Origin of the sequence: Klebsiella sp. G-Nf4, assembly GCF_002810615.1 — a bacterium.
GTDB lineage: Bacteria > Pseudomonadota > Gammaproteobacteria > Enterobacterales > Enterobacteriaceae > Klebsiella > Klebsiella variicola.
Genome location: NZ_PION01000013.1, coordinates 115344 through 171162 on the forward strand (window position 1 = coordinate 115344; position 55819 = coordinate 171162).

A 55819-nucleotide genomic window follows, 5' to 3' on the forward strand; every position below is an offset into this window, starting at 1 on the left:
CTGCTCATCCGACAGCTCTTCTGTCTTAACATCCGGATAATATTCCGCTGCTATCCAGCGCCCCAGCAGCTCGCCGCTCACCGCGCCCGCGGCTCCCGCCAGCGCGCTGTTATTTCCCGATGCCGCCGCTATCGCTCCCCATACCGCGTGCGCCATCGCATTGGCTTCCACATTCACCTTGCCCGTCACGCTGTCCGTCGTCTGGCTGTGAATGATTTCCGCCACATACGGGCTCACTGCGCCACTCGCCGCCTGCGCCAGGTCGCCGCCCGCCAGACCCTGCATCGCCGCCGTTACCGCCTGCGCCACCTTCTGGTACTTTCCGCCCGTATCGTAGTCCGCCGTCGCCGTCCGGCTCACCTGCGCGCTGATTTGCTCCTCGCTCGGGCTGGCATTCCCTCCCGCTACCAGCTTCGCCCGCGCCGCTGCCCGCGCCGCCGGGTCGCTCTGCGCCGCCTGCGCGTTCAGCTTGCCCTGCGTCACCAGCACATCACTCACCTGGCGCCCGATTTCACCTGTCTTCTGCGCCGTCGCCAGCCGGTTCTGCTCTTTCTCCTTATCAAATATCGGGCTCAGCGTCTGGTTCGCATGCGCCGCATCCCGGCTTAACCCCGTCACGTCCTGCTGCTGATTCGCGCCATCGCGGATAACCGCCGATAACTCGATCCCGGCGCTGGGGCCGGGATCTTTTACTCAATGGGCGTTGCTACATATTCTTCCAGGATATGAACGTCTTCAACATTACATTCTGGATAGATCCATTTTGCCCAGTTGTTGATAACCCATGTTGTACTTAAAGCTCTACCTTCCTTCGAACAACTTTCAGCAGGCAATGCTATTAATATTAAACCTGCTTTATAGCCAGTAGACACAACTAGACCATGAGTATCAAAAAGATCGATAACCATAAAATCTACCCATGACTCATAAGGCCAAACCGCCGGTAATCTAAAAACCGAACCTCTCTTGATAGACTCATTTTTATAATCAACCAATCTCATTATTTCACCTTCAAATTGTGACCGCCCGATTTATCTTGGCTGTTAGGTATCTTTTGCATAGAGAAGTCAACCTCACCTAAGTGCTTCCCTTTCGGTGTCAGAACTTCAAATCGTGCATGTTGCGTATCAAGCGCATAAAGGTTTCCATCTTGATCTTTATACACTTCCCGACCACCATTCATTTGAGTTAATCGATTATCCTTAACCATGCCGTTCTCTGCGGCTACCTTTGGAGCTGTTTGTTTTATAATAGCTACACGCTCTCCCGGCGGAAGACTGACTAAACTTTTCTCGAAGGCGCCGACTGCCTGACCTGTTGCGATTTTAATGGTAGGATCAACTGCCTTAACAACGTTCGGCAATTTCTTACCCGGCAACATAATCCCTGCCAGCATTCCACCTGTGGCTTCCAGCGCAGCCTGATTTCCTCCGGCCGCCTGTTTGACCGTATCCGCAACCGCTGACCAAGTTTCGCTTTTCATCAGCGCGGCAACACTATCGGCCACTGCCTGATTTTTCCCGGCCAGATCGCTCATTGCTCTGCTGCAATAACTGTCGCCCGCAGCACATGAAGCCAGCGCCATTGCTGCATCCGCAACATAATCTGCTGAACCTAATGCTGCATCACTAGTATCTGCAAGGGCGTTAATAATACCGTTTGCGATGGAAGAAGTCGTACCCTCGCCAAGTTTGTCCCTGACCTGAGTTTTCCACCACTCAGCGCTCTCTTTAACTGATTTCCGGGATTCATCCCCGGCCAGAGAGTTATTCTCCACCGCATTCTTCCCGGCCTGCGCACCCGCCACCGCATCCGCGCTGCTGCCTCCGCTAAGCCCCCCCATCAGTCCCGCCGCCAGCGTACTCAGCGCGCTTATCGTCGACTTCTGCTCTTCCGACAGCTCTTCTGTCTTAACACCCGGATAATATTCCGCCGCTATCCAGCGTCCCAGCAATTCGCCGCTCACCGCGCCTGCCGCCCCCGCCAGCGCGCTGTTATTTCCCGATGCCGCCGCTATCGCTCCCCACACCGCGTGCGCCATCGCATTGGCTTCCACATTCACCTTGCCCGTCGCGCTGTCCGTCGTCTGGCTGTGAATGATTTCCGCCACATACGGGCTCACTGCGCCACTCGCCGCCTGCGCCAGGTCGCCCCCCGCCAGACCCTGCATCGCCGCCGTTACCGCCTGCGCCACCTTCTGGTACTTTCCGCCCGTATCGTAGTCCGCCGTCGCCGTTCGGCTCACCTGCGCGTTGATTTGCTCCTCGCTCGGACTGCCATTCCCTCCCGCTACCAGCTTCGCCCGCGCCGCTGCCCGCGCCGCCGGGTCGCTCTGCGCCGCCTGCGCGTTCAGCTTGCCCTGCGTCACCAGCACATCACTCACCTGGCGCCCGATTTCACCTGTCTTCTGCGCCGTCGCCAGCCGGTTCTGCTCTTTCTCCTTATCAAATATCGGGCTCAGCGTCTGGTTCGCATGCGCCGCATCCCGGCTTAACCCCGTCACGTCCTGCTGCTGATTCGCGCTGTCGCGGATAACGATACTGCCCTCGCTCACCGCCGCCCGCGTCAGCGAACTGTCGCTGCCGCTGCCGTTCGCCCCCATCAGCAGTCCACTGGCCGCATTCCCGAGGAACTGCCCCGCCACGCTACCGCTCGTGCTCACTCCCTCGCTCTGCTGCTCCACGCTGTACTCGGCATAGTTTTTAATATCCCGGAAACCCAGCGTCCCGGTATCCAGCCGGTTCAGCTCCGCCGCCGCCGTGCTCGCCAGCACGCTGCCGTTCAGCTGCGTATGCCCGCCCACCTTCACATCAAAACCGCCCTCGCCGGCAAAAATCCCCGTCTGCGCCTCCACCGACGCCCAGGTGCTGTGCATTTTGCTCTGGCTCAGGTTAAGAGAACCCGAACCGCCGCCCATGCTGCCGCTCGCCCCCACGCTGCCGCTACGCTGCTTCGAATCGTAGTTATCGCTGTCCTGCTCGCTGCTCAGCGTCAGGTTACGCCCGACGTCCATTGTCACCTGATGGCCGCTCACCTGCGCCCCGGTCAGCGTCGTATCGCGACCGCTGACGATAGTCACCCGCTCACCGGCGCTGAGGGTCGTTTCGTTATGCGTCAGGCTGTTACCCTTCTCGTGGCCCTTCCCGGCGTTGGCGCTGGCGCTGACCGTCAGCCCGTTCGCGCCCTGGCCGAAGTTAATACCGACGCCAAACGAACTCCCATGGCTCTCGTTTTTACCGCTCAGGGTGCTGGCGTTCTCCGCAGAGAATAAATTCACATCGCGCGCGGCATTGAGCAACGCGCTGCCGCCAGCCTGCAGTTGGCTACCCTCAACGTTGATATCCGTCTCCGTGGCGATAACGCTGAGATTGTTGCCGGCCATCAGGCTGCTGCCGCGGCTGGTGTTCTGCGTTTGTCGCTGAGTGGATTTCGAGGACTGGCTACCCCAGGAGAGGTTGACCCCTATCATGCTCTCCGGACTGGAATCCGCAGTCTGCATCTGCGATGCCTGATACGCCTGTACGCCCGATAATGCCGACTGCAGCCCGCTCAGCGCGGCGAGACGGCCATTGCTCTCGGTGCTGGCCTGGTTGGCGCTGGAAACCGCGGTATTAATGGCGCTGCCCACCATCCCGGATAACGCCAGCGTCAAGCCGCTGGTTTTCTGCTCCACGGTATGGGTCTGGGTGCTCTGGTTTTCCGCTGCCAGAATATTTACGGTTTTACCGGTCAACGCCATATTGTTGCCGGCCACCAGGTCAGATCCCTGAACCGTCAATACATTACCGGCGCTCAGGCTCAAGTTGCCCTGTGAGCTTCCGACGGTACTGGCGGCGCTACTTAACGCCGTCGTTACGTCGGTGGCTTTCAGCGACGAACTGCCGACGCTGAAGCCGACACCGCCGGTGCCGGAAAAGCCGCTATGTTTCTCTTTACGTAGATGGTTTTCCTGGCGACGCTCCTCGGCGGTGGTGATGGTCAGGTTACGCCCCGCCGCAAGGTTGACGTCCTGGGTGCCGGCAACACTGCTGCCGGACACCAGCAGGTCGCGCCCGGCCTGCATCACAATACTGTCACCGCTAAAATTGCTGCCGATGGCGTTCTGCGCCCACACTTCATCGTGAGTGGTGAGCGAACGGCGAGCCAGCAGGCCGCTGCTGCTTTGATGACTGTTTTCCGTCAGGTGCCATGAGGACTCGCCGCTGCTGAGGTTAATATCATTGCCGGCGGCAACCGTCAGACTGTTGGTCGCCGTCACGCTGGCGGCGCGGGCATTCATATCGTGGCCGGCGGACAGCGCCACCGCGCCGCCGTTAATTTGCGTGCCGATATCGCTACGCTGGGTCAAGGAACGATCGTTGCCTTTCCCCCAGTTTCCGCTTTCGCTATGGGTGGTGGCGAGCGTCTGCAGGTTGAGATCGTTGCCGGCGATAATCTGCGTCTGGCTGCCCGCCGCGCTGTTACTCACCATGCTTGCCGTCAGATTAATGTTATGTAACGCCAGCAGCCCCAACTGGCCGTTTTCATTCTGGACATAAATCCCCGCGGGCCGATCGAGGCTGATGTTACCTGGGGCGCCGCCGAGGGTGCTGGCGCTGTTGATATCACGCCCGGCTTGCGCGATCAGGCTATCGCCGCCCTGCAGCGTTCCGCCAATATTGTTGATATCAGTACGCGCGTTTAGCGTGAGCTGGTTGCCGCCGATATAGCCGCTGTTATGAATGTTTTCCGCGGTTAGCTGGGTCACGTCGCGGCTGTGGATGTGCCCGCTGTTGGTCACATCACGGCTCACGCTGAACGCCACGTTTTCACCGCCGAGCAACGCGCCGCTGCCATCGAGATCGCCCGCTTTAACCCGCGCGTAAACCTGCGGCACCAGCACCTGCTGCACGGAGCCATCCGTTAGCGTGACCTCTCTGGCGACCAGCCAGACCATATCGCTGGTCAGCAGCGCCATCTGCGCTGGCGTCAGCGCCACCCCGACCGTCAGGTTGTACTGTTTGGCGAAGGCGACGCCCGCGTCCATCAGCGCCCGGTACTGCTCTTCATCGTTACTGTAGCCCTGCAGGTAGCGCCCGCCGCTCAGCTTAACGATCTGCTCACGCACCAGCCGCTGTTCGTAATAGCCGTCGCCAAGCCGCTTCATCGCCTGATCAACGCCCAGCTGATTTTGCATGTAGTCGCTGGCGAGCCACGCTTTACCGTTGGTAAAACGCGGATCGGTTTCCACCAGATAGCCTGCTTTAGCCTGCGGGTCGATCTGATACAGACTGCTGACAGGAAGCCGGGTATCCGGCGTGACGACGCGAATAACCGTTCCGTCAGCGTTAACCGGCGTCACTTCCGCCAGTCGTCCGGCGGGTATTTCGCCTGTTTCATCGGCGCGATCGCGCGGATTAATCACACCGCTATGGCCATCAATTTGGGTATTGCCCTGCCACTTCATGGTTTGCAAATCGATGGTCTGAACCGTCGGCGTCGGTTCATATTCGCTGCTTTTTTTCCCCTGGCTGGTTTTGGTGCCGCCAAACGGGCGGCTGGTCTTTTTCTCATACCAACGGGTCTGGGTGCCGACGTCGGTGGTCACCCGTTTACCGGTCGTGGCGACGTTGTTTAGTTCGCCAATCACGCCACCGAGCGCTCCTCCGGCGATAATCTGGCTATCGTAGTTATTCAGCTTATCGCTGTTGATGATGAGCTGGCCGCCGGAGAGGATTTTGCCAGGATCGCTTTCCACCACCTGCGTTTCCACAACGGTACGCTGGTACTGGTATTCATAGAACTCATCGCCGCGGCTACCGTCCGGCATGATGGCGTCGTGAACGCCGTATTTGTTTTTATAGCTGGTATCGACCAGCGACCAGTCGAAGCGCTGTACCGATCCTTTCAGCGCCGCTTCATGGCGCCATGACTGCTCGACCATCACATCTTTCGTCACCAGATGGTCGTTGTAGTTATTGATTTGTTGGATATCGAGCGCCATATCACCGGCGGACTCAAGCGTTGCGCTGTGGTTATTAAACACTCCCGCCCGGCCGCTGAGCGAACCGTCTTCGGCAAGCTGGCCGCCAATGGCGAGCGTACCGTCGCTGTAGATTAGCGCGTGATCCTGGTTATTGAGCGTGCCGACGCCCATTGCCAGCGATGCCCGTGCGGCAATCGTCGCCGCCACGCCGTTCTCCGCGGCGTTAGTCAGCGTTGCCGCCTGCAGCGCGACGGCGTCGCCGTACAGGCGCCCGCTGCCGATATTGGTTAACGTCGTGGCGACAATATGGGTTAAACCACCGTCAATCAGCCCCCGATTGACCAGCTCGCCGCTGACCGTCAAATGGTTCTCGCCAGCGCTGATTTCACCTTCCTGACGGTTATCCAGCTTTGCCGCATAGAGATTGAGCGCCCGGCCGGCGCTGATAACCCCCTGATTAATCAGCCCCAGCCCGGAAAGATTCCACTGCAGGTTGCCGTTGGCGATGATCCTCCCGGCGTTATGAAACGCCTGACGCAACGTGAGCGACATATCGCCCTGAGAGAGCACCTCGCCATCGCCGCTGAGGGAATCGGCATCGAGGCTAAGTTTGCTCGCGGCAAGTAACGTTCCGCCCGTATTAGCCAGCGCCAGGTTGACGCCTGCTATTTCCAGAGCGGCGGCGGAGACGATCTGCCCCTGTCGGTTATCCAGCCCCCGGTTGTGAAGGGTGATATTGAGATTACCGCCGGACTGCAGTTCTCCCTGCCGGTTATCAACGGTGGCGCTCTGAATACCCAGGGCATCAAAGGCGGTGATTGTGCCCTGCTGGTTATCCAGTAAACCGCTCGTCGTCAGGTTGACGCGGCCCCGCTGCGCCGTGCCTATCTGCCCGTGACGATTATTAAGATTTTCAGCCTGTAGCCGGATATCGCCGCTGGCGATGATATTCCCCTGCGAGTTATCCACCCCATGGCGCGCAGTGAGCTGAATGTCGCCCTGCGCCGCGCTGATTTTTCCGCCATGGTTGTTCAGATTGTCGGCGTCAAGCTTGATATTGCCATTTGCGGCAAGAACGCCTTCGCGGTTATCCAGCCCTCCTTCAGCGCTCATGGCCAGGTCGCCCTGCGCCGCAATCAATTGCCCCTGCTGGTTCCGAAGGCTGGCCATTTGTAGAGAAAGGCTGCCGCCAGCAACGATATTCCCTTGCGAATTTTCCAGCTCGTGACGGGTAATGAGCTGAGCATTGCCCTGCGACGTGCTTATTTTACCGCTGCGATTATTAATGTTATCGGAGTACAAAACGATATTGCCGTTAGCGGCAATAGTGCCTTCGCCGTTGTCCAGCGCGCCTTCGCTGGTAATAGATATGCTGCCGCTGCCGGTATGCAGCAGCGTTCCGTTTTGATTGAACAACTGGCTGGTTCTGAGCGTCAAAGCATGGCTGTTGCTGGCAATCTCACCGCCGCGGTTATCCAACCCCGCGCGAAAATCAAGGCGTAGATCGTCCTCGCCCGTCTGCTGGATTACGCCCTGTTGGTTATCCAGCGCCATTGCTTTCAGCTCAAGCTGGCTGGCCGTCAACAGGCCACTGTGGTTGTTGAGTTTGCCGCTGGCGGCCAACTGGAGTTTTTCGCTGGCCGCCACCACCGCATCTCGGGTGGTGATATCGCCGGACGCGGCGCTGACCACGATCCGCGCCCCCGAGGTTCGACTGTTATCAAGATCCACCGTCCTGCCCTGCGCCGTCAGCGTCCCTGCCGCCATATTGCGGCCATTCAGCGCCAGCGAGCTCTGGCTATTCAGCGTCAGCGCGCCGCTGCTGGCGGTAGAACCATCGCGATTTAATCCGGCGGCGAGCGTGCTGTTTTGCGCGCTACGCAAAGCGTTGGCGGCAATCCGCGTATCGCCTTGCGCGGCGATCATGCCGTCATTGGTTAGCGTCGCACTGGCCGTCACCACGCTATCTTTACCAGCGTACAGCTGGCCCTGGTTGTGAAGATCGCCCTTAACGGACAATTGCAGACTCTGCGCGGACTGAATCACGCCGCTGTTGCTGAGCGCGCCATCAGCGCTGATTGCTACGTCCCCCGCCGCCGCGCCGATATTGCCGGCATTGTGAACGCCTACGCCGCGCTCGGTACCGACAAGACGAATTTTATGGGCGTACATCCCGCCCAGGGCGCTGACGTCTATCGCCACCGCAGGCAGCGCACTGCCGTCGGCTGATTTTGCCGTCGTTCGGCTGTGCGCCGCATCGATCTGATTACGCCCTGCGGTGACCTTTAGCTCCTGCGCCCAAACCCCGGCGTTGATTTTCACCGCGCGGGCGAGCAGGTCGGTACTGTCTACCGAGCTCGCATTAAGGCCGCCGCCCTGTACGATAATTTCGCCGCGATTGACATCATAACCACTAATCTGCCCGTTACCGTACTGCACCTGGCCTGTCGTCAGCGTCGCGCGGTTAGCATTGATGAACCCGCAGCCGTCGCAGCTAATTCCGGCAGGGTTAGCGATAACCACCTGCGCTTTTTGTCCAGCAACCTCGATATAGCCATTCAGCCGGCTCGGATCGCGGGTATTCACCTCGTTGAGGATCACTCTGGCTTCCCCTTTCGCCAGATTCGGGTTGCCGGCGACCATCCCGGCCAGTTGGGTTGAAGTGTTAGCGTGGCTGTTATTCAGCACCACGCCGCGCCCATCGACGTCAAACTGGCTGTAGACGTTGCGTGAAACGCCTGCGCCGCTCGGTGTCTGAATATTGACCTGCGGCGTGCCATTGGCGCTATTGGCGATCTGCGGTTGCTGGCCGCCGGGCGCATGGTTATCGGCGACAATCGCTGCCTGAGCCGGAGTGAGACAGGAAAAAGCGAGTAGAAAGCTAAAAGCCAGCGGCGCCAGGGTGGACGTCAGCGTCGACCCGGTTCGCGCGTCGGCGCCGGATTGCGGCGACACGCCCGCCCGATGAGAGCGGGTCGTTTCCGCCACCACCATTAACATCCCGCGAGCCTTATTAAATACGATTCGATAAAAGCGTTTATTCATTGCCGTTACTCGTCATCCGTTGTCCACCGCGGCGCGGAAAATCATCCCTGTGCGCAGCACGCGCCGCCAAACGGCGTGTGAGTGAAAGTCAGTAGCTCCAACTGACGCTGAAACCAAAAGTTGCCGGATCGGTTTTAAAGCCATCGGGTTTGGCTAAAGGGATACCGGCGAACAGGTCGTAGCTGGCGCGGTGGTACTGGCCGCGCAGCCCTGCCACGCCCCCGGCGAGGTGTTTGCCCACCAGCGTTTCACTGCCCGCGCCGCCGACTTCGCCGTAATCTGCTCCCAGATAAAACTCCTGCCCCGGTAACGGGGTCGACCAGGCGATATCGTTACGTACGTACCAGCCGTGACTGGCGGTCAGGGTACGCTCGCCGTCAAAGCCGCGTACCGTCCAGCGGTTGCCGATGGAAAACATATCCGGCGAAGTCAGCGGCGTGCTGCTCATCTGCCGCTGATAGCGGCTGGTAAAGCGAAAATTTTGCCCGCCCAGGGCAAAAGGCAAATTGAGCTGAGCATTGAATTGCAGGATTTTGCTGAGGGCGGTTGCTTCCCCCCATTGCTCTTCCGGCGCGGGCTGAGCGCCAAACCAACGGGTACCACGCTGATAGCTCACTCCGGCATCGAGAGTGGCGTTGCCAAGGTAATGGCGATGCTGCAGACCAAGCCTCCAGGCCGCCGTCTGCCGCCGCTGAACGGCAATCTCGGTGTCGTTAATGAAGTTGCGCTGCTCGCGGGCTAACACATCGGCGCTAAGCGTGGTCTTCTGACTACCGCTACGGTGCAGCACGCGGCTCATCTGGAAATCAACGTTCTTGCTTTTACCGCTGTACTGGTAATCGCCGTTGGCTCCCGCCACGGTTTGCACGTAATCGTACTGGCTGGCGGTTAATCCGAGCTGCCAGTAGCCCAGCGGGACCGAATAGTGGCCGGTCAGGTTCTTCGAAGATTTACCGCCGTTGCCATCGAGGTTATGTGAACCGGAAAGGTAAAAAAGATCGCTTAAGGCTAGCGGGTTATCCAGCGACAGCGTCAGGTTCCCCTGATAACGGCCGGTGGCATTAGAGCCGGAATCATCAAGCGAGGCGTCAACGCGCCAGAAGCGTTCCTGTTGGCGGTTAATGACAATATCGCTTTGACCCGGCGTCTCGCCTGGAACAATTTCCATGCTGGCCTGTACCGTCGGCAGGCGCTGCAGATTTTCCAGCCCCTGTTCAATATCGCGCAAATCCAACAGTTTCCCGTCAGTCGCCGGAAATGCGCTCGCCAGCCATAGATAATCATCACTCTGCGCCGTAAACCTGGCTTCACGGATATAACCCGGCACCACCACCAGGCGTAAAACACCGCTTTTTAAGTCCTGCTGCGGAGCCAGGATCCGGCTGGTGATATAACCGCGATCTATTAATATATTCTGCAATTGGGACATCAATAGATTTATTCCCTTTCCTCCCAGACAACGTCCAATCGCTTTATTTGTCTGGTGCTGGAGCGGAAGCCAATGCGGTAAGGCTTCGACGCCCTGCAAAATCACCTGAGAAATAACAAAGCAAGGTTGTTCTACGGAAAATACCCCATCATCGACATTTATTTCTTCAGCGGATAAATGAATATCCGGTGACGGCGGCGCGAGCTGACTTTCCATGGCTTGCTGGCGCTGCTGCTGGTTGATGAACTGCTGCTCACGTACGGTATCCACAGGCGCAGCCCATGCCCAGGCAGGCAATATACAGATAATTAAAACTTTATGAACGAAATTCCATTTATTCATTATAGTTAAGTCACAACTTTCCATGTCGAGTAATAAAAAGCGAAGCGTGGCATTTAATACAACCAAACCCATATCAATATCAACACATATTATTCAATCCACTTCAAAAATTATTGCTTAAAATTATAAACGCGATCATTACTCCATTCTAATGATATGGATGAATCACCGCTAAGTTCTGCCAAAGACAATATGAAATCATCATGAAATAAGAATATGAGATTATGAATTAATATCGATTCACACTGAGAGCATTAGCGCGACCTCTTTTTAGATTCTGCCGCTCCCCCATCGCACTGGGCTGAAATATGCCGTGATCTCAATCACATAATTATCTCTTGTTCACTTGATGGCCAACCGCTTATTTCAGCTAGCGACCGCTTAACCTTCCATACAACCACTCACCGATTTACCCAACTTTACGCGCGCGCTGTTCTGGCAAGATCGGAGGCAGCCTAGCTAATCAATACCTCCATCAACCCTTACTTAAAACCAGACGGCTTCGGCCAATTATTCATCTAATTAACGCCAGGTTTTACTATGGATACCAAAAAACTATTCAAGCACATACCCTGGGTGATTCTCGGAATCATCGGGGCATTTTGCCTCTCAGTCGTCGCGTTGCGCCGCGGTGAGCACGTCAGTGCCCTGTGGATCGTGGTGGCGTCGGTTTCTGTGTACCTCGTCGCTTACCGTTATTACAGCCTGTACATCGCGCAGAAGGTGATGAAGCTTGACCCAACGCGCTCGACGCCGGCGGTCATTAATAACGATGGCCTGAACTATGTGCCGACCAACCGCTACGTGCTGTTTGGCCACCACTTTGCCGCCATTGCCGGCGCCGGCCCGCTGGTTGGCCCGGTGCTGGCCGCGCAGATGGGCTATCTGCCGGGCACCCTGTGGCTGCTGGCCGGCGTGGTGCTGGCGGGCGCGGTACAGGACTTCATGGTGCTGTTTATCTCCTCACGGCGTAACGGCGCCTCGCTGGGCGAGATGATCAAGCAGGAAATGGGGCCGGTTCCGGGCTCTATCGCGCTGTTCGGCTGCTTCCTGATTATGATCATCATCCTCGCGGTGCTGGCGCTCATCGTGGTGAAAGCGCTGGCGGAAAGCCCGTGGGGCGTCTTTACCGTCTGCTCGACGGTGCCTATCGCCCTGTTTATGGGGATCTACATGCGCTTCCTGCGCCCTGGCCGCGTGGGTGAAGTCTCGGTTATCGGTATCGTGCTGCTGGTGGCGTCCATCTGGTTTGGCGGCATCATTGCCCACGACCCGTACTGGGGCCCGGCGCTGACCTTTAAAGACACCACCATCACCTTTACTCTGATTGGCTACGCGTTTATCTCCGCGCTGCTACCGGTATGGCTGATTCTGGCGCCACGTGACTATCTGGCCACCTTCCTGAAAATCGGCGTAATCGTCGGCCTGGCGCTGGGGATCGTTATCCTCAACCCGGACCTGAAAATGCCGGCAGTGACTCAGTACATTGATGGTACCGGTCCGCTGTGGAAAGGCGCGCTGTTCCCGTTCCTGTTTATCACCATCGCCTGCGGCGCGGTCTCCGGCTTCCACGCGCTGATCGCCTCCGGCACCACGCCGAAGCTGCTGGCCAACGAAACCGATGCCCGCTTTATCGGCTACGGCGCGATGCTGATGGAGTCTTTCGTGGCCATCATGGCGCTGGTCGCCGCCTCGATTATCGAACCGGGTCTCTACTTCGCGATGAACACCCCGCCGGCGGGCCTTGGCATTGTCATGCCAAACCTGCACGAAATGGGCGGTGAAAACGCGGCGATGATCGCTGCGCAGTTGAAAGAAGTCACCGTCCACGCGGCGGCGACTGTCAGCTCCTGGGGCTTTGTGATTTCACCTGAGCAGATCCTGCAGACGGCGAAAGATATCGGCGAACCTTCGGTACTGAACCGCGCCGGCGGCGCGCCGACGCTGGCCGTCGGTATCGCCCACGTGTTCCATAAAATCATCCCGATGGCGGATATGGGCTTCTGGTACCACTTTGGTATCCTGTTTGAAGCGCTGTTTATCCTCACCGCGCTGGATGCGGGTACCCGCGCAGGCCGCTTTATGCTGCAGGATCTGTTGGGTAACTTCGTGCCGTTCCTGAAAAAAACCGACTCGCTGGTCGCCGGGATTATCGGTACCGCGGGCTGCGTCGGGCTGTGGGGCTACCTGCTGTATCAGGGCGTGGTCGACCCGCTGGGCGGTGTGAAGAGCCTGTGGCCGCTGTTCGGTATCTCTAACCAGATGCTGGCCGCCGTGGCGCTGGTGCTTGGCACCGTGGTGCTGGTCAAAATGCAGCGCACCAAATATATCTGGGTCACCGTTATCCCGGCAGCGTGGCTGCTGCTGTGCACCACCTGGGCGCTGGGTCTGAAGCTGTTCAGCAGCAATCCGCAGATGGAAGGCTTCTTCTTTATGGCTCAGCAGTATAAAGAGAAGATTGCCGCCGGCGGCGAGCTGACCGCGCAGCAGATTGCCAACATGAATCATATCGTGGTCAACAACTACACCAACGCCGGGCTGAGTATCCTGTTCCTGGTGGTGGTGTACAGCATCATCTTCTACGGCATCAAAACCTGGCTCAACGTGCGCAACAATAAGGTGCGTACCGACAAAGAGACCCCGTACGTGCCGGTACCGGAAGGCGGCGTGAAGACCTCGTCACATCATTAACCCTGATGCCGGATAGTGCTACGCGTATCCGGCCTACAGAAAAGTGCATCAACGTAGGCCGGATATGGCGCTAGCCGCCATCCGGCTTTATTCGTTATCTGGAACTTACAATGTTTGGTAACTTAGGTCAGGCAAAAAAATATCTCGGTCAGGCGGCAAAAATGCTGATTGGCATTCCGGATTACGACAACTACGTCACGCATATGCAAACCAACCATCCGGATCAGCCCTACATGACTTATGAAGAATTCTTCCGCGAACGCCAGCAGGCCCGCTACGGCGGAGACGGCAAAGGCGGCGTACGCTGCTGTTAATGGAGGCAATAATGGCACCGATTGCAGTCACCCTACTCACCGGTTTTCTCGGCGCAGGAAAAACCACCCTCCTGCGCCATATCCTGAATGAGCAGCACGGTTTCAAAATCGCCGTGATTGAAAATGAATTTGGCGAAGTCTCCGTTGACGATCAGCTGATCGGCGACCGCGCCACGCAGATCAAAACCCTGACCAACGGCTGTATTTGCTGTACGCGCTCCAACGAACTGGAAGACGCCCTGCTCGATCTCCTCGACAGTCGCGATCGCGGCGAAATCGAGTTTGACCGGCTGGTGATTGAGTGCACCGGCATGGCCGACCCGGGGCCGATTATCCAGACCTTTTTCTCCCATGAGGTGCTCTGCGAGCGCTATCTGCTGGACGGCGTGATCGCCCTGGTGGATGCCGTCCATGCCGACCAGCAGATGGATCAGTTCACCATCGCCCAGTCGCAGGCCGGCTATGCGGACCGCATTTTGCTAACCAAAACCGATGTTGCCGGCGACACCGAGAAGCTGCGCGAACGGCTGGCGCGCATCAATGCGCGGGCGCCGGTTTATACCGTCATTCACGGCGATATCGATCTAAGCCAGCTGTTTAACACCAGCGGCTTTATGCTGGAAGAAAAGGTTGTCAGCGCCACACCGCGTTTTCATTTTGTTGCAGAAAAGCAGAACGACGTCTCGTCGATTGTGGTCGAGCTCGACTATCCGGTGGATATCAGTGAAGTTTCACGGGTAATGGAGAACCTGTTGCTCTCCTTCGCCGAGCAACTGATGCGCTATAAAGGCATGCTGTGGATCGACGGCGAGCCAAATCGCCTGCTGTTCCAGGGCGTGCAGCGTCTGTACAGCGCCGACTGGGATCGCCCGTGGGGCGATGAAACGCCGCACAGCACGCTGGTATTTATCGGCATTCAGCTGCCGGAAGAGGAAATTCGCGCCGCATTTGCCGGGTTACGACGCTAACCTGCCCGCCTGCGCCCCAAGGCGCAGGCACCGTCCTCTCTCTGACACCTCGTCAAAAACAGGGACCAAAAGTCGGCAGCGCGTCAAAAAATGTAAAGCAACGTTTTAATAAGTAACAGCAGAAACACTTTCGGAAATAATAAGAAACTAAATGAATAGGATCCTTAATAATTAATGCCCGCCCTGTTCAGTTTCTGTTTAGCCCACAAATTAAACCGTTGCTAAACAGGCCAAATTTGATGATTGACCTCGCCGTACCCCAACGTCTTTACAACATTTTCAAAACACCCCTCTGACAAAGTCAGCATAAAAAATCGACTTAAGTCACATTTGCAGATGTAAACATCGATTGTTAAGGTGCGCTCAGACAAATTTAATGACGAGGAGCAAACCATGAAAAAGCTTAACATCCTTATTGTTGCTGCCCTGACCGCGGTCTCTGGTTCCGCCATGGCGATGGGATTTACCGTTGAACAAGGTAAAAACTTTACCAATCTGAATATGGAAATGGGTAAATCCTCTTCTGGCTTGTATGCCGAAAGCCACTGGTTGAAGAATACTGATGATGGTAGCCAGACCGGCGGCGTTGGCGCTGGGTACAACCTGGAAGTGGGCCCGGTAATGCTCAATGCCGGCGCGAAAGCTATCTACCTCGGGCCGAAAAAAGGCGATAACGGCGTCGCGTTTCCGGTCGGCGGCGGGGTGAACGTGGCCCTGACAGACAGCATCCACGTGTTTGGCGAAGGGTATGTCGCGCCGGACGGCCTGAACAACAGCGTGAAAAACTATGTTGAGGCGAACGGCGGCGTGAGCTGGTCTCCGGTGGGTCCACTGACCCTGAAAGTGGGTTACCGTCACGTGAGCGTTGACGGCAAAGAGGGTCGCCCAAACCACACCCTGATTGATGGCGCCTACGTGGGCGGCGGGGTCACCTTCTGATTATGGTCAACGCCCCCGCGATAAGGCTAAGGTGCGCTGAGCATTAGCCATAAAAAAACCTGCCGGATGGCAGGTTTTTTATTGCCGGGTTAAGGGCTTAGCGTCGCACCACCACCAGCTTCTGATTCACAAACTCTTTGATGCCGAGATCGGAGAGCTCCCGTCCGTAACCGGAACGCTTCACGCCGCCAAACGGCAGCTCCGGCGCGGTATCGGTAAGCCAGTTGATATAGACCATCCCGGTTTCAATGGCGGAGGCCATCCGTTTGGCGCGTTCGATATCCTGACTGAACACCGCACCGCCCAGACCATAGTGGGAATCATTGGCCAGCGCGATTGCCTCCTCATCGTTTTTCACCACGTAGATCTGCGCCACCGGGCCAAAGAACTCTTCGAAGTACGCCGGGTTATCACGAGTGATACCGGTCAGGATGGTGGGTTCAAAGAAATTGCCTTCTCGCGCCACCGCTTTGCCGCCCAGATGCAGCGTAGCGCCGTTTTTCACCGCCTCGTCCACCTGCTTTCTTAACGTTTCCAGCGCATCTTTGGAAGAGAGCGGCCCCAGTGTGGTGCTTTCATCCAGCGGATCGCCGATTTTCACCTGGCGAAACGCCTCGCTAAATTTTGTCAGGAACGCATCCGCGATATTTTCGTGCAGGATAAAGCGCTTGGCGGCGGTACACACCTGGCCGGCGTTATTCAGCCGCGCCTGGACGCCGATTTTCACCGCGCGCTCCAGGTCGGCATCGTCCAGCACCACAAACACATCGTTGCCGCCCAGTTCCAGCGTCGATTTCTTAATATGCTTCGCGGCCTGCGCCGCCACCACGCTGCCGGCTTTCTCCGACCCGGTGAGCGCCGCGCCCTGCACGCGATCGTCGGCGATAATCTTCGCCACCTGATCCTGGGAGATAAACAGGTTGGTCCACGCCCCTTCCGGTGCGCCGGCCTCACGCACCAGATGGGCAAAGGTCTCGGCGCAGTGCGGCACAATGCTGGCGTGTTTGGCGATAACCGGGTTGCCGGCCGCCAGGTTTGGCGCCAGGACGCGCATCAGCTGGTAATAGGGGAAGTTCCACGGCTCCACCGCCATTAAGACGCCGATGGGATGATGCTCAACCCAGGCGTCGCCGAGTTCGGAGGGATATTTCACCGGCGCCAGCAACGATTTGGCGTTATCGGCGTAATAGCGGGCGATCTGCGCGCAAAGTTTCACTTCGCCGCGGCTCTGATTAATGAGTTTCCCCATCTCCTGGCTGGCGATTTTCGCCAGTTCCTCCGCCCGGCTGTCGATAAGATCCGCCAGCTTATGCAGTACCGCCAGCCGCGGTTCAATATCGCCTTTTGCCCAGGCAGAATGGTAGAGCGCATCCGCCTGCTGCAGCGCCGCCTCCACGTCCGCGTCGCTGTGCGCCGGGTACGTTTTAATAAGCTGATTGTTCGCAGGATTCACCGTCTGATAAGCCATGTCGCATGTCTCCTTGTTATCGCTATTAAGGCAGTCAAAAATGCCGTCAAGGATATTAAGGGTAGTCGAGATGGCTGGCGATGCGGGTAAAGTTAGGTATATCCGGAATATTCCATAAAGAGGCTAACCGGGGCTACCATCAGGCCGCCCCGGCGTTATCAATGTTCCAGCGTGGCGATCTCGTCGTAGGCCAGGCCGGTGATTTTCACTACCGTCTCGCGGGCAATACCGTCGGCCAGCATCCTCTGTGCAATGCGCAGCGCCTCGGCATGCTGTCCTTCAAGCCGGCCTTCCCGTTTGCCTTTTCTGCGGCCCACTTCCTGTAATCTTTCGGCGATGGTCATCAATCTCTCCCTGTGCTGAGGAACCCGTTGCGCCACTTCGTGGATAAACCGGCCAAAGCGGCGCGCGTTGCCAGTCTGCAGCAGATAATTAAACAGCGTTTTTAGCTGTCTGTCATTAGCGTCACCGCTAAGTAAAATCGTCGTCAGTTGCTCAACGATGTTCATTAAATCACGCTGGCGAATATGCTTCTGTATCAGCTCGAGTAATGCCACGCGCCGGTGGCGAACGATCTCATCGTCGGGGATAACCGTGATATCCACCAGCGGAAAGGGCGATGCATAAAGCTCACTCGCCAGCTGTGGATCGGCAAAACAGTCCAGCCAGTTGAGTGACCACGGGTATGGCGTGGTCGCTCCGTGATAGAACAGCATCGGCACCACCAGCGGCAGTCTGGTATGACCCCCATCAAGATGGCGCTGCATCGCGGCGATGGCGTAGCGCATCAGGCGAAAAGCCATCTGCGCGTCCGGCGAGCTCTGATGTTCGATAACCACATAAATGTAGCCCTCGCCAGACGCGGTTTTGAGTGACCACAGCACATCGGAGTACCAGGCCCGCAGGCTCTCCTCGATAAAGCTTGCCGATTCCAGCTGTAAGGTATCGAGGTCGCAGCGCTGACGCAGCGCAGGCGGTAAATGGATCGCCAGGAAATCACGCGCGGTGTCGACCTGAGTGAGAAACTGTTTAAACACCGCATCATGCGGCGTCGAGGTGGTGCCCTTTGCCATCGGCTCATCCCTGCCTGCTTATCCTGCAGGGACTCTACGCGCCCGGAATGTCTCTGACACCCGGGCAATACAACCTTTACGCGCCGCCACGAAAATAGATTTCCCCGGACTGCAAGCGCGACATCCTTTTTCGAGGCGGTACGCAAATCCAGGCGGGCGACAGCCTCCGCGCAGCATGCTATAAACGACCTCTCCCTCCTTAGCAAAGGTCGATGCGGTGAACCATACCCGAGATATCCCCCAAACCTTCTGGCGAGACGATCGTCTACCGTGGCTGGAGCTGCGCAGCACCTGGCACAGCCGCCAGGCCTACAAACGCCACAGCCACCCGCAGCTCTCGGTGGGGGCGATTATCGAGGGGGAAACGCGCTGCCTGTGCAATGGTGAGGAATATCTCCTGCAGCCCGGGGATCTGATCGTGATCCCGCCGCACGTGCCGCATAGCTGTAATCCGCTGCATGACAGGCCGCGCAGCTATCATATGCTGTACCTGGAGGCGGCATGGTGCCACGCGCAGCGCCCGGATATTCCCCCTGGCGCCAGTATCACCTCGCCGCAGCCGCTGTTGCGCGACAGCCCTCTCTTTGCCAGTTTCCAGCAGATTGTCGCCCTGATGAGCCACGGGAGCCTTGAACAACTGCCCGCCCGGCTGGCACAACTTCTGCACGCACTGCCGCTGTGCGCCGCCGCGCCGCAGGCGCCACATCACGCCAGCGCCCTGCTGTTTCAGCGCCTGGCAAACACGCTGCCGACACCGCCGTCGCTGGATAAGCTGGCCCACGACAGCGCGCTTCGTAAAGAGACCGTTATCCGCGCCGTGAAACAGGATACCGGCCTGACGCCTGCCAGTTTGATCAATATGACGCGCATCGAATATGCGAAAACGCGCTTACGCGCCGGGGACTCTATTGCCGATGTCGGCTATCAGGCTGGCTTTGCCGATCAGAGCCATTTCCATAAAACCTTTGTCAGCTATACCGCCGCCACGCCGCGGCAATATGCGCAAAGCAGATCAATATCCGACAATAAGTAATACGCCACCTCGCGTAGGGTGGCCTCAGCACCATTATCGAGGCCACTATGCATACCTTATCGACTCTCTTCCCCGCCGCCTTCCCGGCGTTAGCCTTGTCTCACTTTGTCGCCCTGCTCAGCCCAGGTCCTGATTTTTTTCTGTTAGTCGGCTACGCCGTGCGCTACCGGATCCGCGGCAGCATCGGGCTATGTCTCGGCATCGCCGCCGGCAATGCGCTGTATATTGCTCTCGCCATCGTTGGCTGGGGGCTTCTGCGACAGGCGCCGCTGCTGTTTTTGCTCATTGAGCTGTTGGGTGCGGGCTATTTACTGTGGATTGGCAGCCTGCTGATACGCAGCCGTCCCGCGACGCTGGCGGTGGAGAGCATTCGCGCATCGCTCCCGGGGATCGGTAAACAGCTGCTGCTCGGGCTGGGGTCATCGCTGCTCAACCCCAAAAACGCCCTGTTTTATCTGGCGCTGATGACCTCCCTGCTCGGGCCGGCGGTCACCCTGCTTCAGCAAACAGTGAGCGGGTTGTGGATGGTCAGCGTGGTGTTCTTCTGGGATTTACTGCTGGTGAGCGCGATGGCGCTGCCGCAGATACAGCGCCGCCTGGGCGCCATCGTCTGGCGGGTCGAGCGGGCGGCAGGGGCGGTCCTGATGATCTTCGGTCTGTGGATTATCTGGCGATTTTTGCACGACCTCGCCGTCAGGTTATATGCTTAAGTTTATGGAAAAACTCGCTGAACTCAAACGCGCCAAACTGCTGGCGCTGTCGCTGCTGCTGATCGCCGCCGCGCTATTTATCACCACCCTGCTGCTGCCGCCGACGCCGTGGGTCAGCGCGCTAAAGGCCATTTCCGAAGCGGCAATGGTCGGGGCGCTGGCCGACTGGTTTGCGGTGGTCGCTCTGTTTCGTCGTATTCCGCTGCCCTTTGTCGCCCGACATACCGCGATTATCCCGCGCAACAAAGACCGCATCGCCGATAATCTTGGCCGCTTTGTTGAGGAGAAGTTCCTCGATACCCCGTCGCTGGTCGCGTTGATCCGCCGCTATGAGCCAGCCCTGATGCTCGGCAACTGGTTCAGCCAGCCGGAGAACGCCCGCCGGGTCGGCCAGCACCTGCTGCAAGTGATGAGCGGTTTTCTTGAACTGACCGACGACGCGCGCATTCAGCGCCTGCTGCGCCGCGCAGTACATAAGGCGATCGATAAAGTCGACCTGACGCAGACCAGCGCCATGATGCTGGAGGGGATGACCCGCGACAATCGCCACCAGAAGCTGCTGGATTCGCTGATAAGCCAGCTTATCGCCCTGCTGCAGCGCGACAACTCCCGCGCCTTTATCGCTCGCGGCATCGTGCGCTGGCTGGAGACCGAGCACCCACTGAAGGCCAAACTGTTGCCCACCGAGTGGCTCGGCGAGCACAGCGCCGAGATGGTCACCGACGCGGTGAATACCCTGCTGGACGAGGTGAGCCATGACCGTACCCACCAGATCCGCCAGGCCTTCGACCACGCGGTGCAGAAGCTTATCGACAACCTGAAATCCGACCCGCTCATGGCGCAGAAGGCCGAGAACATCAAAGCATATCTGAAAAATGATGAGACCTTTAACCGCTATCTCGGTGAAGTGTGGGGCGACCTGCGCAGCTGGGTAAAAAACGATATTAGCAGCGACGACTCACGCATTAAGCAGCGCATCGCCGAGGCCGGCCAGTGGTTCGGTGAAACCTTACTCCGCGACGACGCCCTGCGCGAATCGCTTAACGAACACCTGGAACAGGCGGCGCACCGGGTGGCGCCGGAGTTCGCCGCCTTCCTCACCCGCCATATCAGCGACACGGTGAAGAGCTGGGACGCCCGCGATATGTCGCGGCAGATCGAGCTCAATATCGGTAAAGATCTGCAGTTTATCCGCATCAACGGCACCCTGGTGGGAGGGACCATCGGCCTGATGTTGTGGCTGTTCTCGCAGATCCCCTCGCTGCTGCATCTGCATATTGGTTAGCAATGATACTATCAGAACAATAGCGCTGATAAATATTCCACAGGGAGGGCGAGATGATGCACCGGATTTCCCACTGGCTGACCCGCCACGCCGCCGCGCTGTTCTTCCCGGCGGCGCTAATCTTGTATGATTTTTCCGCCTATCTCACTACCGATCTGATCCAGCCGGGGATCCTGCACGTGGTGCGGGATTTCAATGCCGATGTGGCGCTGGCTCCGGCCTCGGTGAGCCTGTATATGGCTGGCGGCATGGCGCTGCAGTGGCTGTTGGGGCCGCTCTCTGACCGGATCGGACGGCGTCCGGTGCTGCTCACCGGCGCGCTGATTTTCACCCTCGCATGCCTGGCGACGCTGTTCACCACCTCCATGACCCAGTTCCTGATTGCCCGCTTTGTGCAGGGCACCAGCATCTGCTTTATCGCCACCGTCGGCTACGTCACCGTGCAGGAGGCCTTTGAGGAAAAAAGATCGATCAGGCTGATGGCGGTGATCACCTCCGTCGTGCTGGTGGCGCCGATCGTCGGCCCGCTCTCCGGCGCGGCGCTGATGCATTTTATTCATTGGAAAGCGCTGTTCGGCATTATCGCCGCCATGGGGCTGGTGGCCTGGCTCGGCCTGCTGTTGACCATGCCGGAGACGGTGCGCCGCGGCGATGTGCCCTTCAGCCTGCCCGGCGTGCTGCGCGATTTTCGCAACGTCTTCCGCAACCGCATCTTTTTACTCGGCGCCGCCACGCTGGCGCTGAGCTATATTCCGCTGATGAGCTGGGTGGCGGTATCGCCGGTGATTTTAATGGACGCCGGCGGACTGACCACCAGCGAGTTCGCCTGGAGCCAGGTACCGGTCTTCAGCGCCGTCATCATCGCTAACCTGTCGGTGGCGCGCTGGGTAAAAGATCCCACCCGCCCGCGCTTTGTGCTCAGCGCGGTCCCGGTACAGATGCTCGGCCTGGCCATCCTGATCGTTGGGAATCTGATATGGCCGCACGTCTGGCTGTGGTCAGTGCTCGGCACCTGCTTCTACGCCTTCGGCATCGGGCTGATTTTCCCGACGCTGTTTCGCTTTACCCTCTTTTCCAACGACCTGCCGAAAGGCACGGTCTCCGCCTCGCTGAATATCGTGATCCTCAGCGTCAGCGCGTTATCGATTGAAGGCGCGCGCTGGCTGTGGTTCCATGGCGGCAGACTCCCCTTCCACCTGTTAGCGGTGGCCGCCGGGATCGTCGCCGCCTGCTGCCTGGCCGGACTGTTACGCCACCAGCGCCAGCGTAGGCAAGCGGTGATCGAAGCCCGGCAGTCGTGAGCCCTTTTACGGAGAAAGCCCCATCATGAACGACATTGAACTCAGCCAGGCGCAGCGCGACCTGCTGCGCGACAAGCTCAGCAAGTACTGCGAAGAGACCTTCAACCTCGAGCTGGAGCAGTTTGACGCCGAGTTTTTTGTCGACTTTATCGCCAAAGAGCTGGGGCCGCTGTTTTACAACGCCGGTATCGAAGAGGCCATCCGCACCCATCTGGCGTGGAGCGAGCGGATCCAGGAAGAGATGGATTTGAAGAAGGTCTATTAACGCCGCGCGCAGACGCAGGAGATCAATAAAAGCACATAAACAACAGGGCTATAATGGCGACTCTTTCAGCATCTCCCGTGTACGGGGAAGGAAAATCATGTCGCTTATCACCGATCTACCCGCCATTTTTGACCAGTTCTCAGAAGCTCGCCAGAAGGGCTTTCTCACCGTCATGGATCTTAAAGAGCAGAACGTGCCGCTGGTGGGCACCTACTGCACCTTTATGCCTCAGGAGATCGCCATGGCGGCGGGCGCCCTTGTCGTCTCGCTGTGCTCGACCTCCGATGAAACCATCGAGGAAGCGGAAAAAGATCTCCCGCGCAACCTCTGCCCGCTGATCAAAAGCAGTTACGGCTTCGGCAAAACCGATAAATGCCCGTACTTCTATTTCTCTGACCTGGTGGTCGGGGAAACCACCTGCGACGGTAAAAAGAAGATGTACGAGTACATGGCCGAGTTCAAGGCGGTCCACGTCATGCAGTTGCCGAACAGCGCCAGCGACGCGGCTTCCCGCGCGCTGTGGAAAGCGGAGATCTTGCGCCTGCAGCAGGTGATTGAGGCCCGGTTTGGCACGCCGATTAGCGAAGCGGCGCTGCGTGAAGCCATCGTGTTGAAAAATCGCGAGCGCCGGGCGCTGGCCCACTTTTATCGTCTCGGGCAACTCAATCCGCCGGCGCTCAGCGGCAGCGACATCCTGAAAGTGGTGTATGGCGCCACCTTCCGTTTCGACAAAACCGCCCTGATTGATGAACTTCATGCCATGGCGGAGCGCATCCATCAGGAGTGGCTGCAGGGTAAACGGCTCGAGCCACGTCCGCGGATCCTGATCACTGGCTGCCCGATCGGCGGCGCGGCGGAAAAAGTGGTCCGCGCCATCGAGGAAAACGGCGGCTGGGTGGTCGGCTATGAAAACTGCACCGGCGCGAAAGCCACCGAGCGCTGTGTGGCGGAAGAGGGTGACGTCTACGACGCCTTAACCGATAAATATCTCGCCATCGGCTGCTCCTGTATCTCCCCCAACGACCAGCGTCTGCAGCTGCTGAGCCAGATGGTGGAGGAGTATCAGGCCGACGGGGTGATCGACGTCATTCTGCAGGCCTGCCATACCTATGCCGTGGAATCGCTGGCGATTAAACGCCATCTGCGCCAGCAGCACGATCTTCCTTACATGGCGATTGAAACCGACTATTCGACAGCGGACCTCGGCCAGCTCAGTACCCGCGTCGCCGCCTTTATCGAAATGCTGTAAGGAGAGCGCGTGATCTACACGGTTGGCATTGATTCCGGCTCTACCGCCACGAAAGGCATCCTGCTGGCGGACGGCGTCATCGTGCGCCGCTTCCTCTGCCCCACTCCCTTTCGCCCCGCCGACGCCATCCATGAGGCCTGGGAAACGCTACGCGCGGGCCTCACGGAGACGCCTTTTTTAACCCTCACCGGCTATGGCCGCCAGCTGGTGGATTTTGCCGATAAGCAGGTGACGGAGATCTCTTGTCACGGCCTCGGCGCTCGCCTGCTGGCGCCGGACACCCGTACGGTGATTGACATCGGCGGCCAGGACAGCAAAGTCATCCAGCTGGACGCCGAGGGCAATCTCAGCGACTTCCTGATGAATGATAAATGCGCCGCCGGCACCGGACGTTTCCTGGACGTCATTTCACGGACGCTTGGCGCCAGCGTCGAACAACTCGACAGCATCACCGCAGGCGCCGAGCCGCATGCGATTACCAGCATGTGCACGGTGTTTGCCGAATCGGAGGTCATTAGCCTGCGGTCGGCGGGGGTCGCGCCAGAGGCGATTCTGGCGGGGGTGATTAACGCCATGGCCCGGCGCAGCGCGAACTTTATTGGCCGCTTATCGGCGCAGGGGCCGCTGCTGTTTACCGGCGGCGTCAGCCACTGCGCCACCTTTGCCCGGATGCTGGAAAGCCATGTCGGCATGGCGGTGACAACCCATCCCGACGCCCAGTTTGCCGGGGCGCTCGGCGCGGCGCTGATCGGCCTGCGCCAGCGGAGGCGCGGATGACAACCTTCCTGTTTTTATTTCACTCCACGGTGGGGGTGGTACGGATGCGCAAAGCCCTGCAGGCGGCGGGGATGACCTTCGAGGTCAAAGATATTCCCCGCCAGCTGCGCAGCGGCTGCGGATTGTGCGTACTGCTGGAGGGGACGGAAGACGCAGCGCGCAGCTGGATCCTGCCGGAACAGACGGCGGCGCTGTATCAGCAGGATGGGGAAGCGTGGCGCTGCCTCGCTACCTTCCCACAGACGGGTTAATGGGTGATCACAAAGCGCGTCGCCGCAAAGCAGTTCAGCAGACGGTGCATGAGAAAGACCAGAATCAGCGTCACCACCAGCGAGACCGTCACCGAGGTGATACGGTACAGGTCGCTGAACACCAGATCCTGATAGGGATGCAGGTTCTGGCCGAACATAATGCCGATGGTGGTGATGCTGGCGAAGCCCACCCCGGCGCCCACTTTCTCCATCACGTGCAGGCGGGCGCTGAAGGCCAGCCCGAGACCAATCAGCGGCATCATCAGGATCATGTGGTTGCTGAAATCATAGATAATCAGTTGCACCACCAGAATATAAAGACAGGCCAGCACCACCCCCACCACACGCCAGATCGAGCTGATCACCGCCCCGCGATAGTGCATCGGGAACAGGATCAGGATCCCAGCCATCAGCGCCGACAGCGAGTCGCTGAGATCGCAGATCTGAAACACCACGAAGATGATCGTCGCGACCGTACCGGAGAGCAGTGATTCATGGCGGATGCGGGCGGCGTCTTTCTCAATCCGCGGCGGCGGCTTGCGCGGCTCGACGTCCGGGATCAGGTAATGTAGCAGCGCGCTCAGCGCCACCGCCAGCACGCAGGCTTCCATGTTAGAGAACATCAGGGTATGCCAGTTGCTGGTCGGGTAGCTCATAAAGTTGAGCATCGTGCTCTGGCACACCACCCCCATCGATCCCAGCAGGAACAACGGTCCCTGGCTCATAAAGCGAAAACGCATCACGTACAGGCCAAAGACGACTAACGTCATGATCACCGGCCACTGTGAAAGATAGCCGACAATCAATACCATTTCGACGCAGTTCACCGCCGCGCTAAACACAAACTGGCGGGCGACATGGCGGTTGAAGAACGGCACCAGCGACATCAGCATCAGCGGATAAACCACGAAAAACACACCGTACTGGACGTCGTAGAAGGTGGAGATGCTGAGCGCAATAGTCCCGGCCACGGCGATACGCACCGTCTGGCGAAAATCATTCGCCGTATAGACGATATTGCCGTGCGGCGTAAAGACGTGCGCCAGGGTATTAATAGACATAGTGCAACCAGCTCACCAGGTGGATCTGCAGGCCGGCAAAGGTGCGGGCGAAAGGACCCTCGCTATTGTACAGTTGCACCGTGGCGCGGGCGCCGGTCGGCAGCGGTTTGTCCAACGCTTGATCCAGGGCGACGTGAATGCGCATCCGCTGTGCGTCGCGCACCCAGCGGGTGGACTGCTCCGGCTGCGACAGCTGGCCGTTCACCGCCTCCTGCCCCGCCAGAATCCCGGCATCGCTGCTGGTGACGTGCGCCGGGAAGACTTGCCCCGGGAGGGCGTCAAAGACCACCGCTGCATCGGTATTCACCGCGGTGTGGCGCAGGCTCTTTTCACGGAAGTCAGCGACGATATCGGTATTGTTGTTGACCAGCGCCAGCACAGCTGTCGCCGCGGTGGCGTAGATCCCCGGGTTAAGCTGCAGGTTGCTGACCATGCCGTCAGTTTCGGCACGCACCTGGGTCCAGGCCAGGTTCAGCTGCGCCTCCTCCAGCGCATTACGGTATTTCTGCAGGGTGACGTTGCGCTTATCGTCGCGCTCGCCGCGCTGGATAAGCAGGTTCTGGATCTGCGCGTTCAGCGCCGAGACCGACTGCTCGCTGGTCTGCCAGGTGGTACGCACCTTATCGAGGTCGGACTGCGAGACGTTCTGCATCGTGCTCAGGCGCTGGTAGCGATCGAGCGTGACCTTATCGTTACGGGCGGTGTACTGCGCGGTGCGCAGGTTGGCGCGGGCGGCGGCGATTTGTGCGTCCAGCTGCTGGTTGCTCAGTTTCGCCTGCTCAAGGGCGATCTGCGCCGCTTCAACTTTATTAATGAATGGCGTTGGGTCGAGCTCATACAGCAGGTCGCCCTTTTTAACCTGGCTGTTGTTGTGCACGTAAACGTGCGAGACATAGCCGGAGACCCGCGACGATACCGGGGTCACCACGCGCATCACGGTGGAGTCCGGCGTCAGCGGGATCCAGATATCGGCAACGATAAACCAGGCGAATATTGCCAGAAAAGCGGCAATACTCACCCGTACCCAGCGGGCAAATTTTTGTTCAGGCGTCATCATAGTGTGTTAGATCTTGTTATCTTCTTCGCGGATATTCCGCAAACGGCAGGCGATTTGATTTAATGTGGCGCTGAAGGTGGCAAGGTCGGCCTCCGGGATGGTCTGAGTCACGCGTTCCTGATAGGTCTCGATCACGCAGCTCAGTTTTTCCAGAATCGCCCGCCCCTCGGCGGTCAGCGTCAGCAGGCGAATGCGTTTGTCATATGGCGATGTAGAACGCAGCAGATAGCCCTGCTTTTCCAGTAACGAGAGGGTGCGCATTAGCGGCGGCAGTTCAATCCCCTGCACCTCCGCCAGTTCGCTGACCGAGACGTTGTCTCCCAGCTGATGCAACTGCATCAACACCGTCCAGCTGGACTGGGTGAGTCCGGTATCGGTGATAGCGGAGTCAATAATGGCGCGCCACTGGCGCACCACCATGGCCATTCTCATCCCCAACGGACGGCGGGCAAACAGGTCGTCTTCGGTCACAGGTTTTCCTCTCATTGTTGGGAAGAAAATAATACTTATCAGGGTAAGTATCAAGAAACAGACGATCGCGCCGCATCAATTGATAAATTTAGTGAATGTATTCCCCGGCGTCGCTAGCGCTTACCGGGGCAAAGAAGGAATGATGCCTGAAAAAAACCGCACTTTTTAATTGATCTGATCCCGACTCAGGCCGATATCTTTCAGCTGTTCGTCGCTCATTCGCTGCAAAGCTCTGCGCGTTTGCTCCTGAAGCCACCATTTTTTGATAAACCGCACCAGCAGTACGAAACCAATAAATGGCTGTCTTGCCCTGTTCTCGTGAAATTCCATCCTCTACCTCCTCACCTTGCCAGAGGCTTTATCTTCACGGATTTGGGGCCAAGGAATACAGATTCACAAAACACTTTTCTTTAACATACAGATTGGCTAAAACGTACACCAGACCCCATTTTTTCCGCCCATCTGTACTGGTTCTTTTATCTGTATGGCGACAATCAAGGATACAGCATGACCCGCTACCAACATCTCGCTGCCCTGCTGGCCGAACGCATTGAACAGGGCCTGTATCGCCACGGCGAAAAACTGCCGTCGGTGCGCAGCCTGAGCCAGGAGCATGGCGTCAGCATCAGCACTGTCCAGCAGGCCTATCAGTTGCTTGAGCAGCAGCAAATGATTGTGCCTCAGCCGCGATCGGGCTATTTCGTTGCCCCCCGCAAGGCCCAGCCGCCGGTGCCGCCAATGTCGCGTCCGGTACAGCGCCCGGTGGAGATCACCCAGTGGGATCAGGTGCTGACCATGCTCGACGCCCGCTACGATAAATCGATTATCCCCTTCGGCGGCGGCTCGCCGGATGTCACACAGCCAAGCCTGAAGCCTATCTGGCGCGAACTGAGCCGGGCGATCCAGCACAACCTCAGCGAAGTACTGAACTATGACGAGCTGGCCGGGCGCCGGGAACTTCGCGAGCAGATCGCCCGCCTGATGCTTGACGGCGGCTCGGTGGTGACGGCCGACGATCTGGTGCTCACCAGCGGCTGCCACAGCGCGCTGTCTCTGGCTTTACTGTCGGTATGCCAGCCTGGCGATATCGTGGCCGTGGAATCCCCCTGCTACTACGGCACGATGCAGATGCTGCGCGGACTGGGATTAAAGACCATTGAGATCCCCACCGATCCCGAAACCGGGATCAGCATCGAGGCCCTGGAGCTGGCGCTGGATCAATGGCCAATCAAAGGGGTGATCCTCGTGCCGAACTGCAATAATCCGCTGGGCTTTATCATGCCGGACGCCCGTAAGCGCGCGGTGCTGAACCTTGCCCAGCGCCACGATATCGTGATTTTCGAGGATGACATTTACGGCGAGCTGGCCACCGAGTACCCGCGCCCGCGCACCATTCACTCCAGGGATATCGACGGCCGGGTGATGCTCTGCAGCTCTTTTACCAAAACCATCGCCCCCGGCCTGCGCATCGGTTGGATAGCGCCCGGGCGCTACTACGACAAGCTGCTACAGATGAAGTACGCCGCCAGCGGCACTAACGTCCCTTCAACCCAACTGGCGGCCTGCAATTTTATTCGCGAAGGCCACTACCACCGTCACGTGCGGCGGATGCGGCAGATCTATCAGCGTAATATGGAGATCTACACCTGCTGGCTGCGGGAGTTTTTCCCGTGCGGGATCTGTGTCACCCGGCCAAAAGGTGGTTTTATGCTGTGGGTGGAGCTCCCGGAGCAGGTGGATATGGTCTGCGTCGCCAAACAGCTATGCCGGCTGAAGATCCAGGTCGCGCCGGGCTCGCTGTTTTCGGCAGCGGGCAAGTATCGCAACTGCGTCAGGATCAACTGCGCCCTGCCGCCGACCGAGAAACATAAAGCGGTGATGGTGAAGCTGGGAGAAGCGGTGAAGGTGGCGATGGAGTGAAGTTTAATCTGTTTTCCCCGGCGGCGCTGCGCTTACCGGGGCTACGGGCTCCGAAAATACGTAGCGCCGCTACCAGCAACTATTTCTTATTAAGATCGCGAATCATCGCTTCTCTTAAAATCGCATTCAGTCGAGTTTGATAGCCTTTTCCTGGACGTTTGAGCCACTCCATGACATCGGCATCAATGCGCACAGAAGCCTGTGTTTTTAGCGGTCGAAAAAATTTGCCGCGTACGGCATCTGACCATTGCGCATCGTCTGTAGCGGGGATATCGCTGTAATCGATGTCCTCATCGGCTTTGCTCGCTAGCGCTTTGAGTTCGGCATCACGCATAGCGGTAAGCGCCGCCGTATTGTCGCGTTTATGTTTAACCATGCTCATAACGATTCCTCTCTTTTCTGTCCGCCTTCCGGGCGCTGATAATACGAATAACCTCAGTTCCACTTTCAAAACGGACCGAATGCGCCACCAGGATAACAAGGATCCCATGCACAAGACCGATGGTTTGCCAGCGATATTCACCATTCTCAAACCGCTCCTGGCGGGAAAGGTGCCGCGGATCGTCAAAGACTAATACCGCTTCTTCAAACCGGACTCCATGTTTTCGTAGATTACTTAATGCCTTGTTTGCATCCCACTCAAACTCCATTGGCATACTATTCATCCTTTTGTATATACAAAAAAGTATATACGATTATCCGGTGATAATAGTGACAGCGTTGGAAAAAACCTCACGTTTTGAGTGAGTAATTTGTAAAGGCATCTCCCCGGTGGCCTGTGCTTACCGGGGTTACGGGTTACCCCGCGTCCGCAAATCAGCTTCACTGGTCAAAAAACACCATTCCCTTATACGGCTGCTCACGGCAGGCGGCCAGCCGCTGGGCGAGACTGCCGACGTGCAGCTCCAGCTTGTGGCCGTCGGGGTCGAGGAAGTAGTGCGAGGCGCCTTCGCTGCGGTTTATCTTCCAGACCGCCACGCCGGCAACCTCCAGGCGGGCGGTGAAGCGGGCAAAATCGGCTTCGCTAATGCTAAACGCATAATGGGTGTAGTCGCTCTCTTCCGGCGGAGTAACGCGCCGCTGCGGATCCAGCGACAGGCATAGCCACAGATCGCCGCAGGAGAGATAGGCGCCACTGTCCCAGCGGGCGTGCAGCGTCATGCCCAGCAGTTGCTGATAAAACGCCACGCTCGGCGCCAGCTGGCTGACCGCCAGGGTCAGATGATTCAGTCCACTCAGCATGTCTGTTCCTCCAGTGAATTCACGATGAACTGGCGCAGCCATTGATGCGCCGGGTCGCGGTGCCAGCGCTCGTGCCACAGCATCAGCATCTCAAAGCCGGCGACCGCCAGCGGCGGCTCGACGACCACCAGCCCGCTCTGCCCGCGCACCAGCCGCTCCGGCAGCACCGCCACCAGATCGCTATTGCGCAGGGTCTCCAGCATAAACAGGAAATGTGGCACGGAAAGGACAACCCGCCGCGTCTGTCCGAGGTTCGCCAGCGCGATATCGGTCGCCGCGCTGAAGCCGCCCCCGTCCGGGGAGACGATCACGTGCTCCAGCTGACAGAACGTTTCCAGGCTAAGCCCAGGCCGCAGCGCCGGATGCTCCGCCCGGCCTGCCAGCACGTAGCGTTCACGAAACAGCAGGCGCTGATGTAGCCCCGGCGGCGCGCCCTCGCGGGTATGGAAGCAGAGATCCACTTCATCGCTGGCCGCCTGCTGCTCCAGCCGCGCTGGCTGCAGCTCGAATACCGCCAGCCGACTGTCGGGAGAGGCCAGCCGTAGCCTGCCCAGCATCGGCAGGAGGATCGCCGAGGCCATATAGTCCGTCGCCGCCACCCGCCAGGTCTCCGCCGCCGTCGCCGGATTAAAGGGCGCCACCGGCGCCACTGCCTGCTCCAGGGCGGCTAACGCGGCGCGCAGCGGCTGGCGAAGCTCATCGGCGCGGGCGGTGGGCTGCATGCCGCGCGGACCCGGCATCAGCAGCGGGTCGGCGAAAATCTCCCGCAGCCTGGCGAGCTGAATACTGACCGACGGCTGCGACAGATTCAGCCGCTGCGCCGCCCGGGTGACGTTGTTTTCGCTAAGCAGCACGTCGAGCGTGCGCAGCAGATTAAGATCCAGACGATGTAAATTAATCACGGCTATACCTGGAATTTAAGTAATTAATTTCTACTATAGTGTCAGCTTTCCTACTCTGCAGCTCTCCCCACTCCAGAGGTGATATTATGAAAGTACTGCTGATTTACGCCCATCCGGAACCGCGCTCGCTTAATGGCGGACTCAAAAATTTCGCCATCCACCACCTGCAGCAGGCCGGGCATGAAGTCCAGGTCTCCGATCTCTACGCCATGCGCTGGAAGGCCGGATATGACGCCGACGACAGCGGCGCCCCGCCGGTCGGCGAGTTCTGGCGTCCGACCCTCGATTCAAAACGGGCCTTTGCCCAGGGCACCCAAAGCGCGGATATCGCAGCCGAGCAGGAAAAGCTGCTGTGGGCCGATATGGTAATTTTCCAGTTCCCGCTGTGGTGGTTCTCGATGCCTGCCATCATGAAGGGCTGGATCGACCGGGTGTACGCCTGGGGCTTTGCCTATGGCGTCGGTGAGCAAAGCGACCGCCACTGGGGTGACCGTTACGGAGAAGGCACCTTCGCTGGCAAGCGGGCGATGCTGATCGTCACCGCCGGCGGCTGGGCAGAACACTATTCACCGCGCGGGATCAACGGCCCCATCAACGACATCCTGTTCCCCATTCAGCACGGCATGCTGTTCTATCCCGGCTTCGAGGTACTCCCGCCGCTGGTGTTCTACCGCACAGACAAAATCGACGCCGGCCAGTTCGCCGACCAATGCGCCACCCTGGCCGAGCGGCTGGACACGCTGTGGCAAACCGAGCCCATCCCATTCCGCCGGCAGAATTATGGCGATTATCTGATCCCGTCGCTGACGCTGCGCCCTGAACTGGCGCCCGGGAAAAGCGGTCTGGGGGTGCATCTGGCAACGAAATAAACCTCGACGCGATAGCCCATCCGGGTTATCGCGTTCATTAATATGACAATTTGTGAGCCTCCACGCATTAACAGCATCTCGTCACACGAAGCCGCCGTTCATATTGATAGCGATCAAGAATAATCATACCGTCTGGTCGGTATGATTCCGGCCATGAATATGGAAGCCCAGCATCGTAAAAAAGATCCCGTCCGTCTCCACCGTCAGTTGCTTGAATCGGCGGCGATGATTGCCGGCCGGGACGGTATCGCCGCCCTGTCGCTGAACGCCGTCGCCCGCGAGGCTGGCGTGAGCAAAGGTGGCCTCCTGCATCACTTTCCCAATAAGCAGGCGCTGATTTTCGCCCTGTTCGCCCGGCTGCTGGCGATCATGGAAAAGGCGATTAGCGAACTGATGGCCGCCGATAACATCGCTTACGGACGCTTTACCCGCGCCTATTTGCGCTATCTGTCCAACCCGGAGCTGACGGACACCCACGAAAGCCGCCAGCTGATGGTGCTGTCGCTGGCGATGCCGGACGAGCCGGTGCTGCGAAAATGCTGGCGCGACTGGATGCTGGATCACCTGGCGCAGGGCGATGCGCTGGATAACGGCCCGACCGGCACGCTGGTGCGCTACGCCGCCGACGGCATCTGGTTATCGGAACTCACCGAAGGGCGTACCATGAGCAGCGATCACCGACAGTCGCTGGTAAACGATCTGACCAAAATGACGCTTCCCGCGTGAAGCGAATAGAGTGAGGCCGCGATGCGCTACAACATCAATGCCCGTCTCATTTATGACGCAACGGACGGCACGCTAACCCTGCCCGGCAGCGATGAACCGGATAGCCAGCTATCCATCACCGCCAGCGCGCTACTCTATTTTTTTCTCCGCCATACCGGCGTCGTCAGCCGCGATGAAGTATTAAAAAAAGTCTGGGATGATAACGGCTTAACCTCTTCCAACAGCAACCTCAATCAATACCTGAGTATGCTGCGCAAAACCTTCCGCCACTACGATATCGATAACATTATCGTCACCGTGTCGCGCGGCATGCTGCAGCTGAACCAGGATCTGAGCATTGAACTGCTCGATGCCGGGCCGGCGCTTACCGAGGCCGCTAACCCACCCGAGAGGGCTGATGAAACCGTCCCCCCAGCGGCGACAACGCCGCCCACCGATTCACGACATGCGCGCGGGATGTGCTGGTATCTGGCCGGCGGCTGTCTGCTGGTCATCGCCCTGCTGCTGGTGGCGTTTAGTCTCGCCGGTACCCACGTCGCCCGGCCAATTAATCTGACGCTGATGAACCACAGCCAGTGCGAACTGCTGGCCAGCGATGAGATGCTGCGTTCGGTCTCTGCCACGGCCTACGGTAAGAATTTTGATGAGGTGCGTCAGCGGCTGAAGCTCAGTTGCAAGCCGGGCGAACGTTTTGTTTTTTTCTATGGCGACCGACTGGAAACCAATGGACTGGGCCGGGTGTTCCTCGCCCACTGCGCGATGCACGAAGACAACCCGTTCAGCTATTGCGATAACTACTTTTACTACTCCTGGAAGCCGCAATGAGACTCGCGCCCCGCCCCTTTTTCGCCCTTTCCGCCCTCGCGTTTATCGCCGCCGCCAGTTTTAGCGCTTGGCGCCTGCTGCCGGATGCCAACGACGGCGTGATGAGCTGTTCCACCAAAGCGATCATGCGTTTTGAGAACATGGAAAAAGAGAATGTGAACGGCAATATTCATTTTAATTTTGCCGCCAACGGCAACGGTTCGATGGTGGTGGAAGGCTATACCGATTCCGCCGCCGGCTGGCTCTACCTGCAGCGCTACGTCAAATTCAGCTACACCAGCCAACGCATTTCGGCAACCGAACGCCACTACCGCATTAAAAAATGGGAATCCAGCGCCTCATCCATCGACGAATCGCCGAATGTCATCTTCGACTACTTCATGCGCGAGATGTCCGACAGCCACGATGGCCTGTTCCTCAACGCGCAGAAGCTTAACGACAAAGCTATCCTGCTGAGTTCTATCAACTCGCCGCTCTACATCTGCACGCTGAAGTCCGGCAGCACGTTTAATTAACCCGTCCCCCCTGAACCGCCGCGAGGAAACTGCGCCCTCGCTCACACTCCGTTTTTGCCCCCTCTTTTTCCGATGCTAAAAGCGCACGTTTTGCATTTAGCTTTTGTGGCAAAACTTGAGCATACCCACAATTATCACGCGGCTATATTACCGCCTGCAGGCAAGTAATTAGCATCTTATTAACATTCATCTCCCGCCGATAATAAGCTTAAAAAAACGCCATATCATCATGACAATCATCACGCAAAAAACAGGACAAACAGATAAATTGAACGCTAAATAAGACTAAATTACAGAGCAAAAAACTAAAATATTCACCCACACGGATTTAAATTTCGCTTCTCTCCCCATTCCCTATAGTGAACCCCGAACGCCGCTTCCGCGTGTTGATGCCGTTACGCGGACGGTTTTCCCGAATCACAAAACCTGTTCTGGAGGAGATCACGATGGGTGATGCATTGGGGCTTATCGAAACCAAAGGTCTGGTGGCCTGTATTGAAGCAGCGGACTCGATGTGTAAAGCCGCCAACGTCGAACTGATCGGCTATGAAAACGTCGGCTCTGGCCTGGTCACCGTGATGGTGAAGGGCGACGTCGGCGCGGTAAAAGCGGCGGTGGATTCCGGTGTGGAATCAGCCCAGCGCATCGGCGAAGTGGTGACCTCGCTGGTCATCGCTCGCCCGCATAACGACATCAACAAAATCGTCATTAAACACAAGGCCTGAAGGCCAGGAGAACGCAAATGGGTGATGCATTAGGTCTGATTGAAACCAAAGGTCTGGTGGCCTGCATTGAAGCGGCGGATGCGATGTGTAAAGCCGCCAACGTCGAGCTTATCGGCTATGAAAACGTCGGTTCCGGCCTCGTCACCGCGATGGTGAAAGGCGACGTCGGCGCGGTAAAAGCGGCAGTCGATTCCGGCGTTGAATCCGCACAACGCATCGGCGAAGTGGTGACCTCGCTGGTCATCGCGCGTCCGCATAACGACATCAACAAAATCGTCTCGCATTACAAGATTGCGGACTAACGGAGAAACCTGATGAAAGAAGCGCTTGGTCTTATCGAAACCAAAGGTCTGGTGGCCTGTATTGAAGCCGCGGACGCGATGTGTAAAGCCGCCAACGTCGAGCTGATTGGCTATGAAAACGTCGGTTCCGGCCTCGTCACCGCGATGGTGAAAGGCGACGTCGGCGCGGTCAACGCAGCGGTCGACTCCGGCGTGGAAGCGGCGAAACGCATCGGCGAAGTCGTCAGCTCTCGCGTCATTGCGCGTCCACATAACGACATCGAAAAAATCGCGGCGCAGCACAAAGCATGACCTGACAGGGCGCGCCCCGTCCCCACTCTTTTCGTCTGATGAAGGATAGACTCATGATTGAACTGGATAACGATTTGCAGTCCCGCCAGAACGCGCGGGAACTGGTGCGCAACGCCAAAAAGGCGCAGGCGATGCTGGCCACCTTTTCGCAGCAGCAAATCGACGCCATCGTGAAAAACGTGGCCCAGGAAGCAGCGCACCACGCCGAAGCGCTGGCGAAAATGGCCGCGGAAGAGACTGGTTTTGGCAACTGGCAGGACAAAGTGCTGAAAAACCGCTTCGCCTCGCTGCGCGTCTACGACGCCATCAAAGATATGAAGACCGTTGGCATCATTCATGACGACCCGGTAAAAAAAGTGATGGACGTGGGCGTGCCGCTGGGCGTGATTTGCGCACTGGTCCCCTCAACGAACCCAACCTCCACGGTTATCTACAAAGCGCTGATCGCCCTCAAGGCCGGCAACGCCATTATCTTCTCTCCGCATCCGGGCGCGCGTCAGTGTAGCTGGAAGGCGATTGAAATCGTCAAACGCGCGGCGGAAGCAGCCGGCGCGCCGGCGGGCAGCGTCGACGGCATCACCCAGTTGACGCTCGAAGCCACCTCTGAGCTGATGCACAGCAAAGACGTGTCGCTGATCCTCGCCACCGGCGGCGAAGGCATGGTGCGTGCGGCCTATGCGTCCGGCACCCCAACCATCAGCGGCGGCCCGGGCAACGGCCCGGCGTTTATCGAACGCAGCGCCGATATCCATCACGCGGTGAAAGATATCATCACCAGCAAAACCTTCGATAATGGGGTGATCTGCGCCTCCGAGCAGTCGATCATCGTCGAAGGCTGCATTTACGACGAGGTTCACCGCGAGCTGGAAGCGCAGGGTGCCTACTTCATGAATGAAGATGAAGCGGCGAGAATGGCGGCGCTGCTGCTGCGCCCGAACGGCACCATCAACCCGAAAGTGGTCGGCAAAACCGCGCTGTACCTCAGCCAGATGGCGGGCTTCTGTGTTCCGGCCAGCACCAAAGTGCTGATCGCCGAACAGACCACCGTGTCGCCGAAAAACCCCTACTCGCGTGAAAAACTGTGCCCGGTGCTCGGCCTGTACGTGGCAGAGGACTGGAAAGCCGCCTGCCACCGCGTGGTGGAGCTGCTGACCAACGAAGGACTCGGCCATACGCTGGTGATCCACACCCGTAATCAGGACGTCATCCGCCAGTTCAGCCTCGAAAAACCGGTCAACCGCATTCTGATTAATACTCCGGCGGCGCTCGGCGGTATCGGCGCGACCACCAACATCTCTCCGGCGCTGACCCTCGGCTGCGGCGCGGTCGGCGGCGGCTCCAGCTCCGACAACGTCGGCCCGATGAATCTGCTCAATATCCGCAAAGTCGGCTATGGCGTGCGTTCGATTGACGAGCTGCGCGCGCCGGGCAGCCGCCCTGAACCACAGCCGACCATCGTCACTCCGGCGAGCGATCCGCAGCGCAGCATTCTTGATGACGCGCGTTTCAACGCCCCGGCCAGCGCCGCGCCAGCGCGCTCTGCAGGCAGCGATGACCGTTTTGCCAGCGCAGGCGCCGCCAGCATGGAAGGCGAAATCAACGAGCAAAACGTGGAACGCGTTATCCGCCAGGTGCTGGAGCGCCTTGCTAAGTAACGCACTGATATAAGGCGATAAACGATGATTCTCGCAAAGGTAACCGGCCATGTCGTCGCCACGCAGAAATGCGATGAGCTACGCGGCAGCAACCTGCTGTTGGTCACCCGACTGGATGACAATCAGCAGCCGATGAAGGACCAGACCTGGGTCGCCGTCGATAACGTCGGCGCCGGCATGCACGACATCGTGCTGGCGGAAGAGTACTTCGCGCTCAATAAAGAGCGCTACAAAGCGATGTCGGTGGTCGCCATTGTCGAGAACGTGTTTCGGGACGCCTAACAGGAGTGAGTAGCCCAATGAGTGAATTTTTACTGAAACCGCGGATTTGCTTCGGTCAGGACGCCCTCTCGGTGTTGAACGAACTCTCCGCCCGCAGCGTGCTGCTGGTGACCGATAAAGCGATGGTCAAGTTTGGCCTCGCCGAGCGCGTCACCGCCCTGCTGCGCCAGCGCGGGATCGCCTGGCAGATGTGGGATGACGTGGTGGCGGATCCGGATATCGCTACCGTGGTGCGCGGCATGAAGTTAATGGATAGCCACTATCCGGATCTGGTTATCGCGCTCGGCGGCGGTTCGGTCATCGATGCCGCCAAAGCGGTTATTTTCTCCCTGGCGCAAACCCGTCCGCAGACTGATCGCCCGCGTCCATGCTTTGTCGCCATCCCAACCACCAGCGGCACCGGTTCGGAAGTCACCGCCTTTTCGGTGGTGAAAGCCAACGCGGAGAAGCTGGTGCTGGTGGACGCGTCATTGCTGCCGGATATCGCCATTCTTGACCCGGCGCTGGTGGCTTCAGTGCCGCCGGCGATTACCGCCGACACAGGCATGGACGTGCTGTGTCACGCCCTTGAAGCCTACGTCTCCCGCGCCGCCAGCGACTTTTCCGACGCGCTGGCGGAGAAAGTGGTGCAGCAGGTGTTCCGCTACCTGCCGACCTGCTGGCGCAGCGGCGACAACCTGCAGGCGCGCGAAAAGATGCATAACGCCTCCTGCATGGCGGGGATGGCCTTCACCAACGCGTCGCTGGGGATAACCCACAGCCTGGCCCACGCCCTCGGCGGCGTCTTCCGCGTGCCCCATGGCCGCGCCAACGCCCTGCTGATGGCGCACGTCGTCGCCTGGAACGCCGATTTCCACGGCCAGTGCGACACCCTCGCGGCAACGAAATATGCCCGGCTGGCGCATCTGCTGGATCTGCCTGCCGCCTCGCCACGCCAGGGCGTCGCCAGCCTGCTGGTCGCCATTCAGGCGTTAAAAGACGAACTAAGCATGCCCTCCGGCATCAGCGAAACCGGCATCGAGGCGGCTGAATTCGACCGCCGTTTGCCGGAGATGGTCGGCCAGGCGCTGCGCGACAGCTGTACCCCGACCAACCCACGCGCGCCAGACGCTAACGCGTTAACCGAACTTTATCGCCAGGCCTGGTCCGGTTGCCTGGAATCGCCCGGCGGCGCTCCGCTTGCACGGGCCTACGGATAACGCGCGAGTAGGCCGGGTCAGCGCAGCGCCACCCGGCAACAATGCGGGCAACTAACAAGAACATCTGGAGAATACTTCATGGCACACTACAACTTAACGCCGCGCGTAAAAGTGCTGGCAGACCGTTTACTCGCCCAGAAAAGCACTCTGTGCACCGAACATGCCACCACACTGAACGCTCTTGATGGCGACATCGCGGGCGTTCCCGCCGCCGTTAAACCGGCGCGCCGCTTCTATGAACTGATGCGCCAGCTGCCGCTGACCATCAGCGCCGACGAGCTGATCGTCGGCAACCAGACCCGTAAACCGCACGGGGCGATTTTCCATGACGAAAACGCGACCCGTCGTCCATCGGTTTTCCAGTTCCTCAACCTCAATAGCGAGCTGGACTCGCCGGATTACAAACTGGTGGTCGAAAAAGGCGTGCTGGCGATTAAGCACCAGTTAGAAGAGAAAACCCGCGCCCTCGGTAGCGCGGTCAGCCGCAGCGGTATGGATGAAGTCAACGGCTGTCGCGCCGCCATCTACGCCTGCGACGCCCTGCTGGCGCTGGCGCAAAATCTGGCCAACAGCGCCGAACAGCTGGCGGCCGCGGAAACCAATGCTTATCGCAAAGCCGAGCTGCTCGATAGCGCGGCCATTCTGCACCACGTTCCGGCCCATCCGGCGCGTAATTTCAAAGAAGCCTGCCAGGCATTCTATCTGTTCCAGCTGGCGCTACAGCTGGACAACGGCAGCTATGCGGTTAACCCGCAAGGGGCGGATATCGCGCTGCTGCCTTATTATCAGCGCGATATCAACAGCGGCGCGCTGAATACCCAGCAGGCGTATGAGATCGTGGAGTGCCTGTGGTTCAAGCTGGCGGAGCTGAGCGAAGTCCGCGCCGCCTGCGCCATTGACGGCTATCCGATGCTCGACGCCATGCTGCGCGGCGCCGCTTTTGATAACGCCGAAGTGAACGAACTCTCGGCGATGTTTATCAGCGCCCAGCGCAACCTCAGCGCGCTGAATCTGCCGGTGCGTCTGTTTAGCGGCGTACAGCCGGTTAACCACGCGCCGTTCGCCGCCTGCGCCGACACGCCGGCGATGGAAGGCTTAACCCCGCGTATGCAGCGCCTGCGTAATCACTACCTGACGGTACGCCCGAGCGTCTCTATCTATCGCGCGCTGGCCTTTACCGAAGTGGTCAAAGCCAACCCTGGCATGCCGACCATTCTGCTGCGGGCAAAAGCCTTCCGCCACGCCTGCGAAACCGCGCCGATTCTGATTCAGGACGATGAGCTGATCGTCGGCCATCCGTGCGGCAAGCCGCGCGCGGGCGCCTTCTCGCCGGATATCGCCTGGCGCTGGGTGCGCGACGAGCTCGACACCATGAGTACCCGTCCGCAGGATCCGTTTGAGATCAGCGAAGCGGATAAAAAAACCATTCGCGAAGAGATCGTCCCGTTCTGGGAAGGCCGTTCGCTGGATGAGATTTGCGAAGCGCAATACCGTGAGGCCGGCGTCTGGGCCTTCAGCGGCGAGACTTTCGTCAGCGATCTCTCCTATCACCAGATTAACGGCGGCGGCGATACCTGTCCGGGCTACGACGTGCTGCTGTTCACCAAAGGGATGAATGGGATTAAAGCCGATGCCGAAGCGCATCTGGCCAACCTGAGCATGGAAAACCCGGAAGATATCGATCGCATCTACTACTACAAAGCGGCAATCGAAACCTGTGAAGGGGTGGTCAACTATGCCCGCTGTATCGCCGACCGCGCCCGCGAACTGGCGGCTAAAGAGCAAAACGCCCAGCGTCGCGCCGAGCTGCTGACCATCGCCGAAGTGAACGAAAACGTGCCGGCCAATCCGCCGAAGACCCTGCAGGAAGCGCTGCAGAGCATCTGGACCGTCGAATCACTGTTTGAAATCGAAGAGAACCAGACCGGGCTGTCGCTGGGCCGCGTCGACCAGTACTGCTACCCGATGTTCGAAGCCGATATCCGCGAAGGCCGCCTGACCCACGAGACCGCGCTGGAGCTGCTGCAGGCATTCATCATCAAATGTGCCGAACTGATGTGGATGTCGAGCGAGCTGGGAGCGAAATATTTCGCCGGTTATCAGCCGTTTATCAACCTCACCGTTGGCGGCCAGAAACGCAGCGGCGGCGACGCCTGTAACGATCTGACCTACCTGATTATGGACGCGGTGCGCTTCGTGAAGGTGTACCAGCCGTCGCTGGCCTGCCGTATCCACAACCAGTCGCCGCAGAAGTACATGGAAAAAATCGTCGACGTGGTGAAAGCGGGAATGGGCTTCCCGGCCTGCCACTTCGATGATTCCCACATCAAGATGATGCTGCGCAAGGGCTTCGATTTTGAAGACGCCCGCGACTACTGCCTGATGGGCTGCGTTGAGCCGCAGAAATCCGGGCGCATCTACCAGTGGACCTCTACCGGCTACACCCAGTGGCCTATCGCGATTGAATTCGTGCTTAATCGCGGACGGATGGTGCTGTTCGACAGCTATCAGGGGCTGGATACCGGCGACCTGCGCGACCTGCGCACCTTCGAAGCATTCGACGCGGCGGTAAAACAGCAGATTGCCCATATCGTGCGCCTGTCGGCCATCGGTACCGTCATCAGCCAGCGCGTTCACCGCGACGTGGCGCCGAAGCCGCTGATGTCGCTGCTGGTCGAAGGCTGTATGGAAAGCGGTAAAGACGTCGCCGCCGGCGGGGCGATGGTCAACCACGGGCCGGGGCTGATTTTCTCCGGTCTGGCGACCTACGTCGATTCGATGGCGGCGATCCGCAAGCTGGTGTTTGAAGAGAAGAAATACACCCTTGATCAAATCCGCGATGCGCTGCTGGCCAACTTTGAAGGTTACGAAGCACTGCGCCGCGACTGCCTGAACGCGCCGAAATACGGTAACGACGATAACTACGCCGACCAGTACGCGCTGGATATTACCGAATGGACCGAGAAAGAGTGCCGTAAGTACAAGATGCTCTACTCGACCCTCAGCCACGGCACCCTGTCTATCTCCAACAACACGCCAATCGGCGAGCTGACCAACGCCACGCCGAACGGCCGCCTGGCGTGGATGCCGCTCTCCGACGGCATCAGCCCAACCCAGGGCGCGGATAAACAAGGCCCGACCGCGATTATCAAGTCGGTCAGCAAGATGAATGTGGAAACCATGAACATCGGCATGGTGCACAACTTCAAGTTCCTCAAAGGGCTGCTCGATACCCCGGAAGGTCGCCACGGCTTGATTACCTTGCTGCGTACCGCCTCGATTCTCGGCAACGGCCAGATGCAGTTCAGCTACGTCGATAACGAAGTGCTGAAGAAAGCGCAGCAGGAGCCGGAGAAATACCGCGACCTGATCGTTCGCGTCGCCGGCTACAGCGCCTACTTCGTCGAGCTGTGCAAAGAGGTCCAGGACGAGATCATCAGCCGTACGGTGATTGAGAAGTTCTAGTTCTCTTAAAGAGAATTGAATGAGCTGTATTTGAGAAATAACCGGAAGTTCTCCGTCCCGTAACGGGACGGAGCGGGAGGCAAGCGTGATCGCAAAACAAGAATTAACGGGCCGAATTTTCAATATCCAGAAATATTCGATCTATGACGGCGATGGCATTCGCACGCTGGTGTTTTTTAAGGGCTGCAACATTCGCTGCCCGTGGTGCGCCAACCCGGAAGGGCTGAGCAGCCAGTTCCAGGTGATGTTCTCGCACGACAAATGCATTAACTGCGGCGACTGCGTCAGCGTCTGTCCGGCGGGTATTCATTATCGGGCGGAAGAAAACGGTGAAATGAAGCACTTCGTCGACCGCAATAAAGACTGCATCGGCTGTCGCAAATGCGAAGAGATTTGCACCCAGAACGCGCTGGACATTATGGGCAAGGACGTCACCGTCAGCGAGCTGATGGAGATCATCATGCAGGACTACGACTTCTACATCTCCTCCGGCGGCGGCGTCACCATCGGCGGCGGCGAGATGAGCCTGCAGACCGATTTTGCCGTCGCCTTATTCAGCGAATGCAAAAAGATGATGATTAACACCGCCGTCGAAACCCAGGGCACTACCCCGCTTGCCAACTACCAAAAGCTGGCGCCGGTCACCGACACCTTCTTGTTCGACATTAAGCAGATCAACAGCGATCACCACAGGGCGATGCTCGGCATCGGCAACGAAGGGATCCGCCGCAATCTCGAATGGCTGGTGGATTCCGGCGCCAACGTCATTGTGCGTATGCCGCTCATTCGCGGCTACAACGACTCATTCGACGCCATTACCGGTGCCATTGATTACGTACAGAAGCTGGCGAAGCGCGGGAATATCCGCCGCATCGACATGCTGCCGTACCACCAGCTGGGACGCAAAAAGTACGAACGCCTGGATATGCCCTACCCGATTACCCAGGACCCGTCTTATTCACCGGACGAACTGGACCGGCTGGAAACCTTCTTCCGGCAATTTGATTTTGATATTCGCTTAGTCCGCCATTAACAGGAGCCGACCATGAAAAGTTTAGGCGTAATTGAAACGCGAGGATGGGTCGCCGCCATTCAGGCCGTCGACGCCGCCTGTAAAGCCGCGGGAGTCACCTGCATTGGCTATCGCAAACCAGGCTCCGGGCTGGTGAGCGTCTGCTTTGAAGGGGAGATCAGCGCCATCCACACCGCCATTGAACGCGGCGTGGCGGTGGCAGGCGCCGAGCACACCGTGAAGTCATTGGTGATTGCCCGCCCTGAGCGCTGCGTGGTTGAAGCGTTAAGCAACCTCAAAGGCAACCCACCGCGCGCGAAGCAGCCCACCGCCCCAGCAGCTGTCGCTGTCGCCGCCGCGCCAGAAGCGATCGTTCCCTCCGCGCCGCAGGCCGCCCCGCAGGCAACGGAAGATAAAAACCCAACGCTGAAGAAAGGGAAGAAGTGATGATAGACACCCTGCTTCGCGAAAAAATCACCACCCGCCTGAGCGCAACGGCGCCGGCGATCCCGGTGGGGATCTCCAACCGCCACGTCCATCTCGCGCAACAGGACGTCGAGGCGCTATTCGGCAAAGGCTACAGCCTGACGCCGTTCAAACCGCTGCGCCAGCCGGGGCAGTTCGCCGCCCAGGAGTGCGTGACCGTTGTCGGGCCGAAAGGCTCGCTGACCAACGTCCGCGTCCTCGGGCCGACCCGCCCGGTATCGCAACTGGAAGTATCGCGCGCCGACTGTTTCACGCTGGGTATTAAGGCGCCGGTTCGTGAGTCCGGCCAGTTGGAGAATACCGGCAGCGCGCTGCTGATTGGGCCCGCTGGCCACGTTGAACTCCATTCGCAGGTGATCTGCGCCTGGCGGCATATTCATATGTCGCCGCAGGACGCGCGCCAGCTCAACGTCAGCAACGGCCAGAAGGTCAGCGTGCGCAGCAACGGCGAACGCCAGCTGACCTTCGATGAAGTGGTGGTGCGCGTGCGCGATGACTTCGCACTTGAGTTCCATATCGATACCGAAGAAGCCAATGCCGCCGGGTTGAAAAACGGCGCGCAGGTGACGCTCATCGGCTAACGGAGGCTCGCTATGACCGACGAACAGATGGAAGGTATAGTCGCGCGAATTTTACAGCGCCTGCGGCCGCCGGTACTGGTGATGGTGACCGCCGCTGACGGCTACCGCGCGGCAATCCGCCAACGCCTGGCGGGCTGCGGCTACCCGCTGCGTATCGCCCTTGAAGAGGGCCTCGCCGATGCCGATGCGTGGCAAGCGACGGGCGAAATTCTCGCTCCGTCAGCGTGGCAGGATGCCCTGCCGTCAGCGCCGTGGCGGGCGGTGTTGCTACCGTTTCTCGATTATACGCTGGCCTCGGATCTGCTGAACGGCACGCTGCGCAGTCCGCTCGCCCGCTGCGCGCACGAGGCGCTGCTGACGGGTATTCCAGTGCTGGCGCTGCGCTACCACTGCGATCCGCTCAGCGAACTCAACCAGTTGCGCGGGGCGCAGGCCGACAGCGCCTATACCGGACAACTGCAGGCCACGCTGACTCGTCTGGAAGTCTGCGGCGTCTTCCTCGGCACCATGAATGAGCTGCTGGCGAAGCTGGACGCACCCACCGCGCCTGCCACCGCCAACAGCGAACCGCGCCGTTATCTCACCGTCACAGACGTGGTGAATAATCCAGCGTTGGCAGCGACTCCGCACGCGCAGCTGACCGATGCGGCCATTGATTACTTAAAAAACAAAAAGATATGACCTTACCCAACGATAAACCTGGAGCTTAACGATGTCTTCGAAAACAAAATGCTGGTTATGGATGTTGCTGGTTATCCTCTCCGAAACCTCGGCAACCTCGACGTTAAAAATGTTCGGTAGCAGCGAAGGCAGCACCAAAATGCTGCTGCTCGGGCTGCTGATTGCGCTCTACTGCACCTGTTATTACTCGTTGTCGCGGGCGGTGAAAGATATTCCGGTCGGTCTGGCATACGCCACCTGGTCCGGCACCGGCATCCTGGTGGTCTCGACGCTGGGAATGGCGTTTTACGGCCAGCACCCGGATACCGCCGCCATCATCGGCATGGCAGTGATCGCCAGCGGCATCGTTATCATGAACCTGTTCTCGAAAATGGGTTCGGAAGAGAGCGAAGAGGCCACCCCCGTCACGCCAGTCGCCTCCATGGATAAGAAAATCGCCAACTAACAGGAAAGGAACACCCTATGTTTAATCTCGGATTTTTATGGCTGGCGCTGTCTATCGGCTCCGAAATCACCGGCACCTCGATGATCAAAAAAACCAACGGCTTCAGCAAACTGGCCCCTTCAGTGCTGGTGGTCTGCGCCTACGGCCTGTGCTACTTCGCCCTCACCCGCGCGATGAGCACTATTCCGGTGGGCGTGGCCTACTCGCTGTGGTGCGGCTTCGGTATCGTCGGTGTGACGATCTGCTCCATGATCCTCTATAAGCAGAAACCGGACCTGGCGGCCATCATCGCCATGGCGCTGATTATCTCCGGCGGCGTGATCATGAACGTCTTCTCGACCATGTAATACGAGGCGGGTTTACCCCGCCGTGATTTCGTGGCAGGATAAAAAGATGAACAGAAACGTTATCGTTACTTACCCCCGTCATTGGTGGCTGCCTGCATAACAGGCGGCACGATACACGTTTCCATTTTCAAAGCCGCCGGAAGGCGGCTTTGTTATTTCCAGGACGTCTTTCGGCTGAACAGTCTGATAAGGAGTCCCTGATGAACCATCCACAAACCATCCTCACCGGCGACCGCCCGACCGGCCAACTACATCTTGGCCACTACGTCGGCTCGCTGCGCCAGCGCGTCGCGCTGCAGCACGACCACCAGCAATTTATCCTGATCGCCGACCTGCAAGGGCTCACCGATAACGGCAGCAACCCACAAAAAATCAGCCACCATATCCTCGAAGTCATGGCCGATTATCTGGCCGTCGGCATCGACCCCAGGCTCACCACTATTTGCCTGCAGTCCGCTCTGCCGGCGCTGGCGGAGCTCAGCGCGCTGTATATGAATATCGTCACCGTCGCCCGCGTAGAGCGTAACCCAACGGTCAAAAATGAAATTGCCCAGAAGGGATTCGCCCGCTCGCTGCCGGTGGGCTTTCTCGCCTATCCGATTAGCCAGGCCGCCGATATCACCGCCTTCAAAGCCGAGCTGGTGCCGGTGGGCGACGATCAGCTACCGATGATTGAGCAGACCAACGAGATCGTCCACAAAATGAATAGCCTGACCGGCGAACCGGTGCTGCGCCACTGCAAAGCGTTACTCAGCGAAGTGGGCCGCCTGCCGGGCGTCGACGGTAACGCCAAAATGTCGAAATCGCTGGGCAATACGCTGACGTTATCGGCCAGTGAAGAGGAGATCCACCGCGCGGTCAGCGCGATGTATACCGATCCGACGCATCTGAGAGTCAGCGATCCGGGGCACGTCGACGGCAACGTGGTGTTCACCTATCTCGACGCTTTCCATAGCGATAAGGCGCTGGTTGCTGAGATGAAAGCCCACTATCAGCGTGGTGGGCTGGGCGATCGCCAGTGTAAGAATGAACTGGAAACCTGCCTGCAGGCGCTACTGGCGCCAATCCGCGAACGCCGGGCCACTTACAGTCAGGATAAAGGAATGCTGCTGGAATTGTTGCGTCAAGGCAGCGAACGCGCCCACCATCTCACGCAGCAGACGCTATATGAAGTGAAGCGCGGGCTGGGGCTGCCGGTGCTGTTCTGAGTTTCAGATCCCTTCCCCGGTCGCGCGACGCTTACCGGGGCTACGGTTTCATCCCCCACCTTTGTGCATCTTCACGCAGTTGCGCCCATCGCGCTTGGCGGCATACAGCGCGTTATCGGCGTCGCGCAGCAGCAGGTTGTAATCGGGGTGCCCCGTGTGGACGGCAAAGCCAATGCTGGCGGTAATCAGGATCTGCGTGTCGCCGCCAACGTTAAACGCCAGTTGGCCAATCTTTTTACGCAGACGTTCAAGGAGAGGGGAAGCCTCTGCCGCACGGGTCTCCACCAGCACCAGCAGAAACTCCTCACCGCCGTAGCGGAAGAGATAGTCGCTGGAGCGAATATTATCGCTGAGCAGATCGGCTACGTGCTTAATGGCGCGGTCGCCGACCATATGGCCCCATTTGTCATTGATCTCTTTAAAGAAATCAATATCGATAATTGCCACCGTCAGCGGCAGGTCATACTCAATCGCCAGGGTGACTTCATGCTTGAGCACCACCGGCAGATAGCGACGGTTAAGCAGGCTGGTTAGCGCGTCTTTGCCGTTTTGCATCTGCGACAGACTACTGAACAATACCCCCAGTTGGCTGCTGATGTGCTGACAATGGATATGGATCCTTTGCAGCAGGCTCTGAGTATTTTTATAACCAGCATCCTGTTCCGCGGTCCGCCATTCGGTAATCAACGCATCCACCTGACCGATTAATTCAGTAATCTCCCCCATCTGCGGATTGTGGTTAAAATAGCGAACGCATTTATGGCGAAACCACAAACCAAATTCGGATTCAGATAATAACGTTGCGTTAAGGTCCGTCCTGTTCTCGCTGACGATATTAAAAATCGCACTATTTTCCCAACCCGAAAGCGATGCCTGCTGCTTGCCATACTCCATCGGGACGTTATCCATCAGGCTGTACAGACGAAAGGCTTCTTCATTTTTGGTAGCCCGATAATGCGACAGCGTATAGGCGTGACACATCATCTCCACTGCCATATTTATCGCCATGATCGCGTAATGGATAGCCGCTATCCCGGTATCCCGCTCCACCTGGCTGTCACGAATCGCCTCCACCAGCCCGGCTTTTATCTGCCGCGCGCCGCGCAGCACCGCCTCTGCCGGGATGCCAATCCGCGAATGAATGTTGCCGATCTGATACTGGCGCTCCGCGAGGGCCTGAAGCTCCTCTTTTTCACAGGTAAGGATCTGCTGCACCCATCCCGCCAGAGAGCGGCTCAGACGTTCCTCAACCAGCTCATAAGAGAGGTGCCTGGCGATATCCGGATCCTGAAAAATAAAATCGTAAAAGCGGGTCGCTAACATCGACGATCGCTCATCAGCCATTTTTTTAAGCAATGCACGGACGTCCGGCGTCAGGCTGTCATACAGCGGTAGCCATTCCTTAAAAATCACGGCGATATATTTTTGGCTTTCTTCATTCATGAAATTAAAGCACTCGTCGGATGTTTCTTAATGCCAGGAGCGGAATCATATCGTAGTTACCGGGGGGCAACCAGATAACAAAACGGACCAGCCTGTTTTCGCTGTTTTATCCTGACATTGGGGATTTCTGTTAACGCACCGACAAGACCACGTACTTCGTATGGACAACATCGCCACGAATGTTACTATCGCGATGACGATAGCTCTCACTATGCGTGTTTCATTAAGGCCTGGATCGCTGATGATGACCACATAAGTAGCACAGCGATCGGCGGCGCATCGACGCGGCGCCGCGCTGCGTCAGCGGCCTTTACCCCCACCTTTTCGTCCCTCGCAAGGAGGACGCTCCGCTCGGCGGAGGAAACACGCGCACCACTCAGCAAAGGGAATCAAGCGAGTCGCGTATGGACAAATTAAAGAAACGTTGGGCAGGGTATCTTGTCGGCTTACTGGTGGTGCTCGCCGCCGCCGCATGGTGGCTGCTGCGCCCGCCAGGCCTCCCGGACGGTTTTGCCAGCAGCAACGGCCGAATCGAAGCCACCGAAGTCGATATTGCCAGTAAAATCGCCGGGCGTATCGACACGATTTTGGTCAAAGAGGGCCAGTTTGTGCGTCAGGGAGAAGTCCTCGCGAGGATGGATACCCGCGTACTGAATGAGCAGCGTCTTGAAGCCGCCGCACAAATCAAGGAGGCGGAAAGCTCGGTGCTCGCCGCCAGAGCCTTGCTCGATCAGCGGCAGAGTGAAATGCGCGCCAGCGAAGCAGTCGTGAAGCAGCGCCAGGCGGAGCTGGACTCCTCGGCGAAACGCCATGTCCGCTCGAATGCCCTGTCGCAGCGAGGCGCCGTCTCCGCCCAGCAGCTGGATGACGACCGCGCGGCAGCAGAGAGCGCCCGCGCGGCGCTGGAATCGGCAAAAGCCCAGGTCTCTGCCGCCCGCGCCGCCATCGAAGCTGCCCGCACCAGCATTATTCAGGCGCAAACCCGCGTCGAAGCCGCCCAGGCGACCGAACGGCGGATCCTTGCCGATATTGACGATAGCGAGCTGAAAGCACCGCGTGATGGCCGCATTCAGTATCGCGTCGCTGAGCCAGGCGAAGTACTGGCCGCCGGTGGCCGGGTGCTGAACATGGTCGATCTCGCCGATGTCTACATGACCTTCTTTCTGCCAACCGAACAGGCTGGCCTGCTGGCGCTCGGCAGCGAAGCGCGCTTGATCCTTGATGCCGCGCCGGATCTGGTGATCCCGGCCAACATCAGCTTTGTCGCCAGCGTCGCCCAGTTCACGCCGAAAACGGTAGAAACCAGCGACGAGCGCCTTAAGCTGATGTTCCGCGTCAAAGCACGCATCCCGCCGGAGCTGCTGGCGCAGCATCTGGAATATGTCAAAACCGGCCTGCCCGGCATGGCTTACGTGCGGGTGGATAAACAACAACCCTGGCCTGAGGCGCTAACGGTGAGGTTGCCGCAATGAAACTGACGCCGCAGGATACCTCGCCCCCCGTCGCCCTGCTGGAAAACGTTGGCCAGCAGTATGGCGCCACCATCGCGCTGCGGGATATCAGCCTGGCGATCCCGGCACGGCGTATGGTTGGTCTGATTGGCCCGGACGGCGTCGGCAAATCGAGCCTGCTCTCGCTGATCGCCGGGGCGCGGGCCATTGAACAGGGTAACGTGATGGTGCTTGGCGGCGATATGCGTGATGTGCATCACCGCCGCGACGTGTGCCCGAAAATCGCGTGGATGCCACAGGGGCTGGGGAAAAACCTCTATCACACCCTCTCGGTGTATGAAAACGTCGACTTCTTCGCCCGCCTGTTCGGCCACGATAAAGCCGAGCGCGAACTGCGCATCAACGAGCTGCTGCAGAGCACCGGGCTGGCGCCGTTTCGCGATCGCCCCGCCGGTAAACTCTCCGGTGGGATGAAGCAAAAGCTCGGCCTGTGCTGCGCGCTGATCCACGACCCGCAGTTGCTGATCCTTGATGAACCGACCACCGGCGTCGACCCGCTTTCCCGAGCGCAGTTCTGGGAGCTTATCGACAGTATTCGCCAGCGCCAGCCGGAGATGAGCGTGCTGGTGGCGACCGCCTACATGGAAGAGGCCGAGCGCTTTGACTGGCTGGTGGCGATGAATGCCGGCGAGGTGCTGGCGACCGGCAGCGCCGCGGAGCTCAAAGCCCAGACCGGCAGCCAGACCCTGGAGCAAGCGTTTATCGCCCTGCTACCAGAAGCACAACGTCAGGCGCATAAGACGGTAGTTATCCCGCCGCGCGACAGCCGCGAGGAAGAGATCGCCATCGAAGCGCGCGGCCTGACCATGCGCTTCGGCAACTTTGTTGCCGTCGACCACGTTAACTTTCGCATCGCCCGCGGCGAAATCTTTGGCTTCCTTGGATCTAACGGCTGCGGCAAATCCACCACCATGAAGATGCTCACCGGCCTGCTGCCCGCCAGCGAAGGTGAAGCCTGGCTGTTCGGCCAGCCGGTCGACCCGAAGGATATCGCCACCCGCCAGCGGGTCGGTTACATGTCACAGGCCTTCTCGCTTTACAGCGAACTGAGCGTTCGGCAAAACCTCGAGCTGCACGCCCGCCTGTTTCATATCCCGGACGACGAAATAGCCAACCGGGTCGCTGAGATGAGCGAGCGCTTTATGCTGACCGAGGTTGAAGACGCGCTTCCCGCCGATCTGCCGCTGGGGATCCGTCAACGCCTGTCGTTAGCAGTGGCGGTCATCCACCGCCCGGAGATGCTGATCCTCGATGAGCCGACCTCCGGCGTCGACCCGGTGGCGCGCGATATGTTCTGGCAGCTGATGGTAGACCTGGCGCGCCAGGATCGTGTGACTATATTTATCTCCACCCACTTTATGAATGAAGCGGAACGCTGCGATCGCATCTCCCTGATGCATGCTGGCAAGGTGCTGGCCAGCGATACGCCACAGGCGCTGGTCGAGCAGCGCGGAGCCGCCAGCCTCGAAGAGGCGTTTATCGCCTGGCTTAAAGAGGCCCAACCGTCCTCTCCAGTACCAGATGAACCCACGTCTGCTGTCGCATCGCATTCGGAACACACGGCCCCACGGCAAGCCTTCAGTCTACGCCGCCTGTTTAGCTACAGCCGCCGCGAGGCGCTGGAGCTGCGCCGCGATCCGGTGCGATCGACGCTGGCGCTGCTGGGGACGGTGATCCTGATGTTTATTATGGGTTATGGGATCAGCATGGACGTTGAGGATCTGCGCTTTGCCGTCCTCGACCGCGATCAAACCATCAGCAGCCAGGGCTGGTCGCAGAATATCGCCGGCTCACGCTACTTTATCGAACAGGCGCCGCTGCACAGTTATGACGAACTGGACCGCCGGATGCGCGACGGCGAACTGGCGGTGGCAATAGAGATCCCGCCGAACTTTGGTCGCGATATCGCCCGCGGCACACCGGTGCAAATCGGCGTCTGGGTGGACGGCGCGATGCCCAACCGCGCGGAAACCGTGCGCGGCTACGTGCAGGCGATGCATCTCGCCTGGCTGCAGGAGATGGCTGGCCGGCAGAGCAGCCCACAGCGCGATACCTCACTCATCTCCATCGAGACCCGCTATCGCTATAATCCGGACGTGAAGAGCCTGCCGGCCATCGTCCCGGCGGTGATCCCGCTGCTGTTGATGATGATCCCGGCGATGCTCAGCGCCCTGAGCGTAGTCCGAGAGAAAGAACTCGGATCGATTATCAACTTGTACGTGACGCCAACTACCCGCAGCGAATTCCTGCTCGGCAAGCAGCTGCCTTACATCGTACTGGGGATGTTTAACTTCTTCCTGCTGTGCGCGCTGTCGGTCTTTGTCTTTGGCGTCGCGCATAAGGGCAGCTTCCTGACGCTGACCCTGGCGGCGCTGCTGTATGTCACCATCGCTACCGGTCTGGGGCTGCTGATCTCAACCTTTATGAAGAGCCAAATCGCCGCCATTTTCGGTACCGCGATCATTACGCTGATCCCGGCAACCCAGTTTTCCGGAATGATCGATCCGGTGGCGTCGCTGGAAGGGCCCGGGCGCTGGATTGGGCAAATTTATCCGACTAGCCACTTCCTGACTATCGCTCGCGGCACCTTCTCCAAGGCGCTGAATCTCAGTGATTTGTGGGGCTCCTTCATTCCGCTATTGCTTGCGGTGCCGCTGGTGCTCGGGCTGAGCGTGCTGCTGCTGAAGAAACAGGAGGGATGATGCGCGGATTACGCAATATTTATAATCTTGGCGTCAAAGAGCTGCGCAGCCTGCTCGGCGATAAAGCAATGCTGGCGCTGATCGTGTTTGCTTTTACCGTGTCGGTGTACTCCTCGGCCACGGTGATGCCCGGTTCGCTACACCTGGCGCCGATCGCGGTTGCTGATATGGATAAATCCCAGCTCTCTTCACGCATTATTAACGCTTTCTACCGTCCCTGGTTTCTCGAGCCGGAGCTGATCACCGCTGATGAGATGGACGCCGGGCTGGATGCCGGGCGCTACACTTTCGCCATCAACATCCCGCCTAACTTCCAGCGCGATGTGCTGGCCGGTCGGCAGCCGGAAGTCCAGGTCAACGTTGACGCCACGCGAATGAGTCAGGCCTTTACCGGTAACGGCTATATCCAGAATATTATCAGTGGCGAAGTCAACAGCTTTGTCGCCCGTTATCGGGATAACAGCGTGCTGCCGGTAGAGTTGGCAGTAAGGATGCGTTTTAACCCTAACCTTGAGCAGGAGCGCTTTGGCGCGGTGATGGCAATCATCAACAACATCACCATGCTGGCGATCGTCCTCACCGGTTCGGCGCTGATCCGCGAGCGGGAACATGGCACCATAGAGCACTTGTTGGTGATGCCAGTAACGCCGTTTGAAATCATGATGGCCAAGATCTGGTCGATGGGCCTGGTGGTGCTGGTGGTCTCCGGGTTGTCGCTGATACTGATGGTGCAGGGGATTTTGCAGGTGCCCATTGAGGGGTCGATCCCACTGTTTATGCTGGGGGTGGCGCTCAGCCTGTTCGCCACGACCTCAATCGGTATTTTTATGGGCACCCTCGCCCGCTCGATGCCGCAGCTGGGGCTGCTGATGATTCTGGTGCTGCTGCCGCTACAGATGCTTTCCGGCGGATCCACACCGCGGGAAAGTATGCCGCAGCTGGTACAGGATATTATGTTGACCATGCCGACCACCCACTTCGTCAGTCTGGCGCAGGCGATACTGTACCGTGGCGCCAGCTTTGCCATCGTCTGGCCGCAGTTCTTAACCTTGCTGGCTATCGGCGGGGTGTTCTTTACTATCGCGTTGCTGCGTTTTCGTAAGACTATTGGCGAGATGGCGTAAGGGCTTAAGAAGGGCCGTCGACTGACGGCGGCCCAGGGATTTATTTATGGCGGTTCATAAAGCGACGTAAACCCCAGGTGAAGGCCATCGCCATACTAAACAGGATAAACAATAAGACAATCCAGCTGATGGAGATGCGCAGCAACGTACCGGGGGTCATAAACGGCTGCAGATAGACGGTGAAGGACTCCGCGGGTGATTTCCCCAACAGCTCGTACACGTTATCGGTGAGCCACACCCCGACCCGGCAGAACAGCCAGATAATCGCTGGCCAGCAGAGCAGCACCAGAAAGGTAAAGCGCTCCTGAATGTAAGTGAAGAGCTGGCGCAGTGGCGACCAGTTAAGCAGGATTTTCATTTCTATTCTCATATTGCCAGCCGATAACCTGCATATGTCTCGCAAGGTATTTCGGGCAGCATCCATACAGGCAATCATCCCTCTTTGTATAACAAATTTTCCGCCATATAAACCAGATCAAGTTAACAAAGTGTTAATGATGTAGCTCATTAAGACAAAAACAGGGAAGAAGCATGCCGTTCGCCACAATACATCCGGGAGCGAAGTATTCAGTCACGGAAATATTTTTTATGAATCGTAAACGCGTTATTTTGCGGGAGGAAGAGGCAGCGCCATTATTTCGCCGACGTACAATATAATGGCGCTGAAATAGAGAAATGATATTAATCGTAGCTGCTGATAATTATTTTCCGACTTGCATCATCCGGTAAATTCACCGTCCGGGTGACCACGCCACGAGCATTCGTCACGCTATTTTGCGAAGCAATAAGATAGGTATTCTTTCCACAACGCTGCTGAGGTTGTTTATTGACGATATCGGTACTGCAGGTTTCTGAAACCACCCGCCCGGAGAGCGTTAATGTGGCGGTATCAGCAGCAAACAGAGGTAAGCTTAGTCCATAAGCGAAAGTCAGGATCCCAATTAGCGGTTTTTTCATTGAATTTATAACCAGTTAACAGGATGAGAAATAAGCGAGTTGCTTTCTATTTTTCTCCCTCAGGAGAGATGATGCGTTGATTCATCATGCAGGGAAGATAATCCATATTATTAATAAGGACAATTCCAGGATAACCTATTAATGTGATAGATATTACTGATGTTAACGAACCAGGCGGTCGGGCCGGATGTTTCCCCGGAGGCGGTGCTGCGCACCTTGTCCGGGCTACCTGTCAGCCCCGGTTTGTAGCCCCGGTAAGCGCAGCGCCACCGGGGAGATATACTCACACAGCAAAAAAACCCCGCACCTTTCGGCCCGGGGTTCTTTTTTAACGCAAAACAAAAAGCTCAGTCTTTCGACTGAGCTTTCTGCTTTATTTGATGCCTGGCAGTTCCCTACTCTCACATGGGGAGACCCCACACTACCATCGGCGCTACGGCGTTTCACTTCTGAGTTCGGCATGGGGTCAGGTGGGACCACCGCGCTAGTGCCGCCAGGCAAATTCTGTTTTATCAACACGTCACCCGGACGCATCGATTAATCTGTATCAGAGCTGAAAATTCTCTCAAATCCGCCAAAACATCTTCGGCGTTGTAAGGTTAAGCCTCACGGTTCATTAGTACCGGTTAGCTCAACGCATCGCTGCGCTTACACACCCGGCCTATCAACGTCGTCGTCTTCAACGTTCCTTCAGGAGACTTAAAGTCTCA

The 55819-nt window shown here is 58.3% G+C and carries 50 protein-coding genes, 2 rRNA genes and 1 pseudogene (1 of these 53 running past the window's edge); 34 read left to right on the forward strand and 19 right to left on the reverse strand.

Annotation, left to right across the window (positions count from 1 at the left end; translation table 11 throughout):
- The 4 genes and pseudogenes from CWM57_RS23000 to CWM57_RS23015 all read right to left on the reverse strand — a co-directional run.
- Positions 1 to 663: pseudogene (locus CWM57_RS23000) on the reverse strand (VENN motif pre-toxin domain-containing protein); its annotated part reaches 756 nt to the left of the window's first position; the annotation flags it as partial.
- Between the two features lie 26 nt (positions 664 to 689).
- Entirely contained in the window at positions 690 to 1001 is a 312-nt protein-coding gene (imm45, locus tag CWM57_RS23005) for an Imm45 family immunity protein (RefSeq protein WP_074387162.1), read from the reverse strand.
- Positions 1001 to 8965: a hemagglutinin repeat-containing protein gene (locus CWM57_RS23010; protein ID WP_413773451.1), complete on the reverse strand. Its 7965-nt coding sequence runs from the start codon at positions 8963 to 8965 to the stop codon at positions 1001 to 1003. The genes imm45 and CWM57_RS23010 overlap by 1 nt, the downstream gene beginning before the upstream one ends.
- Positions 8966 to 9098: 133 nt before the next feature.
- Positions 9099 to 10781: a ShlB/FhaC/HecB family hemolysin secretion/activation protein gene (locus CWM57_RS23015; RefSeq protein WP_100676426.1), complete on the reverse strand. Its 1683-nt coding sequence runs from the start codon at positions 10779 to 10781 to the stop codon at positions 9099 to 9101.
- Between the two features lie 540 nt (positions 10782 to 11321).
- On the opposite strand from CWM57_RS23015, the gene CWM57_RS23020 reads away from it, so the two are divergent.
- From CWM57_RS23020 to CWM57_RS23035, 4 genes are all read left to right on the forward strand, one after another.
- Complete coding sequence (locus CWM57_RS23020) at positions 11322 to 13472, forward strand: carbon starvation CstA family protein (protein ID WP_008807580.1); 2151 nt, start codon at positions 11322 to 11324, stop codon at positions 13470 to 13472.
- Positions 13473 to 13582: 110 nt separating this feature from the next.
- A complete protein-coding gene (locus tag CWM57_RS23025) occupies positions 13583 to 13786 on the forward strand; it encodes a YbdD/YjiX family protein (protein WP_002887451.1) in 204 nt (67 codons plus the stop codon).
- 11 nt (positions 13787 to 13797) lie between these two features.
- Positions 13798 to 14754 (forward strand): GTPase, encoded by a 957-nt coding sequence (gene yjiA, locus CWM57_RS23030; RefSeq protein WP_100676427.1) that lies wholly within the window; start codon positions 13798 to 13800, stop codon positions 14752 to 14754.
- Between the two features lie 393 nt (positions 14755 to 15147).
- Positions 15148 to 15693: a YfaZ family outer membrane protein gene (locus CWM57_RS23035; RefSeq protein ID WP_004204167.1), complete on the forward strand. Its 546-nt coding sequence runs from the start codon at positions 15148 to 15150 to the stop codon at positions 15691 to 15693.
- Between the two features lie 97 nt (positions 15694 to 15790).
- On the opposite strand, the gene CWM57_RS23040 is transcribed toward CWM57_RS23035, so the two are convergent.
- Complete coding sequence (locus CWM57_RS23040; protein ID WP_100676428.1) at positions 15791 to 17161, reverse strand: NAD-dependent succinate-semialdehyde dehydrogenase; 1371 nt, start codon at positions 17159 to 17161, stop codon at positions 15791 to 15793.
- A 158-nt stretch (positions 17162 to 17319) separates the two neighbouring features.
- Positions 17320 to 18234: an Rpn family recombination-promoting nuclease/putative transposase gene (locus tag CWM57_RS23045; RefSeq protein ID WP_100676429.1), complete on the reverse strand. Its 915-nt coding sequence runs from the start codon at positions 18232 to 18234 to the stop codon at positions 17320 to 17322.
- A gap of 217 nt (positions 18235 to 18451) precedes the next feature.
- On the opposite strand from CWM57_RS23045, the gene CWM57_RS23050 reads away from it, so the two are divergent.
- The 8 genes from CWM57_RS23050 to CWM57_RS23085 all read left to right on the forward strand — a co-directional run bounded on the left by CWM57_RS23050 (position 18452) and on the right by CWM57_RS23085 (position 25105).
- Positions 18452 to 19267, forward strand: a complete 816-nt coding sequence (locus tag CWM57_RS23050; protein WP_100676430.1) for an AraC family transcriptional regulator — start codon at positions 18452 to 18454, stop codon at positions 19265 to 19267.
- A 47-nt stretch (positions 19268 to 19314) separates the two neighbouring features.
- Positions 19315 to 19977, forward strand: coding sequence for a LysE family translocator (locus CWM57_RS23055; protein ID WP_100676431.1), 663 nt, complete (start codon positions 19315 to 19317; stop codon positions 19975 to 19977).
- Positions 19970 to 21262: a DUF445 domain-containing protein gene (locus tag CWM57_RS23060; RefSeq protein ID WP_008807587.1), complete on the forward strand. Its 1293-nt coding sequence runs from the start codon at positions 19970 to 19972 to the stop codon at positions 21260 to 21262. Before CWM57_RS23055 ends, CWM57_RS23060 begins: the two co-directional genes overlap by 8 nt.
- Before the next feature lie 53 nt (positions 21263 to 21315).
- Complete coding sequence (gene mdtM, locus CWM57_RS23065; RefSeq protein ID WP_100676432.1) at positions 21316 to 22563, forward strand: multidrug efflux MFS transporter MdtM; 1248 nt, start codon at positions 21316 to 21318, stop codon at positions 22561 to 22563.
- Positions 22564 to 22588: 25 nt separating this feature from the next.
- Entirely contained in the window at positions 22589 to 22828 is a 240-nt protein-coding gene (locus CWM57_RS23070; RefSeq protein ID WP_025713129.1) for a DUF2164 domain-containing protein, read from the forward strand.
- 97 nt (positions 22829 to 22925) lie between these two features.
- Complete coding sequence (locus CWM57_RS23075) at positions 22926 to 24077, forward strand: double-cubane-cluster-containing anaerobic reductase (RefSeq protein WP_061155888.1); 1152 nt, start codon at positions 22926 to 22928, stop codon at positions 24075 to 24077.
- Positions 24078 to 24086: 9 nt separating this feature from the next.
- The gene (gene yjiL / locus CWM57_RS23080; RefSeq protein WP_100676433.1) at positions 24087 to 24854 is read left to right on the forward strand and encodes a putative 2-hydroxyacyl-CoA dehydratase activator YjiL; all 768 of its coding nucleotides are present in this window, start codon (positions 24087 to 24089) and stop codon (positions 24852 to 24854) included.
- Positions 24851 to 25105, forward strand: a complete 255-nt coding sequence (locus CWM57_RS23085; protein WP_061155890.1) for a DUF3343 domain-containing protein — start codon at positions 24851 to 24853, stop codon at positions 25103 to 25105. Before yjiL ends, CWM57_RS23085 begins: the two co-directional genes overlap by 4 nt.
- On the opposite strand, the gene CWM57_RS23090 is transcribed toward CWM57_RS23085, so the two are convergent.
- The 4 genes from CWM57_RS23090 to CWM57_RS23105 all read right to left on the reverse strand — a co-directional run bounded on the left by CWM57_RS23090 (position 25102) and on the right by CWM57_RS23105 (position 28024).
- Positions 25102 to 26166 carry a DUF2955 domain-containing protein gene (locus CWM57_RS23090; RefSeq protein ID WP_100676434.1) on the reverse strand — a complete coding sequence of 355 codons (1065 nt, stop codon included), beginning with the start codon at positions 26164 to 26166 and terminating at the stop codon, positions 25102 to 25104. The genes CWM57_RS23085 and CWM57_RS23090 overlap by 4 nt on opposite strands.
- Positions 26156 to 27223, reverse strand: a complete 1068-nt coding sequence (locus CWM57_RS23095; RefSeq protein WP_061155892.1) for an HlyD family secretion protein — start codon at positions 27221 to 27223, stop codon at positions 26156 to 26158. The genes CWM57_RS23090 and CWM57_RS23095 overlap by 11 nt, the downstream gene beginning before the upstream one ends.
- Before the next feature lie 6 nt (positions 27224 to 27229).
- A complete protein-coding gene (locus tag CWM57_RS23100) occupies positions 27230 to 27694 on the reverse strand; it encodes a MarR family winged helix-turn-helix transcriptional regulator (protein WP_074387171.1) in 465 nt (154 codons plus the stop codon).
- A 165-nt stretch (positions 27695 to 27859) separates the two neighbouring features.
- Complete coding sequence (locus tag CWM57_RS23105; RefSeq protein ID WP_100676435.1) at positions 27860 to 28024, reverse strand: DUF1127 domain-containing protein; 165 nt, start codon at positions 28022 to 28024, stop codon at positions 27860 to 27862.
- 177 nt (positions 28025 to 28201) lie between these two features.
- Here CWM57_RS23105 and CWM57_RS23110 point away from each other — a divergent pair, with 177 nt between their 5' ends.
- Positions 28202 to 29614 (forward strand): PLP-dependent aminotransferase family protein, encoded by a 1413-nt coding sequence (locus CWM57_RS23110; protein ID WP_100676436.1) that lies wholly within the window; start codon positions 28202 to 28204, stop codon positions 29612 to 29614.
- 79 nt (positions 29615 to 29693) lie between these two features.
- On the opposite strand, the gene CWM57_RS23115 is transcribed toward CWM57_RS23110, so the two are convergent.
- From CWM57_RS23115 to CWM57_RS23130, 4 genes are all read right to left on the reverse strand, one after another.
- Entirely contained in the window at positions 29694 to 29996 is a 303-nt protein-coding gene (locus tag CWM57_RS23115; RefSeq protein WP_100676437.1) for a BrnA antitoxin family protein, read from the reverse strand.
- Complete coding sequence (locus CWM57_RS23120) at positions 29983 to 30270, reverse strand: BrnT family toxin (protein WP_012542979.1); 288 nt, start codon at positions 30268 to 30270, stop codon at positions 29983 to 29985. The genes CWM57_RS23115 and CWM57_RS23120 overlap by 14 nt, the downstream gene beginning before the upstream one ends.
- 166 nt (positions 30271 to 30436) lie before the next feature.
- The gene (gene fosA / locus CWM57_RS23125) at positions 30437 to 30856 is read right to left on the reverse strand and encodes a FosA5 family fosfomycin resistance glutathione transferase (RefSeq protein WP_100676438.1); all 420 of its coding nucleotides are present in this window, start codon (positions 30854 to 30856) and stop codon (positions 30437 to 30439) included.
- The gene (locus CWM57_RS23130) at positions 30850 to 31758 is read right to left on the reverse strand and encodes a LysR family transcriptional regulator (protein WP_074387174.1); all 909 of its coding nucleotides are present in this window, start codon (positions 31756 to 31758) and stop codon (positions 30850 to 30852) included. Before CWM57_RS23130 ends, fosA begins: the two co-directional genes overlap by 7 nt.
- Before the next feature lie 86 nt (positions 31759 to 31844).
- Between CWM57_RS23130 and CWM57_RS23135 the strand changes: the two genes are divergently transcribed.
- From CWM57_RS23135 to trpS, 18 genes are all read left to right on the forward strand, one after another.
- Positions 31845 to 32627 carry an NAD(P)H-dependent oxidoreductase gene (locus CWM57_RS23135; RefSeq protein WP_074387175.1) on the forward strand — a complete coding sequence of 261 codons (783 nt, stop codon included), beginning with the start codon at positions 31845 to 31847 and terminating at the stop codon, positions 32625 to 32627.
- A gap of 141 nt (positions 32628 to 32768) precedes the next feature.
- Positions 32769 to 33353 carry a TetR/AcrR family transcriptional regulator gene (locus CWM57_RS23140; protein WP_064180527.1) on the forward strand — a complete coding sequence of 195 codons (585 nt, stop codon included), beginning with the start codon at positions 32769 to 32771 and terminating at the stop codon, positions 33351 to 33353.
- Positions 33354 to 33374: 21 nt separating this feature from the next.
- Entirely contained in the window at positions 33375 to 34178 is an 804-nt protein-coding gene (locus tag CWM57_RS23145) for a winged helix-turn-helix domain-containing protein (RefSeq protein WP_074387176.1), read from the forward strand.
- Complete coding sequence (locus CWM57_RS23150; protein WP_100676439.1) at positions 34175 to 34693, forward strand: FidL-like protein; 519 nt, start codon at positions 34175 to 34177, stop codon at positions 34691 to 34693. The genes CWM57_RS23145 and CWM57_RS23150 overlap by 4 nt, the downstream gene beginning before the upstream one ends.
- A gap of 446 nt (positions 34694 to 35139) precedes the next feature.
- Complete coding sequence (locus CWM57_RS23155) at positions 35140 to 35418, forward strand: BMC domain-containing protein (RefSeq protein ID WP_004182810.1); 279 nt, start codon at positions 35140 to 35142, stop codon at positions 35416 to 35418.
- Positions 35419 to 35435: 17 nt separating this feature from the next.
- The gene (locus tag CWM57_RS23160; RefSeq protein ID WP_002442227.1) at positions 35436 to 35720 is read left to right on the forward strand and encodes a BMC domain-containing protein; all 285 of its coding nucleotides are present in this window, start codon (positions 35436 to 35438) and stop codon (positions 35718 to 35720) included.
- Between the two features lie 12 nt (positions 35721 to 35732).
- On the forward strand, positions 35733 to 36011 hold the full coding sequence (locus tag CWM57_RS23165; RefSeq protein ID WP_004146125.1) for a BMC domain-containing protein: 279 nt from the start codon (positions 35733 to 35735) through the stop codon (positions 36009 to 36011).
- Between the two features lie 53 nt (positions 36012 to 36064).
- Positions 36065 to 37666 (forward strand): acetaldehyde dehydrogenase (acetylating), encoded by a 1602-nt coding sequence (locus CWM57_RS23170; RefSeq protein WP_100676440.1) that lies wholly within the window; start codon positions 36065 to 36067, stop codon positions 37664 to 37666.
- A gap of 24 nt (positions 37667 to 37690) precedes the next feature.
- Entirely contained in the window at positions 37691 to 37948 is a 258-nt protein-coding gene (locus tag CWM57_RS23175; protein WP_004146127.1) for a EutN/CcmL family microcompartment protein, read from the forward strand.
- Between the two features lie 17 nt (positions 37949 to 37965).
- The gene (locus CWM57_RS23180; protein WP_074387179.1) at positions 37966 to 39147 is read left to right on the forward strand and encodes a 1-propanol dehydrogenase PduQ; all 1182 of its coding nucleotides are present in this window, start codon (positions 37966 to 37968) and stop codon (positions 39145 to 39147) included.
- Positions 39148 to 39225: 78 nt separating this feature from the next.
- Positions 39226 to 42612 (forward strand): choline trimethylamine-lyase, encoded by a 3387-nt coding sequence (gene cutC, locus CWM57_RS23185; protein WP_100676441.1) that lies wholly within the window; start codon positions 39226 to 39228, stop codon positions 42610 to 42612.
- An 85-nt stretch (positions 42613 to 42697) separates the two neighbouring features.
- Complete coding sequence (cutD, locus tag CWM57_RS23190; protein ID WP_032731573.1) at positions 42698 to 43645, forward strand: choline TMA-lyase-activating enzyme; 948 nt, start codon at positions 42698 to 42700, stop codon at positions 43643 to 43645.
- A 12-nt stretch (positions 43646 to 43657) separates the two neighbouring features.
- Entirely contained in the window at positions 43658 to 44071 is a 414-nt protein-coding gene (locus tag CWM57_RS23195) for a BMC domain-containing protein (RefSeq protein WP_074387182.1), read from the forward strand.
- Positions 44071 to 44691, forward strand: a complete 621-nt coding sequence (locus tag CWM57_RS23200) for a phosphate propanoyltransferase (protein ID WP_100676442.1) — start codon at positions 44071 to 44073, stop codon at positions 44689 to 44691. The genes CWM57_RS23195 and CWM57_RS23200 overlap by 1 nt, the downstream gene beginning before the upstream one ends.
- Positions 44692 to 44703: 12 nt before the next feature.
- Positions 44704 to 45372 carry a hypothetical protein gene (locus CWM57_RS23205; RefSeq protein WP_100676443.1) on the forward strand — a complete coding sequence of 223 codons (669 nt, stop codon included), beginning with the start codon at positions 44704 to 44706 and terminating at the stop codon, positions 45370 to 45372.
- Positions 45373 to 45403: 31 nt separating this feature from the next.
- Positions 45404 to 45817, forward strand: a complete 414-nt coding sequence (locus CWM57_RS23210) for a DMT family transporter (protein ID WP_100632243.1) — start codon at positions 45404 to 45406, stop codon at positions 45815 to 45817.
- A 17-nt stretch (positions 45818 to 45834) separates the two neighbouring features.
- Complete coding sequence (locus CWM57_RS23215) at positions 45835 to 46164, forward strand: DMT family transporter (RefSeq protein WP_004204123.1); 330 nt, start codon at positions 45835 to 45837, stop codon at positions 46162 to 46164.
- 200 nt (positions 46165 to 46364) lie between these two features.
- Positions 46365 to 47372: a tryptophan--tRNA ligase gene (gene trpS / locus CWM57_RS23220; protein WP_100676444.1), complete on the forward strand. Its 1008-nt coding sequence runs from the start codon at positions 46365 to 46367 to the stop codon at positions 47370 to 47372.
- A 48-nt stretch (positions 47373 to 47420) separates the two neighbouring features.
- Here the strand turns inward: trpS and CWM57_RS23225 are convergent, their stop codons facing one another.
- The gene (locus CWM57_RS23225) at positions 47421 to 48815 is read right to left on the reverse strand and encodes a diguanylate cyclase (RefSeq protein ID WP_074387187.1); all 1395 of its coding nucleotides are present in this window, start codon (positions 48813 to 48815) and stop codon (positions 47421 to 47423) included.
- A gap of 404 nt (positions 48816 to 49219) precedes the next feature.
- Here CWM57_RS23225 and CWM57_RS23230 point away from each other — a divergent pair, with 404 nt between their 5' ends.
- The 3 genes from CWM57_RS23230 to CWM57_RS23240 are packed head-to-tail and all read left to right on the forward strand — an operon-like array spanning position 49220 to position 54152.
- Positions 49220 to 50287: an HlyD family secretion protein gene (locus CWM57_RS23230; protein WP_074387188.1), complete on the forward strand. Its 1068-nt coding sequence runs from the start codon at positions 49220 to 49222 to the stop codon at positions 50285 to 50287.
- Positions 50284 to 53028, forward strand: coding sequence for a ribosome-associated ATPase/putative transporter RbbA (rbbA, locus tag CWM57_RS23235; protein WP_100676445.1), 2745 nt, complete (start codon positions 50284 to 50286; stop codon positions 53026 to 53028). Before CWM57_RS23230 ends, rbbA begins: the two co-directional genes overlap by 4 nt.
- Positions 53028 to 54152 (forward strand): ABC transporter permease, encoded by a 1125-nt coding sequence (locus CWM57_RS23240; RefSeq protein WP_012969040.1) that lies wholly within the window; start codon positions 53028 to 53030, stop codon positions 54150 to 54152. Before rbbA ends, CWM57_RS23240 begins: the two co-directional genes overlap by 1 nt.
- 40 nt (positions 54153 to 54192) lie before the next feature.
- Here the strand turns inward: CWM57_RS23240 and CWM57_RS23245 are convergent, their stop codons facing one another.
- The 4 genes from CWM57_RS23245 to CWM57_RS23265 form a co-directional block, all read right to left on the reverse strand.
- Positions 54193 to 54510 carry a hypothetical protein gene (locus tag CWM57_RS23245; protein ID WP_074387190.1) on the reverse strand — a complete coding sequence of 106 codons (318 nt, stop codon included), beginning with the start codon at positions 54508 to 54510 and terminating at the stop codon, positions 54193 to 54195.
- Between the two features lie 323 nt (positions 54511 to 54833).
- A complete protein-coding gene (locus CWM57_RS23250) occupies positions 54834 to 55109 on the reverse strand; it encodes a DUF2574 family protein (RefSeq protein ID WP_061155913.1) in 276 nt (91 codons plus the stop codon).
- Between the two features lie 382 nt (positions 55110 to 55491).
- Positions 55492 to 55607 (reverse strand): 5S ribosomal RNA (gene rrf / locus CWM57_RS23260).
- 97 nt (positions 55608 to 55704) lie between these two features.
- Positions 55705 to 55819: ribosomal RNA gene (locus CWM57_RS23265) — 23S ribosomal RNA — on the reverse strand; the annotation flags it as partial.

Coding starts and splice junctions, on each gene's coding strand:
- CWM57_RS23035 (WP_004204167.1), top strand. CDS start 15,148: ATGAAAAAGCTTAACATCCTTATTGTTGCTGCCCTGACCGCGGTCTCT.
- CWM57_RS23055 (WP_100676431.1), top strand. CDS start 19,315: ATGCATACCTTATCGACTCTCTTCCCCGCCGCCTTCCCGGCGTTAGCC.
- yjiA (WP_100676427.1), top strand. CDS start 13,798: ATGGCACCGATTGCAGTCACCCTACTCACCGGTTTTCTCGGCGCAGGA.
- CWM57_RS23165 (WP_004146125.1), top strand. CDS start 35,733: ATGAAAGAAGCGCTTGGTCTTATCGAAACCAAAGGTCTGGTGGCCTGT.
- imm45 (WP_074387162.1), bottom strand. CDS start 1,001: ATGAGATTGGTTGATTATAAAAATGAGTCTATCAAGAGAGGTTCGGTT.
- CWM57_RS23025 (WP_002887451.1), top strand. CDS start 13,583: ATGTTTGGTAACTTAGGTCAGGCAAAAAAATATCTCGGTCAGGCGGCA.
- mdtM (WP_100676432.1), top strand. CDS start 21,316: ATGATGCACCGGATTTCCCACTGGCTGACCCGCCACGCCGCCGCGCTG.
- fosA (WP_100676438.1), bottom strand. CDS start 30,856: ATGCTGAGTGGACTGAATCATCTGACCCTGGCGGTCAGCCAGCTGGCG.
- CWM57_RS23135 (WP_074387175.1), top strand. CDS start 31,845: ATGAAAGTACTGCTGATTTACGCCCATCCGGAACCGCGCTCGCTTAAT.
- CWM57_RS23230 (WP_074387188.1), top strand. CDS start 49,220: ATGGACAAATTAAAGAAACGTTGGGCAGGGTATCTTGTCGGCTTACTG.
- CWM57_RS23045 (WP_100676429.1), bottom strand. CDS start 18,234: ATGGCAAAGGGCACCACCTCGACGCCGCATGATGCGGTGTTTAAACAG.
- CWM57_RS23180 (WP_074387179.1), top strand. CDS start 37,966: ATGAGTGAATTTTTACTGAAACCGCGGATTTGCTTCGGTCAGGACGCC.
- CWM57_RS23170 (WP_100676440.1), top strand. CDS start 36,065: ATGATTGAACTGGATAACGATTTGCAGTCCCGCCAGAACGCGCGGGAA.
- CWM57_RS23140 (WP_064180527.1), top strand. CDS start 32,769: ATGATTCCGGCCATGAATATGGAAGCCCAGCATCGTAAAAAAGATCCC.
- CWM57_RS23060 (WP_008807587.1), top strand. CDS start 19,970: ATGCTTAAGTTTATGGAAAAACTCGCTGAACTCAAACGCGCCAAACTG.
- CWM57_RS23020 (WP_008807580.1), top strand. CDS start 11,322: ATGGATACCAAAAAACTATTCAAGCACATACCCTGGGTGATTCTCGGA.
- CWM57_RS23210 (WP_100632243.1), top strand. CDS start 45,404: ATGTCTTCGAAAACAAAATGCTGGTTATGGATGTTGCTGGTTATCCTC.
- CWM57_RS23085 (WP_061155890.1), top strand. CDS start 24,851: ATGACAACCTTCCTGTTTTTATTTCACTCCACGGTGGGGGTGGTACGG.
- CWM57_RS23155 (WP_004182810.1), top strand. CDS start 35,140: ATGGGTGATGCATTGGGGCTTATCGAAACCAAAGGTCTGGTGGCCTGT.
- CWM57_RS23120 (WP_012542979.1), bottom strand. CDS start 30,270: ATGCCAATGGAGTTTGAGTGGGATGCAAACAAGGCATTAAGTAATCTA.
- CWM57_RS23160 (WP_002442227.1), top strand. CDS start 35,436: ATGGGTGATGCATTAGGTCTGATTGAAACCAAAGGTCTGGTGGCCTGC.
- trpS (WP_100676444.1), top strand. CDS start 46,365: ATGAACCATCCACAAACCATCCTCACCGGCGACCGCCCGACCGGCCAA.
- CWM57_RS23145 (WP_074387176.1), top strand. CDS start 33,375: ATGCGCTACAACATCAATGCCCGTCTCATTTATGACGCAACGGACGGC.
- CWM57_RS23015 (WP_100676426.1), bottom strand. CDS start 10,781: ATGAATAAATGGAATTTCGTTCATAAAGTTTTAATTATCTGTATATTG.
- CWM57_RS23090 (WP_100676434.1), bottom strand. CDS start 26,166: ATGTCTATTAATACCCTGGCGCACGTCTTTACGCCGCACGGCAATATC.
- CWM57_RS23075 (WP_061155888.1), top strand. CDS start 22,926: ATGTCGCTTATCACCGATCTACCCGCCATTTTTGACCAGTTCTCAGAA.
- CWM57_RS23245 (WP_074387190.1), bottom strand. CDS start 54,510: ATGAAAATCCTGCTTAACTGGTCGCCACTGCGCCAGCTCTTCACTTAC.
- CWM57_RS23010 (WP_413773451.1), bottom strand. CDS start 8,965: ATGTTAATGGTGGTGGCGGAAACGACCCGCTCTCATCGGGCGGGCGTG.
- CWM57_RS23095 (WP_061155892.1), bottom strand. CDS start 27,223: ATGATGACGCCTGAACAAAAATTTGCCCGCTGGGTACGGGTGAGTATT.
- CWM57_RS23115 (WP_100676437.1), bottom strand. CDS start 29,996: ATGAGCATGGTTAAACATAAACGCGACAATACGGCGGCGCTTACCGCT.
- CWM57_RS23195 (WP_074387182.1), top strand. CDS start 43,658: ATGAAAAGTTTAGGCGTAATTGAAACGCGAGGATGGGTCGCCGCCATT.
- CWM57_RS23215 (WP_004204123.1), top strand. CDS start 45,835: ATGTTTAATCTCGGATTTTTATGGCTGGCGCTGTCTATCGGCTCCGAA.
- CWM57_RS23200 (WP_100676442.1), top strand. CDS start 44,071: ATGATAGACACCCTGCTTCGCGAAAAAATCACCACCCGCCTGAGCGCA.
- CWM57_RS23175 (WP_004146127.1), top strand. CDS start 37,691: ATGATTCTCGCAAAGGTAACCGGCCATGTCGTCGCCACGCAGAAATGC.
- CWM57_RS23070 (WP_025713129.1), top strand. CDS start 22,589: ATGAACGACATTGAACTCAGCCAGGCGCAGCGCGACCTGCTGCGCGAC.
- CWM57_RS23040 (WP_100676428.1), bottom strand. CDS start 17,161: ATGGCTTATCAGACGGTGAATCCTGCGAACAATCAGCTTATTAAAACG.
- CWM57_RS23225 (WP_074387187.1), bottom strand. CDS start 48,815: ATGAATGAAGAAAGCCAAAAATATATCGCCGTGATTTTTAAGGAATGG.
- CWM57_RS23110 (WP_100676436.1), top strand. CDS start 28,202: ATGACCCGCTACCAACATCTCGCTGCCCTGCTGGCCGAACGCATTGAA.
- CWM57_RS23150 (WP_100676439.1), top strand. CDS start 34,175: ATGAGACTCGCGCCCCGCCCCTTTTTCGCCCTTTCCGCCCTCGCGTTT.
- CWM57_RS23205 (WP_100676443.1), top strand. CDS start 44,704: ATGACCGACGAACAGATGGAAGGTATAGTCGCGCGAATTTTACAGCGC.
- rbbA (WP_100676445.1), top strand. CDS start 50,284: ATGAAACTGACGCCGCAGGATACCTCGCCCCCCGTCGCCCTGCTGGAA.
- CWM57_RS23250 (WP_061155913.1), bottom strand. CDS start 55,109: ATGAAAAAACCGCTAATTGGGATCCTGACTTTCGCTTATGGACTAAGC.
- CWM57_RS23105 (WP_100676435.1), bottom strand. CDS start 28,024: ATGGAATTTCACGAGAACAGGGCAAGACAGCCATTTATTGGTTTCGTA.
- CWM57_RS23240 (WP_012969040.1), top strand. CDS start 53,028: ATGCGCGGATTACGCAATATTTATAATCTTGGCGTCAAAGAGCTGCGC.
- cutC (WP_100676441.1), top strand. CDS start 39,226: ATGGCACACTACAACTTAACGCCGCGCGTAAAAGTGCTGGCAGACCGT.